Here is a 56,061-nt window from a genome sequence, read left to right on the forward strand (position 1 = left end):
CCGGCACCGTGCACGGACTCGTGGCCGTACGGCCCGTCGTGCCCCGTCCGCCACCACAGCAGACTCCACACCACGCTGATCGCGGCGAGCGCGGCGAAGGCGGAACGCCAGCCGAACGCGGTGATCAGCCAGGTCACACCGGGAGCGGCGATCAGTGTGCCCAGCGCGGCGCCACTGATCTGCAAGGCCGACGGCAGACCCCGCCGGTCCTCCGGGAACCACTTGTAGAGCGCGTGCATGGACATGGGCGCGGCCGGCCCCTCGGCGACACCCAGCAGCACCCTTCCCGCCACGAGCGCGGGCACGGACGCCACGAAGAGCACGGGCAGCTGCGCGACCGCCCATACGGCGGCCAGCACAGTCAGGAGCACGCGGCTCGGAACCCGCGCGGAGACGATCCCGCCCATCAGTCCGGAAACACTGAACAGCAGGGCGAAGGAGCTGGAGATCAGGCCGTACGTGCTGTTGCTGATGTGCAGTTCGTCCATGATCGGCACGGCCGCGAGGCCCAGGACGGACTTGTCCGCGTAGTTGACCAGCATGAACCCCACGATCAGCGCGGTGATCAGCCAGGCGCGGCGTCGGTCGGCCGGCGGGTCGGGCGGCGGCCCGGTGGCCTCCGGGCGGGGGGCGGGGCGGGGCTGCGGCTGGGCCATCGGGCACTCCTGCGGCTCAGGATATTGAAATCGAAGTATGTTCCCGTACAGGCTGTCTGTTATTGATCGCTTGATTTGGCAACCTAAGCGGCTGGACGTCGCGCGGTCAACGCCTCTGGCAGCCGCACCTCGGAAAACCTCGACCGACAGGAGTGACCCGTGACCGAGACAGCCCCGTTGAGTCATCTGCTGTGGAGCCGCGGCTACACGGACCCGGCCTGGATCCGCGGCTTCACCTCTCAGGGCCGTGAACTCTCACCCAGCCGGCGCGTGTGGCGGGGCCGCGCTCCCGCCCGTCCTCTGCCGCACACCGCTACCGACCTCGACGCCCTCGACCTCGGCACCACTGACACGGGCCCACTCAAGCTCGCGGACCTCTTCGCCGCGGCCCGGACGGACGCGTTCCTGGTGCTGCACCGCGGCCAGGTGGTGTACGAGCGCTATCTGCACGACTTCGACGCGTGCGCCCCTCATTTCAACGCCTCGGCGGCCAAGTCCTACCTCGGCCTCGTCGCGGCGACCCTCGCTCATCAGGGGGTGCTGGACCGTACGGCGACGGCTTCCGCCTACGTTCCGGAACTGGCCGGGACGGCCTTCGGCGATGCCCGGGTCCAGGACCTGCTGCACATGGGCACCCGGGTCAGTTACGCGGGGCGGCCCTTCGACAAGGCGACCGAGGCCCAGCGGTACCAGGCGGTGATCGCCTCTCAGCTGCGGCCGTTCGGCTACAGCGGCCCCACGACCATCCGCGAACACCTCATGACGGCCCGCGCCACCGGAGCGCCGGGCGAGGGGTTCCGCTACGAGAACGGCAACGTGGAGGCGCTGGCCGAAGTCCTCCGCCGCGTCACGGGCCTGACCACGTCCGCCCTGCTCAGCGACCTCCTGTGGACCAAGATCGGCGCGGAGGAGGACGCGTACTACATCCTGGACCAGGAGGGGTTGGAAGCCGCCTGCGGAGGCTTCAGCGCGACCGCACGCGATGTGGCCCGGCTCGGTGAGATGCTGCGGTGCGGCGGGGCGGTGGGGGACCGGCAGGTGGTTCCGGAGGAAGTGGCGGGCACGATCACCAGCGGCGTGCCCGACGGCTACCCCCGCCGAGTCCGCTTCCCGGCCGCACCCCCCGACTCACCGGCCACGCTCTCCTACCACGATCTGTGGTGGGTCCTGAACGACCCCTACGGTTCCTACATGGCCAGCGGCATCCACGGCCAGCGGCTCTTCGTGTCGCCGGGCCTGGACCTCGTGGTCGTCCACTTCGGCTCGCAGGTCATGTCGCCCGCGGTACCGCCGGCCCCCCTGGTGGGGGCGTTCGTGCGGATCGGTGTCCATCTCAACTCGTCGGGCGTGCGCTGAGAACAGCGGAGCCGTGACCGCGTGACGGTCACGGACTCCGGTCGGCGCGGTGCCGGCCCTGCTGTCAGCGCGGGTCCTCCCGGAAGGCTCCGGCCGCGGCCGGCAGACCGGGACGGTGCCGGTCCGCGTCGTCCTCCTGCCGGTCCGCGCTCAGCCGTTCGCCCTCGACGTCGAGGTCCGGCAGCAGCCGGTCCAGCCACTTCGGCAGCCACCAGCCCGCCCGGCCGACGAGTGCGAGGACCGTGGGGACGAGGGTCATCCGGACCAGGAAGGCGTCGATGAAGACGCCCACGGCCAGGGCGAAGGCGATCGGCTTGAGCATGGTGCTGCCGCCGGGGACGAAGCTCGAGAACACCGCGAACATGATGAGGGCCGCGGGGCGTGAGCGACGTCCTGGTTCAGCTGTCACGACCCGCCGGGTCCCGGTGCGGGTCCACTGCGCACCCGCGACAAGGATTTCGTTTCTGAACGTCTCCCGGGCAACGAATTTAGGAGATCTGCAGCGGATCGGCAATGGAATCAGTAGCATCCCTCTCTGTCTGCCCCGCCGCCGGACCAGCATCCGGCCCGCACTCAGAGAGGAAGCGCCATGGGCTCCGCCACTCCGCGACGCCGGTTGCCGGTCACCGAGCGCACCCGTCACCGCCGCTTGCGGGAACAGGGCAGCCTGGACCGCGACCAGCTCGACGAGATCCTCGCCGCCGGTTTCGTCTGCCACCTCGGTGTCGTCGTCGAGGGGGCACCGATGGTCATACCGACCGTCTACGGTTGCGACGGGAACACCCTGTACTTCCACGGCTCGGTCGCCAGCCGCAGCCTGCGCGCGTCACCCGACGCCACGGTCTGCGTCACGGTCACCCATGTCGACGGACTCGTCCTCGCCCGCTCGGTGTTCGAGCACGGCGTCAACTACCGCAGCGCCATGGTCCACGGCACCCCCCGCCTGGTCACGGACCCGGACGAGAAGCTCGCGGGCCTGCGCTGCCTGACCGGGCACGCCACGCCCGGCCAGTGGGACTACGCCCGCCGCCCGAGCCGCAAGGAACTCGCCGCGACCGCTCTGCTCGCCCTCTCCCTGGGCGAGGCGTCCGTCAAGATCCGCACCGGCGCCCCGGACGACGGAGGCGGCGAGGACGCCCGACTCGGCTTGTGGGCGGGCGTTCTGCCGCTGCGCGCCACGTGGGGCGCCCTGGAACCGGACCCGGCGCTGTCCGAGGGCATCGAGGCCCCGGCTCATCTGGCGAAGCGGGTCGGTGCCCCGGCGAACTGAACGCGTCCCCGGCCGACTTCCGGCGACCACCGCGACGACAGGTGCGACCACCGCAACGCCAGGTCCTGACCCGGCCGTTGGGTGTGGAGCGCTGCCCGGTCCCGCACGCGGTCACCCGGCCCTAATTACTTGGCTAGCCACACAATCGGTGTTACGTTTACGTGGTCGGCCACATAATGCGGTCGCCGGTCGGGTCCGTCGAAGGGGACAGCAGTCATGAAGATGAAGGCCATTGTTTTCGACACGTTCGGCGGCACCGAGGTCCTGCACGAGGGGGAGGCCGAGATCCCCGAGCCCGGCCCCGGCCAGGTCCGCGTCCGCGTCCGCGCGGTCGGCGTCAACCCGGTGGACGGGAAGATCCGCTCCGGGACCATGGAGGCCGTCTTCCCCACCACGCTGCCCGCCGTCCCCGGCGGGGAGATGGCCGGGATCGTCGACGCTGTCGGTGAAGGCGTCGACCGGCTGAAGGTGGGGGACGAGGTGCTGGGCTGGTCCGACACCGGCGCCTACGCCCAGTACGCACTGGCCGGCGCGGCCGTCCTCGCCCCCAAGCCGGCCGGCCTGGACTGGACGCACGCCGCCGCGCTGCCGGTGGCGAGCGACGGCGCCGACCGGGTCCTGGACCTGCTCGACGTCAAGGCCGGTGAAACCCTGCTGATCCACGGCGCGGCCGGCGCACTCGGCACCGTCGCGGTGCAGCTCGCCGTCGCACGCGGTGCCCGCGTCATCGGCACCGCCGGCCCGGCCAACCAGAGTTACCTGGCCTCGCTCGGTGCCACCGCGCTGGTCTACGGACAGGACCTGGTGGAGCGGGTCCGCGCTGTCGCCCCGGAGGGTGTGGACGCCGTGTTCGACGCTGCGGGCAAGGGCGCGCTGGAGGACTCCATCACCCTGCGCGGCGGCACCGAGCGGATCGTCACCACCGCCGACTTCCGGGCCCGTGAACTGGGCGTCGTCTTCGCCGAGGGCCCGCAGCGGCGCTCGGCCGCCCGGCTGGCCGAACTCGCCCGGCAGGCCGCCGACGGCGAGCTGGTGACCACCGTCGGTGCCACCTACCCGCTCGCGGAGGCGGCCAGGGCGCAGCAGGCCGGCGACGCCGGCCACGGCCGCGGAAAGCGCGTCCTGACCGTCGACTGATCCTCCGGCGGGTCGGCTCCGGCCCTGTGCTGCGGGGCCGGCCCTGTGCTGCGGGGCCGGCCCTGTGCTGCGGTTCCGGCCCACCCGACCGCATCCGCCCGGCCGGCGCCCCTCACCAGCCCAGCCCGCGCCGTCCGGCCGGCCCGTGCCCGTCCGGCCGGCCCGTGCCCGGCGGGTCGGCCCGTGCCCGGCGGGTCGGCCCGTACCCCGTCCCGCCTCCCGCCTCCCGCCTCCCGCCCGTGACCGTCCCGTACCGAAGGAAGCACCCATGCCCACCACCAGCCTGAACGCCCTGTGGCAGCCCACCCGCGCCGGGGACCTCCGGCTGCCGCACCGGCTCGTCATGGCCCCGATGACGCGCAGCCGCAGCACCCCACAGGGCGTGCCGACCGAACTGAACGCCGAGTACTACGCCCAGCGCGCTTCGAACGCGCTCATCATCAGCGAGGGCACCCAGCCGTCCGCCGAGGGGCAGGGCTATCTGCTGACGCCCGGCGTCCACACCGCGGAGCAGGTGGCCGGGTGGCGCAAGGTCACCGACGCCGTGCACGCCGCCGGCGGGCGCATCGTCGTGCAACTGATGCACGCCGGGCGGATCGCACATCCCGACAACACCCCGCACGGACGGCAGCCGGTGGCGCCGTCCCCGGTGCGCCCGGCGGGCACGATGTTCACCGCGTCCGGACCGCAGGAGATGCCCCGGCCCCGGGCGCTGTCCACCCATGAGGTCGGCGCGACGATCGAGGACTACCGCCGCGCCGCCGCGGGCGCCGTCGCGGCCGGCGCGGACGGCGTGGAGATCCACGGCGCCAACGGCTACCTCGTCCACCAGTTCCTGTCCACCCACACCAACGAGCGCACCGACCGCTACGGCGGCCCGGTCGAGGGCCGCATCCGCTTCGCCGTCGAGGTCGCCGCGGCCGTCGCCGACGAGATCGGCGCCGGCCGCACCGCCATCCGCCTGTCACCCGGCAACCCGCACAACGACATCCGCGAGGACGACACGCACGAGCTGTACCCGGCACTGGTGCACGCCCTCGCCCCGCTGGACCTGGCCTACCTGCACCTTCTCCACAACGGCGACGAGCAACTCCTGCACACCCTCCGGTCGCTGTGGCCGGGAGCGCTCGTGCTGAACCGCGCGGGCGCCGACCTCGCCGCGCGCGCCAGGGACATCGCCGACGGCCGTGCCGACATCGTCTCCGTGGGGGCACTGGCGCTGGCGAACCCCGACCTCGTCGAGCGGGTACGCTCCGGAGCGCCCCTGAACACCCCCGACCCGGCCACCTTCTACGGCGGAGGTGAGACCGGATACACGGACTACCCCACCCGCGGCGACGCCTGAGGAGAAACCCGATGACCCACCCCGTTCCCGGGCCCCCCAGCACGGCGCGCGACGGACGCCTCAGCTATGCCGTCTTCCACCTCGCCCGCGCCCACCGCGGCCACGCCGCCGCCATGCTCCGCTCGATGAACCTGCACCCGGGACAGGAGCTGCTTCTGATGCAGCTCTTCGACCGCGACGGCCAGACCCAGTCCGAACTGCTGGACAGCGTCGGACTCGACCACTCCACCGTCTCCAAGTCGCTGCGCCGCATGCAGGACGCCGGACTGCTCACCCGGGAACCGGCCGAACGCGACCGGCGTGTCATGGTGGTCCACCTCACGGACGCCGGCCGCGCCCTGCGCGAGCCCATCGCCGGCATGTGGCGCGCGCTGGAGGAGCTCTCCGTACGTGACCTGACGGCGGATCAGATCGAGTCGTTCACCAGGACCGCGTACGCCATCGAGCAGTCGATCAGGAACTGCGGTCGACAGGCCCCGTCGGACGAGTGACGGCGGCGGGCGGACGGGCGGACCCCACGGGCAGCCCGCTCGTGAGGTGTGCGCAGGCGTGAGGGGCCGGCCGGGAGGGCCGTTCGACCTCCCCAGGTGCCACGGTCCTTCCCCGGCCGGCCAAGGTCACCTACCCGCGCGTCCCGTTCGTATGTACACGGGATCGCCGTGCTGTCGAACCCTCTGGTGGGCGAGTGCTGCCACGACGGGGGCCGGAAGCGGGAGCCCCGGGGGGCGGCACTCCGCCGCTCGACCGGCAGGTGATCGAGCGAGGCGGCGAAGAACGATCGGCAAGCGCCGGACTGTCCGCCACGGCTGCGGGCAGGCGCGTCGTGAGCGACCCGGGGCCCTGGCCCTGACCTGCCTGTAGGCGGTCCGGGCTCGTACTACGCTTCCCGTGTGACGAAACTGACCGAGCCCCACGGCCGCCCGGCCAACCAGGGGCGCCGGGTCGCGGCCCGCAACCGGGCCGCTCTCATCGCGGCCGCTCGCGAGGTCTTCGCGGAGCAGGGCCTGAACGCACCGCTGTCCGCCGTCGCCCGCCGCGCCGGGGTGGGGCAGGGCAGCCTCTACCGGCATTTCGCCGACCGCGTCGCGCTGGCCTCGGCCGTGCTGGACGAGAACGTCCGGCAGATCGAGGCGGCCGCCGCGGCGCCCGGGGCGAGCCTGAAGAGTGTGCTGGGCGTGGTCACCTGGCACCTGACCCGGTCGACGGCGTTCGTCGACCTCCTGCGGGTACGCGGCGACACCGCGGAGGCCCAAGCGCTGTCCGGACGCGTCCGCGGTGTCCTGGGCCAGTGCCTTCCCGACGGCCACCGCCTGTCGGCCGACGAGGTCATGGTGGCCGTCGCGATGGTCTCCGGTGCCGTTGCGGGCCCCACCCTGCCCGATCGGGAGCGGCTGGCCCTGGTGGCCTGGCGGCTGCTCGGCATCGAGGTGGGGCCGTTGCGGTCCTACGAGGTGGACGCCGCCGGCTGAGGGGGTCAGCCGCCGTTGGACTGCCGGATGCCCTTCGCGAGGGCATCGAACCGGTAGACGTAGCCGCCGTCGGGCCCGCTGACCGTCATGTACGCCGTCCTGCCGCCCGGTGTGATCGCGACATTGGTCGCCGACCGCAACCCCGACGCGTCCTTGGCGCGGATCTCGACGGTGGCGAGGCGCTCCCCGTACTTGCTGTAGACCACCATGGCCGGCCGGCCGTGCAGCGCCTGGTAGAGGTTGCCTGCGGCGTCCACGGTGATGGAGTCGCTCTGCGCCAGGCCGCCGTCGACATGAATGGCCTCGTGCCGGGAGGTCACGGCGGTCCTGTCGGCGTCGAGCAGGAGGTACGAGACGGTGTTCCTGGTGAGTTCGCTGATCCACAGGCCGCGCCGCTCGGGGTCGAACATGACCCCGTTGGGGTGGGCGAGGCCGTCGGCCAGGACGGTGGCCTTCGTGCCATCGCGGTCGACGCGCACGATCCGGCCGCCGGTGTCACCGGGTTCGGTGCCGTGGGAGTCGCTCACGTACAGGTTGCCCTCGTCGTCGAAGGCGACGTCGTCCGGAGTCATGCGGGAACCGCTGACCTCGCCGGAGAAGAAGACGCGCGCGTCCGACCCGTCCGGCCTGAGGCTGACGACGGACCCGGTGGCGAAGTCGGTCAGGTACAGGCGCCCGTCGTAAGGGCTGATCTGCGCGGACGTGTAGGCGCCCCGCTCGTCGGTGTAGATGCCGTGGTGCTCGCCGGTGGAGACGTCGAGGGAGATGACCTTGGGCTCGCCGGGAGGCGCGGTGACGTCCACGACGTACAGGTCGCCGTCCCCGACGAGCAGCGGACCCTCCAACAGGGTCGATCCCGTGGCGCGGTGCACGTCGGTGACGTGCGCGACCCGGGTGGCGGGGATGGTGCGGCCCGCTCCGGACGTCGTGGTCTTCGAGGCCGGGGCGGCGCTCTCGGTGCCGCAGCCGGTGAGGGCCACGAGCGCGAGGACTGCCAGGCCTGCCAGGGCGCGTGGCGCGCGGTACGCGGGCATGCGGGAATGTGCTCCTTCCTGTCGTCCGGCACAACCGGACGTCGTGCGTGCGGGAGTCCGGGCGGATGTCAGGCGGCCGACCAGCCGCCGTCGGAGGGCAGGATCGCGCCGTTGATGTTCACCGCGTCCCGGCTGAGCAGGAACGTGATCGAGGCTGCCAGTTCCTCGGCCATGGCCAGACCGGGTATCGCCACGCGCATTTTCGCGGTGCGGACCGATCCGTAGGGCGCCGCGCCGGGCAGCTGGATCCCGGTGGCCACCGCTCCCGGGGCGACGGCGTTGACCTGCACGCCCGTGCCCGCGTACTGGTAGGCCGACGACTTCGTGAGCCCCACCAGCGCATGCTTGGACGCCGTGTACGCGGCGCCGGCCGCGCTGCCGCGCAGAGCGGCCTCGGAGACGACGTTGACGATCCGGCCGTCACCCGCGGCGAGCATCCCGGGAACGACAGCGCGCATCAGACGCATGGGACCCTCGACGTTGACACGCATGACGCGGGCCCACAGCGTGTCGTCGACCTCGTGCACGGCTGCGTCGTCGTCCATCACCCCCGCGACGTTCGCCAGGCCGTCCACGCCACCGCCGGCCGCGGCCAGAACGGCGTGGGCCGACTCAGGCGCCGTGATGTCGGCGGCGACGGGCACGACCCCGTCGCCCAACTCGGCGGCGAGCGTGGCGAGTCCGTCCGCCGAGACGTCGACCGCGACGACGCGGCCGCTCTCGCGCACGATGCGCGAGGCGACGGCCCGGCCGATGCCGGAAGCAGCGCCGGTGACGACGACGGTCTGCTCGGCGAACCGGCCCCGCGTGAGCTGCTCGGACCACGGCTCGGGAGCGCCTGTCCTGATGCCTGGGGCGGCCTCTCGGACGGCCCCGGCCGCCGCCGGGGGAGCGGTGGGCGGGCCCGCGGGAACCCGGCCGGTCTCGGCGGCGGTGACCGGCGTGCCGGGCAGCTCCGGCGGGAACGCGCCACCGGACATCCGCACGAGCTGCTCCGACGGCAGTCCGAGGGCTGGCGCGAGGGCCTCCTCGCTCTGCCCCCGGGAGGCCGGCAGGGCGCGCAGGACCTGCCCGGCGGCGGGATCCGCCGGCCAGTCGCGGAGCGGGGAGGCGGGGGTGGGGTTCGACATGGCGGGCCTTTCGCGTCGTGGGGGAGGGGGCGGAGCGGTGTGGGGCCGGGTCGGGGGCGGTGTGAGGCCGGGTCGGAGCGCCTCAACCGGACAATACTGTCCGGTTCATGGGCTACGCTACCGCTGACCGCGCGGAAGCTCTGCGAGGGCCCCGCCCGCGCCGCGCGGCGAGCAGTGCGCCTCCCCCACCCGCACGAGAGGATCCGCCCCCGATGACCCTTCCGCAGTGCGACAACCCGCCCACCCCGCAGGAGGCCGCCGGCCTGCGCGAGCGCTACCGCGTCGAGCGCGAACGCCGCGTACGCCCCGAAGGCCCGGGCCAATACCGTTCCACCACCGCGGAGTTCGGCTACTTCGCCGCCGATCCCTACGCCCACGGCGGGACGGGACGGGAACCGCTGCACGACGAGGTGGACGTGGCGATCGTCGGCGGCGGGTTCGGTGGGATCCTGGCGGGCGCGCACTTGCGCCGACAGGGCGTCGCCAGGGTCCGCGTCATCGAGAAGGGCGGCGACTTCGGAGGCACTTGGTACTGGAACCGCTACCCCGGCGTCCACTGCGACATCGAGTCGCACGTCTACCTGCCGATGCTCGACGAGACCGGATACGTACCCCGGTGGAAGTACGCGCCGGGCGAGGAGATCCGCCGGCACGCGGTGCGTATCGCCGAGCAGTTCGATCTGTACGAGGACGCTCTGTTCTCCACCTCCGTGACATCCCTGACCTGGGACGAGGACACCGAGAAGTGGCAGGTCACCACTGACCGCGCCGACGCGTTCCACGCCACCCACGTCATCATCGCCACCGGCACGCTCACCGAGCCCAAGCTGCCCGGCATCCCCGGGATCGAGGAGTACCGGGGCCACACCTTCCACACCTCCCGGTGGGACTACGGATACACCGCAGGCGGCCCGGACGGCGGACTCACGGGCCTGGCGGGCAAGCGGGTCGGCGTCGTGGGCACCGGTGCCACCGGCGTCCAGGTCGTCCCGAAGCTGGCCGAGGACGCGGGGCACCTGTACGTCTTCCAGCGCACCCCCTCCTCCGTGGACGTGCGGGGGCAACGGCGCATGACACCGCAGGACGTCGGCGCGGACCGGCCGGGCTGGGCGGCCGAGCGGCGGGAGAACTTCCTGCGGATCGTCTCGGGGGAGGAGGCCGGGCAGGACCTGGTCACCGACCGGTGGACGGCGTCGGCGGCCCTGTTGGAGAAGCTGCTGCCCAGCTTCCGCCGCGCCGGCGAGCCGGACTTCGAGGCCGCCTACGAGGCCGCCGACCACGCCGCGATGAACCGGATCCGCGAGCGAGTGGTCAGGGAGGTCGCGGACCCCGCCACGGCCGCCGCCCTCCAGCCCTGGTACCGGTACGCGTGCAAGCGCCCCACCTTCTCCGACACGTATCTGGCCGCGTTCAACCGGGACAACGTCACCCTCGTGGACACCGCCGACACCCACGGCATCGAGCGGATGACCGAACGCGGCGTCGTCGTGGGCGGCGTGGAGTACGAACTCGACTGCCTGGTCTTCGCCACCGGATTCTCCGTCGGCGTCTCCGGCGTCACCTCGGGGAAGCTGCCCGTGACCGGCCGCCAGGGGGTCCAGCTCCTGCATGCCTGGGCCGAGCGAGGCCCGCGCACCCTTCACGGCTTCACCAGTAACGGGTTCCCCAACCTGGTCCGGATGGGCTCGCTGCAGAACGCCAGCAGCGTGAACTTCACGCACATCCTCGACGAGCAGGCCCTGCACGCCGCCGCCCTCATCGCCGCCGCGCTGGCGAAGGACGCCCTCGTGGAGCCCACCCCGGAGGCCGAGGACGCCTGGATCGACGTCTGCTCACAGGGCGCCCCCGACCATGAGTGGTTCCACGCCGAGTGCACCCCCGGCTACTACAACGGGGAGGGACGCGGACGCCCGAACGGCCCGACCGCGTACTCGCACGGCGCCGTCGCCTTCCACGAACTCCTGCGCCACTGGCGGGAGAACGACCTCGGCGAGATCCTCCGGGAGCGCAGGACCTGCGGGGGGTGACACCCCTGCCCCCTCAGCAGAGCGCGACGGCACATGGGCGGGAAGGCCGCAGGGGCGGGCCCCCTTCGCGGCCGCCACCGGCTTGCCGATCACCAGCGCCGAGACGTCGGCAGCGGGGCGGGCCACCGGACACCGGATGGTGGCCCGCGCCTACGACTGCCTCGCGGCGCTCATCGCGGCAGTCGGCGGCGAGCGGGCCGAAGCCTCCCGCGCTGCGGCGGTCACCGGCCCGCACCCGGCCCGGGAGGCCGTCCGCCGCGGAGCCACCACCGGGCCACGGCCGATCGCGCCCGCGCCGTCCAGCCGCTGGGCGCCCTCGGAACCGGCCGCTCGGTGCACCAGCCCGGGCAGATAGTGTCCCGTGAGGCGGAACAGCCCCGGCAAGCGCAAGGAACCTACCGATCGAGGGGATGAAACCTTCTCCATGCCTCACATCACCGTCGACTGTCCCCGACGACTTGCCGGCCTCTTCGACCTGTCGGCTTTCACCGCGGAACTCCATCCCATGGTGCTCGCCGGAAGCAGTTCCGCGGGTACGTGCAAGACGCTGTTCCGCAAGGCGACAGAGGCCCACGTCGCTCATCGGCACAGCAGCGAGGTGCTCTTCGTACATGTGGAGGTGGGGCTGCTGCCCGGACGTTCCGACGGACTCAAGGCCCGGCTGGCCGAGAACATACTGGGCCTGCTGGAGAACCACGTGCGCAAGGCCACCACGGACGACGTGGTGTGCTCCGTGGAAGTGCGGGACCTGGCCGGCTCGTATCGCCTCCGGACCCTGTGACCCCTCCCCGCCGGCGCTGCTCACGGGACGGGCACACCGGTGTGCGACGGCCGCGGTGAGCCGGAGTGACCGGCGGGCGCGGCCGAGGGATGTGCGAAGGCCCCGGCGGGAGGCCGAAGGCGCGGATGTGGCGCCGACACGTCAAGGAGCCGTTCGCGCTGTGCACCGATGGGGTGGTTTGGGCGGTCGCCGGCCGATCGCGCGTGCGGGGAAGGCGAACACTGGACGGGGGTGGCACGGAGCATCGGGGAAGGGGGCGGCATGGCCGACGGCACGGTTCTGGTGGCGGTGGCGGAGCATCCGGAGGACAGGAGCGCCACCGCCGGGCAGCTGGCGCGCATCGCCGAGGGGATCCGGGCGCGTGGCTTGCATGTCCGGTGGGCGGTGAGCGCCGGCGACGCCGAGGCGGTGCTCAGGACGGAAGCCGGTCTGGCCGCAGCGGTGGTCGCCTGGGACCTTCCGCCCGCGACCGAGGACGGGCCGGGCGGCGCGGCGGTGCTGCGCCGGATCGGGCACCGGTTCCAGAACCTGCCGGTGTACCTGGTCATGGCGGACGAAGGGCTGCGTGAGCTGCCGCTGTGGGTGTCGCAGTCGGTGGTGGGCTATGTGTGGCCGCTGGAGGACACGCCGGCGTTCATCGCGGGGCGGATCACCGCCGCCGCCCGGGCCTACCAGGACGCCCTGCTCCCGCCGTTCTTCAAGGCGCTGCGGCGCTTCGACGACGCGCACGAGTACTCATGGCACACTCCGGCGCACTCCGGCGGGGTCGCCTTCCTCAAGTCGCCCGTGGGCCGGGCGTTCCACGACTACTTCGGGGAGCGGCTGCTGCGCAGCGACCTGTCGATCTCGGTGGAGGAGCTCGGCTCGCTGTTCGAGCACACGGGCCCGATCGGCGAGGCGGAGCGGAACGCCGCGCGCGTCTTCGGCTCCGACCACACGTACTTCGTCCTGCACGGCGACTCCACCTGCAACCGTCTGGTCGGCCACTTCAGCGTGGCCCGCGACGAGATCGCCCTGGTGGACCGCAACTGCCACAAGTCGGTCCTGCACGGCCTGGTCGTCTCCGGCGCCCGGCCGGTGTACCTGGTCCCCACCCGCAACGGCTACGGCCTCGCCGGACCGTTGCCGCCCGCCGAGATCGCCGCGGAATCGGTGGCGGCGCGGATCGCGGAGAACCCCCTCACGCGGGACGCGGTGTCCTCCCGTGCCCAGTACGCGGTGTTCACCAACTCCACCTATGACGGGCTGTGTTACGACGCGGCGACGACGGCCCGGGCCTTCGCGGCCGGGACGCCCCGCCTGCACTTCGACGAGGCGTGGTTCGCGTACGCCCGCTTCCACCCGCTCTACGCGGGGCGCTACGGCATGGCGGTGGACGAGGAGGCCTTCCCCGGCCCCGACCGGCCGACGATCTTCGCGACCCAGTCCACCCACAAGCTACTGGCGGCGCTGTCGCAGGGCGCCATGGTGCACGTCCGGCCCGCGCCCCGGGCGCCGGTGGAGCACGACCGGTTCAACGAGGCGCTGATGATGCACGGCACGACGTCGCCGCTGTATCCGATGATCGCCTCGCTGGACGTGGCCACGGCGATGATGGACGGTCCGCAAGGCCGGTGGCTGGTCGACGAGGCGGTGACGGAGGCGGTCCGGTTCCGTCAGGAGATGGTGCGGATCGGGCGGCGGATCGAGGCCGCCGGGGACCGGCCGCCCTGGTTCTTCGGGGTGTGGCAGCCGGGTGAGGTGACCGACCCGGTGAGCGGGGCACGGCTGCCGTTCGACGAGGCTCCGGCGGACCTGCTGCGGACCGAGCCCTCCTGCTGGCACCTCGCACCCGACGCGGACTGGCACGGCTTCCCCGGTCTGACCGACGGCTACTGCATGCTCGACCCGATCAAGGTCACCCTGACCTGCCCGGGGCTCGGCGCGACCGGTGCCATGTCCGGTCAGGGCATCCCCGCGCGGGTGCTCACCGCCTATCTGACCACGCGCGGCATCGTCGTGGAGAAGACCGACAGCTACACCACGCTGGTGCTGTTCTCCATGGGCATCACCAAGGGCAAATGGGGCACGCTGCTTGACGCGCTGATGGACTTCAAGGATCTCTACGACGGCGACGCCCCGCTGGAGCGTGTACTGCCCGCGTTGATCGCCGAGCACCCCCGACGCTACTCCGGGCGGAGTCTGCGCGACCTGTGCCAGGAGATGCACGACCACCTGCGCGAGGCCCACCTGGTCGAACTGCTCGACACGGTCTTCCAGCAACTCCCGGAGCCGGTCTTCCCGCCCCAGCTGTGCTACCAGCGCCTGATCCGCGGCGGCACGGAACGAATCCGCCTGGCGGACGCCCCGGGCCGGGTCGCCGCGGCGATGGTCACGGTGACGCCACCCGGCATCCCGGTCCTCATGCCGGGTGAGAGCGTCGGGGAGGAGGACGGTCCTCTGCTGCGCTACCTCGGTGCCCTGGAGTCCTTCGACCGACGCTTCCCCGGCTTCGGCAGCGAGACGCACGGCGTGACCCGCGCCCCCGACACCGGCGACTACCTGATCGAGTGCCTGCGTCCGGACGGCGAGGAGGGGACCGCGGGCGCCAGGACGCCGGCGCAGCGGTGGGGGGCGGAGGGCGCCAGGCCGGTGGGTTGAGTCCGGGTAGCGAAGCGCGGCTTGCACACGGGGAGCCGCACCGCTCACCGTACGGGCAACAGCGTCGCCATCCGCGTCGTCGCCCGCTGGGAGAACGCCCTCGGCACCACGCGGGTCAACGAGGGTCTGCGCACCGGCATGCCGCAGCCTGCGCCCACGGAACAGGACGTCGAAGTGGCCGGTGCACCAGCCGACGAAAGCCTGAACCCACGACTGCGTCGCCCTGTGCGCCGGAAGGAGCGGGCTCATGGCCCGGCGGAGGCTGTAGGGGTGCAGGAGGCTACGGAGGACCTGCGCAGGTCGGCCGTCGTGGCACCCACCACGGCCACGGCACCGAGGCAGAGCAGGCCACCGCTGACGAGGGCTGCTGCTCCCGAGGTGACACCTGCCACGAGGCCGCCGCGCATGTTGCCGATGTCGGGCCCGGCCTGCCCGACGATCTGTTCAGCCGCACTGACGCGGCCGAGCAGCTCGCGAGGTGTGTGCGTCTGGACGACGGCGCTCCGGCAGACGACGGAGACGGTGTCGGCGGCGCCGGCTATGACGAGGAAGGCGAAACCGGCCCCTGGGCCGGGTGACGTGCCGAACAGCGCCAACGCCGCGCCCCAGGTGGCGGATCCGCCGAGCATGACCAGGCCGGGGCGGGCGGACCGGGTGAAGCTTCCGGAGAAGAGTGACGCGGCGACGCCGCCGGCGGCGATGGCCGTGAGGAACAGCCCGAGGGTGCGTGGGTCGCCGTCGAACCGTTCGGCGTTGATCAAGGGAAACACACTGATGGGCATCGACAGCACAGTGGTGGCGAGGTCCGTGAGCAGGGCCCCGCGAATGACGGGGGTGCGGCCCAAGAAGGCCAGGCCGTCCAGCACCCCCCGCAGGCCCGGCCGCGCAGGCTCGTCTCCGGGGCTCATGTGCGGCAAGCCGAAGGCACCGTGGACCGCGGCGGCGAACGTCAGGGCGTCGATCACGTAGCAGGTGCCGACTCCCGGCCCGCCCACGATCAGTCCGCCGAGCGCGGGACCGAGCAGCATGGAGCCCTGGAAGGCGATGCGCCTCAACGCCAGTCCCGCGGCCAGTCGGTGCTGGGGAAGGAGGTGGGGGACGAAGGTGCGTGAAGCCGGGCCGCCGCCTGCGCCGAAGCATGACTGGAGCGCGACGAGACCCAGCACGCCGGCGGCAGGAAAGTGCCCGAGGAAGCCCTGGAGCGCGAGGAGGAGCGAACACACGGCCTGCCCGCTGGTCGTGAGCAGGTAGAACTTCCGGCGGTCCACCCGGTCGACGAGCGATCCGGCGAAGAGTCCGAGCACGACGAGCGGGACAGCCTGGGCCAGCCCGACGCCTCCCGTCCACAGGGGACTCTTCGTCATCTGCCAGACCTGGAACATCACCGCGACGAGCGTCATCTGACTGCCGAGACCGGACAGTGCCTGGCCGGCCCACAGCCGCCGGAACGTCGGTGACGACCGTAACGGAGACACGTCGATCAGTGTGCGCTTCAGTCCCACGCCGGGTCCTCCGCCAGCTTCTCGGCGATCCGGTCGTGGAAGCTCTTGCGCTCCAGAGCCCGCTCGATATCGGCGACGGCCCGGGAGAGCGGGTAGGGGGTCTCGGCCTCCAGCTCAGCGACGGCAGCCTCGGTGGCCCGCCATTCCGCCGCCAGACGATCCACGACGCGGCGGGCTTTGTCGGTGAGCGTCACCTTCCTCGTGCGTGCGTCCTCGCCGACGACGGTCTGCACCCAGCCGGCGGTGCGCATCGCGGCGACCTTCTGGCTGAGCGCCGAATGCGTGCGCTGAACCGACTCGGCCAGTTCCGCGATGGTCATGGGTCCGCGGGCGTGCAGCCGGAGCAACTCCATGACGAAGCTGGGCTTGAGACCTTCGATCTGTCGCTCGGAGTAGAGACGGGCGATGTCGGCGTCCATGGACGCCTGGAGCAGGCGCAGGGGTCGCCACAGGCTCTGCTGGGTCGGATCGACCGGGTGGGGGCTGACCATGCGGCTCACCATAACAGCACTTATACAAGTGCTGTTGCTTTTATCGGGCCGTGGCGGCCGCTGCCGTCCGCGACTCCTCCCGGTTCGCCGTGCTTCCCCGCCGACGCCACGATGCTGCCCCCCAACTTGCCCTTCGACAAAGGCGCTTGACCGGACCTCGCACAGGCATGACCCGGCCGGGACGGGCAACCAGAAAGGAACTGAAGGAAGAAACGAAGCCGACCGCGACAGTTTGGGAGATACCGATGTCGTCCTACAGTCGAACGAGCGCCCACAAGACGAGCCGGACGAGCGGACTGGCGATCGCGGGGCTGGTCTGCGGCATAGTCGGCCTGCTCTTCCTGCCGATCATCCTCGGCCCGCTGGCCGTCATCTTCGGCGCCGTCGCGCTGCGCCAGACCGGCTCCGCGATGGCGAAGTGGGGCATCGGCCTCGGAGTGGTCGACATCGTACTCATGATCGTGATGTTCGCCGTCGCGGCCCACAACGGCGGCAGCTTCACCTGGAACATCGGCTGACCCACGCCATTCGGCTGCCGGGGCCTTGGGAGAACTCCCAAAGTTCCCGGACTCGCCCCGCATCAAGCCGTACCGCACCGCGTCGAACGGCAGCGGGACGGTCCCGTCCGGTGAGGCGGCGACGCACTCGCGTAAGACCGCGCCGTACGTCTCCTTTCCGGCGGCCATCGAGACGCCGCGCTCGGGCACGACCGCGTTTCGGTACACGACGCGGCGTACCCGGGCCGCCGGCGCGTGGGCGGCGCCGGTGACGGGGTGACCGCCCCAGCCGTCACCGACCAGGACGGCATCCTCCGGCCGCCGGTCCACCACCTCGCCGACGACATGGCCGACGACATCGCTCAGCCGCAGGCCGGCGGGAGGACCGCCGTGCACCAGGCGCTCGCCGTGCACGTTCCGGGCGCGCACCCGGTACCGGCACGAAGGACGCCGGTCGCTGTGCTCTGAACTCCATGAGCCGACAGGGAAACCGCCGCTGCCTCCTCGCGCCGGTCGTCGAGTCCAGGCGCGCGCCTCGCGCGAGCACGCGCCTTCCGGGACGGGTGCCGGCATGCCGAAAGGACAGAAGCCCGACTCGCCCTCCGTCGCGGCCGGATCGACGTGCGGGTTCCGCCGTGCACGGGCGCGAATCGGGGTGGTGATGCCGTCACCAGCGTAAGCCCCGCCTTCTCGCTCGGCCCTCCGCAGCCGAGTGTTGGTCTCGCAAGTCCGAGACCAGCAGGAAGGCGGCGACAACCGTGGAGTCCAGGCAGGTGGCGATCGACGTCCTGCGGGCGACCGAGCAGCAGGAGTTCTTCCGCCGACTGGGCATCGACGACCTCCTCATCGCCGCGCCCGCCACCACCGAGGAGACGCGATGACGCGCACCATCGAAGACCTGATCGGCACCTTCTACGAGGCGTTCAGGGGCAAGCCCGAACTCCTCGACGACATCGTCGCCGACGACTGGGCCGACATCCCGCTGGGCCCGGACCAGGCGCCCGGCCGGGCCGGTGCCACCCCGCTGATCCAGGGGATCAACGAGGCGTTCGGCGACTTCCGCATCGTGGTCCACCAGATCGTCGACGGCCGCGGCCCCGACGGCAACGGTTTCGTCGGCGTACGCGGCGAGATGCGTGGCGTGCACAGCGGCGAGATGTTCGGCGTCGCGGCGACCGGGCGGGAGATCCGGCTCCGGATCCACGAGTTCCACGAGGTGGTCGACGGACGCATCGTCCGCACCTGGCACATGGAGGACTGGCTCGACTGGTTCCAGCAGGTCGGCGCCCGGCCCACCCACTGAAGCAGCGACACGAGAGAGCACACCCATGAAGGCACTGCGGTACACGGCGTACGGCGACACCCCGGTCGTCCACGATCTCGCCGAGCCGGCCCCAGGGCCAGGAGAGGTCCTGGTCCGGGTCGCGGGGGCGGCACTGAACCCGCTCGACGTCAAGATCGGCGCCGGTCACGTCCAGGACTACTTCCCGATCACCCTTCCCTCGACCGTGGGCACCGACCTCGCCGGCACCGTGGAGCGCCTTGGACCCGGCGTGACCGGCTGGGGCGTCGGCGACGCGGTGATCACCCGCACCGACCCCACCACAGGCGGCGCGGTCGCCGACTACGCCGTGGTGCCGGCGGCGAGCATGGTGCCGGCGCCGACCACGGCCCCGCTGGGGATCGCCGCCGGTCTGGCCACCGCCGCCGCGACCGCCTGGCAAGCAGTGACCGAGGTCGCGAAGCTGCGGCCGGGCCAGAAGATGCTCGTGCACGCAGGCGCCGGCGGGGTCGGCAGCTTCGCCGTCCAGCTGGCCCGCCGCGCCGGTGCGCACGTCGTGACCACCGCCTCCGGCCGCGCCGCCGAGCTCGTCCGCAAGCTCGGGGCCGACGACGTCATCGACTACACCCGCATCGACTTTTGCACGGCGGTCTCCGATGTCGACGTCGTCGTCGACTCGATCGGTGGTGACACCGAGATCCGGTCGCTCGACGTCCTCAGACCAGGCGGCCTGCTGATCAGCCTCCCCGCGCCGCCGGACGCCGAGCGGGCCGCAGCCCGTGGGCTCCGCAGCGCGTTCGTCTTCCACGCATCCGACACCGAGCGTCTGGCCGCAGTCGTCGCGCTGGCGAACGAAGGCCTCGACATCGTCGTGGACCGTACGGTCCCGCTGAGCGAGGCCGCCGAGGCGTACACCCACCTCGCCCAGGGCCACGCCAAGGGCAAGGTCATCGTCCAGCCGTGACGCGCAGCTGCCGCCGACGGTACCTCCATCGCCGCGGACACGCGGGTACGTGAGTACGCCGGTACGTCGGCGGCGGCCTGCTCGACACGTCCGAGCGCGAGTACGGAACCTGCGCCGAGCACGTCAGGGTGGACGAGACGGCGCTCGCGGCAGAGGCGCGCGCCTGATCGAGCTGAGCGTCTCGCCCCCCGGCTGCCCCGGCGCCCGACCCCGGGGTGCCGCGCTCAGGGAGCAGCCGAGCTGTTGCGCGTCGAGGTCTGGACGTCCTGGCTGCCCACGACCGCGAGCAACCGGAGCTTCTCCGCCGAGTCGCCGCCCACGGGGGCGGTGAACCAGAGCAGCCGCTGCGAACCGTCCTCGCTGAGCAGGCTGAGGCAGTCGAGCTCGATCGCGCCGAGCTCCGGGTGCATCAGCCTCTTCCGGTCGGCCCGGCGCACGGCGACCTCCTGGTGCGCCCACAGGTGGGCGAACTCACTGCTCGTCGAGGTCAGTCGCCGGATGAGACCGCGCACCTCGGTGTCGCCGCCGCGGCGGGCCGAGACCGCGCGCAGGTCGGCCACGAAGACCCGGGACTGGTGATCGTGCTCGTCGGGGTGGTACCGCAGCCGGGCCCGCGGGTCGGTGAACCAGCGGTACACGAAGCTCGCTTCGATCCCCTTCCTCTGGGGAATCGGCCCGAGCAGGGCCGTGGCGAGGCGGTTCTGCACCAACGTCGCGTGCAAGTCGGTGATCACCGCCGCCGGCGTGTCCGGCAGGCGTTCGAGCAGGTCGAGCATGCCTGGATGCACGTGGGCCGACGGTCCGTGCCGCGGCGGCAACGGGCGCCCGGCGAGGAAGTACAGATGCGCACGCTCGTCCTCGGTCAGTCGCAGCGCCCGCGCGAGCGCTGCCACCATCTGCTCCGACGGCTGCGACCCACGCCCCTGCTCCAGCTGGTTGTAGTAGTCGACCGAGGCCCCGGCCAGAGCAGCCACCTCGTCGCGGCGCAGCCCGGGCACCCGACGTCGTGCCGACTCGGGAAGCCCCACCTCACCTGGCCGGATGCGATCGCGTCGCGACCTCAGGAACTCGCCGAACTCACCCAGATCCATACCGGCCATCTTGGACCGTCCGGCCGCGTGAAGGCAGGCGGTGCCGCCACCACCCTGAGCGCGTGGTCCCTTGACGATGCCCCTCGGCGTGACAGCGGCGTCCGGTTCACCACTCGCCGCGAGGCCGTCCAGGCCCTCAGTGGTCCTGCCGGACCACTGCCTCGGAGCGGTCGGGTGCGCCCGCGGGCAGCCGTGCCCCGCCCGTGCCCTTCACCCAGAGCGGCTCGAGCCGGTAGGTCAGCAGGTAAAGGACCGCCCCCGCTCCGGCCGCGACGAACATGCTGAGGTCGCCGGCGCCCGGGTGGGCCACCGAGAACGGCCCCGTGTAGAAGTCCGACTGCCAGAACGGCACGGACGCGGCGACGCCTCCCGCCCACGCGACGAGGCCCCAGTCCAGCACGCGGGAGCGGTCGTAGAGTTCGGGGATGCGGCTCGGGTCGGAGCGGCCGCCCAGGTAGTAGTCGAGCAGCAGCACGGTGACGAAGGGGGCGATGAAGTAGGCGGTGAGGTTGAGGAACACCTTGAACTTGGCTTCGGTCCCGGACTCGCCCCACAGGCTGAGGGCGTACGCCAGCACGCAGATGCCGGTGACGGCCTGGGCGCGGGTGACGGGCACCTTCAGCGTCTGGACGGAGATCGCGCCGCCGTAGACGTTGAGGAAGTTCTGCGCCAGTGCGGACAGACCGACCGCGAGCAGGGCCGGAACGGCGAAGGGGCCGGCGAGCTGGTGCAGGGCGGTGATGGAGTCGGAGCTGGTGGCGCCGGCGCCGACGACCACACCCAGGATGCCGAGCCAGCAGATGGTGACGAAGTTGCCGAGGCCCGTGTACCAGGCGGTGCGGGTCACGGCCTCGGGGGTGTCCGGCAGGTAGCGGGAGTAGTCCGAGGCGAAGGGCGCCCAGGCCACCAGGAAGGACAGGAACCAGCCACCGAAGGTGACCAGGCCGCCGGTGGAGCCGATGTAGCCCTGCGCGTGGGGATCGGCGTGGAAGACGCTTCCACCGCGCACGACGGCCACCACGGTGATGAGCGCGAACAGGGGCGTCAGGACGTACGTCAGCGCCTTCTGCAGGAAGTTGATCATGTTGTAGCCGAAGACGGCGACGACCACCTCGACCAGTGTCAGCAGTGCTGCGCACAGCCAGAACGGCAGGTGGGTCAGCCCGGCGAACGCCTTGCCACCGAGGATGACGGTCACGGACGCCCAGCCGATGCCGGCGAAGACGTTGATGTAGGCGACGGGAACGAAGTTGCCGAAGAAGCCGAGCGGGCCGCGGGCCTGGATCTGCTGCGGCACGCCGAGCCGTACGCCCATGCGGGACATCACGGCCATGAGCAGGGAGCCCAGCCCCGCCCCGAGCACGATCGCGGTGACAGCGGCGGGGAAGCCGAGTCCGAACCGGGCCGCGCTGAAGCCGAGCAGGATGACGGGGAAGTTCAAACCTGCGGCGAACCAGATGAAGAACTGCGAACTGGGTTTTCCGTGCCGCTCGTTGTCGGGGATGTGGTCGACTCCGAAAGGTTCGACCTTCGCTATCGCGCTGCCGTACACCGGCGCCGAGGCGTCATGGGTCATGGCGTGCTCCAGGAGACGGAGGAAGGAGGCTGCTTCAGGGGGTGGTGGGTGCCCGCGATCGCGGGGCGGCCGGCACGGCGGGGCCGTCCGTGAGATGCCGGACGGATGCGCGGCTGTGGACCGGCGGGCGAGGTGGCGGGCGCCGGCCGGCTGAGTGAAGGCGGGGCCAGGGGAGAACGGGGCCGCGCCGCCTTCGTGACCGGGGACGGACAGGGAGATCGAGGATGCGGGCGGAGGAAGGCCGATGAGCTGTGGTCCGCCGTCCGCCGTCCGCCGTCCGCCGTCCGCCGTCCGCCGTCCGCCGTCCGCCGTCCGGCGAACCGGGGGCCGGGGGCCGGGAGCCGGAGGCCGGGGGCCGCGGGCCCACCTTGGGACGACCTTCCTCGCCCCGTGCGTGCGTGCGGGCGGGCCCGGCCTACTGGAACGCCGGCATGACTTCCTTGATGAACAGCTCCAGCGACTTGCGCTTCTCCTCGTGGGGCAGGCTGGTGTCGATCCAGAAGCTGTACTCGTCGATGCCGAGCTCCTCGTAGGCGCGCAGCCGTTCGATGACTTCCGCGGGTGTGCCGATGACCGCCGTCCTGTGCAGCGATTCCGGTTCGAACTCGGCGCGGCCCTCGAACTTCGACTCCGGGCTCGGCGCGAGGAACCCGTTGCGCGGGGTGGTCCTGTTGCCGGCCCAGGCGTCGAAGGTCCGGTAGTACCGGCTGATCGCCTCGGCGGCCGGGCGCCATCCGTCGGGTTCGTCGGGGGAGTGCACATGGGTGTGCCGAAGCACCATCAGCTCGGGGCGCGGCACCTCGGGGTGACCGGCCACCGCGGTGTCGAACTTCTCCTTGAGGTCGACGACCTCCTCGTCGCCCTTCATCAGCGGGGTGACCATGACGTTGCAGCCCTGAGCGACGGCGAAGTCGTGGGACTCGGGGCTGCGGGCCGCGATCCACAGGGGCGGGGTGGGCCGCTGCACCGGCTTGGGCACGCTGGTGGACGTCGGGAACTGCCAGACCTCGCCGTCGTGGGCGTAGTCGCCCTGCCAGAGCGCCCGCACGGCGGGCACGAACTCGCGCAGGTGCTTGCCGCCGTCACGGGCCGAAAGCCCGCCCGCCATCCGGTCGAACTCGAACTGGTAGGCGCCGCGGGCGATCCCCACCTCCACGCGTCCGTCGCTGATGACGTCGAGCAGCGCGCATTCACCGGCGGCCCGGATCGGGTGCCAGAACGGCGCGACGATGGTCCCGGCGCCGAGGCGGATGGTCGAGGTCTTCGCGGCCAGGTGGGCGAGCAGCGGCATCGGGCTGGGAGAGATGGTGTATTCCATCGCGTGGTGCTCGCCGATCCACACCGTGCCGAACCCGCCGTCCTCGGCCATCAGGGCCAGCTCTGACAGGTTCTCGAAGAGCCGGCGGTGGCTGACCTCCTCGTCCCAGCGCTCCATGTGTACGAACAACGAAAACCTCATGGCTGCTCCTCGTCTGCTGTGGTGACCGGGTGTCGGGTGTTTCCCGGCTCGCCGTGCGGGCCGGTGATCGCGGCGGGCCGTTCCGCGCGGAGGGTGTCCGTCTCGGCGAGGGTGACGTCGCCGGTGGCCCAGTGCGTCCGGGGTACCTCGTGGACGACGACACGGATGTGTTCGGGCCGGGTGTTCGTGGTGCGCAGGACCGCGGCGTGCACTTCGTGCAGCAGGTCCCGGATCTGCGCGGGGGTGCGGCCCTCGGCGAGGGTGATGGCGACCTGGGGCATGTCAGCTCCGCATGGTGAACGGGTCGGCCACGGGCTCCTCGCTCGTGTTGATCCACACGCTCTTGAGCCGGGTGTACTCCTTGATGGTCTCGGCCCCGTGCTCGACGCCGGTGCCGCTGGCCTTGAAGCCCTGCCGCGGGGACATGGGGGACATGGCCCGGTAGGTGTTGACCCAGACGGTCCCGGCGTCGAGGAGTGCGGCCGTGCGGTGCGCGCGGGCGAGGTCCGTCGTCCACACGCCCGCCGCGAGTCCGTAGTCGGTGTCGTTGGCCAGGCGTACGGCCTCTTCCTCGGTGTCGAACGGCATGATCGCCATGACCGGGCCGAAGATCTCCTCACGCACGACACGCATGCCGTTGTCGACGTCCACGAGGATGGTGGGCTCGTAGAAGTAGCCGCCGAGCCCGGCGTCGGTGGCACGCCCACCGGTCAGCACCCTGGCACCTTCGCGGCGCCCGAGATCGACGTAGCCGGCCACCTTGTCGCGCTGGTCGGCGAAGGCCAGCGGGCCGAGTTCCGTCCGCTCGTCCATCGGGTCGCCGATACGGATGGTCCTGGCCCGTTCGGCGACCCGCTCCAGCAGTTCGTCGTAGACCGACCGGTGGGCGAGGACGCGGCTGCCGGCGATACAGGTCTGCCCGGCGGCGGCGAAGATGCCGGCGACGACTCCCATCGCCGCGTTGGCGATGTTCGCGTCCTGGAAGACGATGTTGGGAGACTTGCCGCCCAGTTCGAGTGTGGATCCGATGAACCGGCTCGCGGCTGCCGCGGCGATGCGGGCGCCGGTGGCGGTGCTGCCGGTGAAGGAGATCTTCGCCAGGTCACCATGGTCGACCAGGGCTTGGCCGGCCTCGGCACCGAACCCGGTGACGACGTTCACCGCGCCCGGCGGGAACCCCGCCTCCAGTGCCAGCTCCGCGAGCCTGAGGACGGTGGCCGAGGTGTGTTCGGAGGGCTTGACCACGACGGTGTTGCCGGCGCAGAGAGCAGGAGCCAGTTTGCTGCTGGTCAGCGTCAAGGGGGAGTTCCAGGGAGTGATCGCTCCGACGACTCCCAGCGGTTCCCGCGCCGTGTAGTTCAGCACCCGGCGGTCGGAGGTGGGGATGACGTCGCCGTGGATCTTGTCGGCGAGTCCCGCGTAGTAGTGGTAGTACTCCGGCAAGGTGGCCAACTGCCCCCGCATCTCGCGCAGCAGCTTGCCGTTGTCCCGCGTCTCCATCCGGGCGAGGTCTTCGGCGTTCTCGGCGATCAGCTCACCGAGGCGGCGCAGCAGGTGGCCCCGCCGCGTCTGGCTGAGGTCACGCCAACGCGGGTCCTCGAAGGCGTTCTTGGCAGCGGCCACGGCTCGCTCGACGTCGGCGGCGCCTCCGCGCGCCGCCCGGTAGAGGACCTCGCGCGTGGCAGGGTCGGTGCTCTCGAAGTACTCACCCGACGCGGGCTCCGCCTCCGTCCCGCCGATGAAGTGCTGAAAGGTGGGGAGGTCAGACATGTGCGCACTCTCCGAGGAAGGTGGTGAGGGAGTCGACGAGAGCCCGGGGACGTTCGACCGGCAGCATGTGACGCGCCCGCGGGACGACCACCGCCCGGCAGTGGGGAAGTGCCGCGGCGAGCCGATGGGTCATCTCGGGTGTGGAGCCGGGATCTTTCTCCCCTGTGATCGCCAGTGAGGGTACGGCGATGGCGTTCAGGTGCGGCGCGAGGTCGGCGTCCGCGGTGGCGAACACGCGGTAGCAGCTGAGGAAGGAGCCGACGTGATTGGCCAGCAGGGTGTCCCTGGTGCGGGCCACCCGGGCGGGGTCGACGTCCGTGCCGGCGTACCACCGCTCCAGGGAGGCGGCCGTGCCGGCCGGGAAGTCGGCCTCGGCGGTGCGCAACCGGGCGAGGACCAGGGCTCGTTCTTCGGGCGTACGCGCGCACACCGAGCTGACCGATGTCAGGGTGGCCACCAGCTCGGGGCGGTGCAGGGCCACATGCTGGGCGACCAGCGCGCCCAGGGAGAATCCGACCAGGTGCGAGCCGGCCGGGATCTCACCGGCCACCTCGTCGGCCAGATCTGCCAGTGTCACTCCGTCCCTGACCGGCGGGCGCGTGCCGTGGCCGGGCAGGTCGGGGGTGATCACGATGAAGTCGTCGGCCAGGAGTGCGGCGGTGGGCTCCCACATGGTGTGGTCGAGTCCGACGCCGTGCAGCAGGACCACGGTCGGCTTGCTCATGACCCACCTACTGTTCGGTCGACAGCGGTGCCAGGCGCTGCTGGGGGCGCCCCTGGGCGGCTGCGGCAAGCGCGATGACGATCTCGCCCGGGTGTGGGGCGTCGGTGATGCGCACTTCGATGCTCTGGTGATGGGAACGGATCGTGGCGTCGGTGATGTGCTTCAGCGGGATGTCGAAGACCACGCCGGCGGGCCCGCGCTTCTCGACCGCCGGGAGCAGGGTGGTCGCACCCGCCGCCTTGCGGAAGTGGTCGCCGAACTTGAGTGTGTGGATCAGCGCGGAGCCGTGCTCGATCTCGCCGTCCAGGCCGACGACGGCGGCTTTGCCGTATGCCTCGGCGGGGGCCTCCAGCGCGTCCAGGACCGCCGGGGCGAGCAGTGCGCCGAGATCGGAGGCGTGCGCGTCGATGCCGGGGCCGAGGTCCTCGACGAAGCCCTGACCGGCCCAGGGGTTCTCGATCACCGCCGCGACGACGGCGACGCGGGCAGGGCGATCGACCCTCCGGCCGCCCTCGGCGCGGATCTCTTCGACGACGGTCACGATCTTGCGGATGCTCATGAGGGAACAGCCTCCAGGGTTTCGGTGGTGACGACGGGGTCGGTCAGGCGGTCCCCGATACGGGGGTGCGGCCGCGGCCCCGTCGACGCGGCCGCGATGACGACGATCTCGTCCGCCCGGGGCGCGTCGGGCACCCGGGCGCTGACGGTCTGGTAGTGGCTGCGCGTCGCGGCCTGTGTCTTGTGCCAGAGGGGGACGATCAGCGTCTCTCCGGCCTCGGCGCGGGTGTCGGCGAAACAGATGATGGACTCGCCCTGGAGGAACTCCCTCACCAGGTTCCCGAAGTACGGGGTGTGGATGAGGGCCCCCGCGTGCTCGATCTCGCCCGCCGTGCCGACGATGGCAGCCTTGCCGAACGATTCGACCTCGTCCGCGCCGCCCAGGGAAGCGATGAGCCGGTCGGTCAGCAGCTTCGCGAGCGTCGGAGCGATGCGAGCCTGCTCCGGGGACAGATCGGTCGAAGGGCCGGAGCCCACCCATGGATTGCGTATGACCGCGGCGACGCTGGCTCGACGCGCGGGCCGCACGGGTGCCACGCCCGCCTCGGTGAAGACGGCATCACGGTAGAGCACGAGCTTGCGGAGACCGATGCTCTCGTCAGTTTGATCCAAGCTCTCTTGCATGGCACAGGACCATAGGCATCGGCTCTCGGGCCGGTCAAGGGTCTCGGTGGGACGGTCTTCCGAATCGCCTTGGATCCGTGGAGCGGCGGCCGTGTCCATGGCTTTGAACTGGCTATTCGCATGTTCTCCGGAGTGGGGGCACGATTCGGTGCCCACTGAGCCTTGACGCTCCATTCGTGGCATGTCTTACTGCTTCTTGCATGCCAGTGCGGGTCGGTATCTCAAGCAGTACGCGGCGCCTCGTCGCTGCCGGCGGACCGGCCGCATGCCAGAAAGCCGTCACTGTGGAAGGAGAAGAGATGGCGCTCACCGACGCCCGGCGAGAACTCATCGAGAAGGCGTGGGCCGAGGCCTGGGGCCAGGGTGACGTCGACGCCCTCGACGCGTTGCTGGGCCCGGCCTACCTACGTCATGGGACAGACCCGCTCCCGCAGGACCTGGCCGCCTTCAAGGAAGCGATCCTCTCCACACGAGCGGCGTTCCCGGACCTGACGACCACCATCGACGACATCGTGGTCGAAGGTGACAGAGCCGCGATCCGCTGGCACAGCAGCGGAACTCATACGAAGTCGTTCCTCGGCGTCCCGCCGACCGAGCGGCGCGTCGAAGTCAGCGGCGCCACGTTCGCCCGCTTCGAGGGCGAGCGGGTCGTGGAGGAGCACGTCACGTGGGACCCGCGAGCGCTGCTCTCGGCGCTGGGCGTCATCAGCGTGGGACAGGACTGAGCATCGAGATGACAAGGAGCACCCTCATGACAGCGCTCGCCGCAAGCCCGGACATCGACGTGATGAAGCAGGTCAACCGGCAGTTCGTCACCGGTGTCACAGTGGTGACCGCGTGGGACGGGGCAACCCCCAGGGGGCTGGCCGTCAACGCGTTCTCGAGCATCTCGCTCGATCCTCCCACCGTCATGGTGTGTGTCCAGCGCACCTCGTCCACCCACGACTGTCTGTACCGCGCGGACCATCTCGCGATCAACATCCTGTCCACCGACCAACTCGACGTCGTCGGCACGTTCGCGAGCAAGGCCGCTGACAAGTTCGCGGACCTCGACTGGGAGAGCGGCCCGTTCGGCAGCCCGCTGATCGCCCGGAGCAGCGCGCAGATGGAAGTGCAGATCCGCGAGCGGCTCCAGGCCAGTACCCACACCGTCTTCATCTGCCGAGTGGTCCACGCCGCCGTGACCGAGCGCGATCCCATGGTCTACAGCGCGGGCAGGTTCTTCGACGGCGGTGCGCTCACGTCTCTGGGATGATCCAGCAGGCGGCAGGGGAGACGGAGGAATACCCGGTGAATCGCGCGAAGAGCGAACCGAAGAGCGAACCGAAGAACGGATCGATGCAGGCGACGGTGATCGCCGAAATGCGCAGGCGCATCATCAAGGGCGACATCGTGCCCGGAGCTCCTCTCTCGGAGCTCGCCCTCGCGGAGGAGTTCGGCGTGAGCCGTACTCCCGTGCGCGAAGCGCTCAAGCAGTTGCAGACCGAAGGGCTGGTCGAGATCCGGCCCCGCGTCGGGACGTTCGTCACCACCCCCTCCCGCCGTGAGATCACGGAACTCTTCGAGATGAAGGAGCTCCTGGAGGGCGCCGCCGCCCGCCTCCTCGCCCAGCGCGGCCGCGTCCCGGAGATCGACTTGCTGGAGCGGAACCTGCACGAGGCCGACGAAGCGGTCGAGCGGGACGACCGGGAGCGGTACGCGGAGTTGGTCCACGAGTTCCACGACCTGCTCGTGGCCGGCGCGGACAACACCAAGCTGCAGGCCCACTACCGGATGTTGATGAACCAGTTGGCGTACGCCCGGCTGGTGAACACCTCGTTGAGCCAGCCGGGCCGCGCGACACAGTCCGACCGCGAGCACCACCTCGTCGTGGAACTGATCCTCGCCAAGGACGGCGACAGTGCCGAGCACGTGATGCGTGAGCATGTCAGGGCAAGCCGGCGGGCCCTGCTGGCGGGTCTGCCCATCGGCGGCCGGGACGAAGGGGCAGGGGCCGCAAGGCCCTGATGTCGCAGGACGGCCGCCGCCCGCGGCGTCAGAGCGCTGAGCACGAGAGGCCGGGCGGCGGCCGCCATCGGCGTTCAGGCTGGTGATCAGCGCGGCGCGGCGGGCCGTCAGTGCCTCGATGCGCCCGGTGAGTTCGTCGATGGCCTGCCGGTAGCCGTTGAGGTCAAGCCCCAGGCCCGGCCGGCATCGCGCGCCGGGAGTCGGTACGGACGTGCCGAGGCCGTGGTGGTCGGGGCCACGCCCGATCGCGATCGCGGTTCGCGTCATGACGCGGGTGTGAGGCGGGTGTTAGGCGGGGCTGGGAGTGTGACGACCGGGAGGGCGGGCCGTAACGGCCGAGCCGAGCCCGACCCTTCCCCCCGATGCCGTGAGAGAAGTGAAAGAGGAGCCGGATGACTGTAGTGACCGGGCCTGCCGGAGCAGACGTGGCCGAGGCCGTGCGGGCCGCGCTCACCTGCGAGCAGACGGTGCGGCGCGCCCTCGTCCATCGGCGTGCGCTGTCGGAGGTGTTCCTCACGGACAGCGCGCGGGTGGGCGAGGAGCATTTCGTCGCGGCCGCCCTGCTGCCGCCCTCCCACGCGTACTACACCGACCACACGACAGGCGGGCTCGTCGACCCGCTGCTGCTGCTCGAATGCTGCCGGCAGGCGGAGACCCATGCTGTACACACGCACTTCGGTGCGCCGGTCGGGACGAAGTTCGTGCTGCGGGACTGGTCGATGACCCTGTCCGACGGCGCCCCGGCCCGTTCGGCGGGCGGCCCCGTGCCGGTGACCATCGACGCCACGACGCAGGACGCGCAGTGGATCGCCGGATCGCTGCGCGCACTCGCGTACCGCATGCGCGTGTCGGTGTCGGGACGTCCGCTGGGCGAGGTGACCATGCGGGTGAAGTACGTGGCCGACACGGTGTACGCGAAGCTGCGCGACCGTCCGGCCGGGACGGCACCGACGTCGGACGCCTACCGCGCCCCGGAGGTCGCGGGGCTGGTGGAGCCGGCCCGCGTGGGGCGGTCGCGCCCGGAGAACGTGGTGCTGCTCGACGCCGTGCGCGGCGAGGACGGAGTCGCGGCCCGGCTGCGCGTGGACGGCGGCCACGCCAGTCTGTTCGACCATCCGCAGGACCACGTGCCGGGCATGGTCCTGATGGAGGCGGGACGGCAGGCGGCGCTGCTGTCGGCCGGGGAGTTCACCGGCGAGGACCCCGCGCGCTGGGCGCTGTCGGGACTGCGCGCGTCCTTCGGTGCCTACGCCGAACTCGACGAGCCGCTGACCGTACGGGCCGGGCGACCGCGGCGGCGGGAGGCGGGCGGGGGCGAGACGGTCCCGGTCGCCTTCGAACAGGGCGGCCGGAACGTGGCGGAGGCCTTTTTCTCGCTGGTGCGGGCCGGGAACGACAGCGGGGCATGACGACGGCGCGCGTCGATGCCGCCGAGGTTCTCGTGCGGTGATCGACGGGGGCGCCTCCCGCACGGTGGTGCGGTGGTGGTCGGGGGACGTCCCGCGCACGGTGGTGCGGTGGTCGTCGTACGGCGGCCACCGCACCACCGCGTGTGCTCCGTGCGGCCACGAGCGACCAGAGCCAGCCCCCTGTGACGTCGTGCAGTACGCCCAGGGACAGCGGGCGGCAGACCGCAGGCCGCCAGGCAGTAACCCACGTTACGGTCAGGGCGCCGCGACGGGCCGGGAAGGCGCCGCGCACCACACCGGGCGGCAGGACGTCCGCCACGGTGATGCAGGAGCCGGCCGGGGCCGTGCTCGCGAAGAGCCGGCCGGTGCCGGACGAGCGGAGCGGAAGGGTCGGATGGTGTTCTGCCGGGCCCACCCGGCCCACCCGGCCCACGGCCGTGGCGTTCGGCAGCCGGTCGGGGCGCCGGCGAGGTGGCGGGGGGGCGTACGCGTGCCTGGCCCCGGGCAGTGGGGGCCAGGCAGAAGCGGCCGGGCGGGAGGCAGCGGGACCGGGGCGGCGGGACCGGGGCGGCGGGGCAGAAGCGCTCGGGCGGCTCGGGTGGCCCCGGGGGCCCGGTGGTCCCGGTGGCCGGGCGGGTGTTCAGTCGTCCTTGCCGGTCGCCGCCGGATCCAGGTCGCGGTCGCGGACCAGGGTGAAGATGGCGACCGCGCCGGCGAGGGCGACGCAGGCGAGGACGACGTACACCACGCTCCAGCCGTGCTCCAGGCCCTGCACGGCCCGGTGCACCAGTTCCTCGCCCCCACCGCGGCGGACCGAGGACAGCCTGCCCTGCACCACGTCGTCCGCCATCGTGCCGCTGTCCGCGCCGGCCGCGGTGGACAGCCGCTGCCGGGTGGAGGTCAGCAGCAGGCCGCCGACGCAGGCCACGCCGATTGTCTCGCCGGCGACGCGCAGCGTGTTGAACATGCCCGAGGCCATGCCCGCGCGTTCCGGGGACACGACGCTGACCGCCGCGTTGTCCATGACACCGAAGGCGAGACCGATGCCGATGCCCGCGAGCAGCAGCGCGGCGTACAGACCGGTGCGCGAGGAGACCGGGTCGGTGAAGGTCATCAGCAGCAGCGCCACGGCGAGCACGGCCGGGCCGAGGGCCAGCAGGGTGCGCACCGAGAGCCGCTTGACGAGCGCCCCGGAGAACAGGGGCAGCACGAACACCGGCAGGGTGAGCGGCAGCAGCATCGCGCCGGACATCGTGGAACCGGCGCCACCCGCGCCCTGGAAGTACGGCGGCAGGTAGACCAGCAGGGCGGCGAAGGCGAAGACGATGCTGACGGGCTGCCAGATGATGGCGACGAAGGTGGGGCGGCGCAGCAGGCTCAGGTCGAACATGGGCTGGTCGCTGCGGAGTTCGACGGCGACGAAGGCGGCGAGGAAGAGTGCGGCGCCCGCGAAGGAGCCGAGGGTCGCGGCGCCCGTCCAGCCGCGTGAGGGCCCCTCGACGAAGGCGAGGGCGAGCAGCAGCAGAGCGAGGGTGAAGGTGACCACCCCCGGCTTGTCGATGCGCCGCGCCTCGGGGTTGCGGGACTCGGGCAGCGGCCGGGCCAGGACGAGGACCACCGCGCCCAGGCCGACGTTGACGAGGAAGACGGCGTGCCAGGATGCCGCGCCGACGAGCACTCCCGACACGAAGGGGCCCATCGCCAGGCCGAATCCGATGGAGGCGCCGAAGATGCCGAACGCCCGGGCCCGCGCGGCTCCCGCGAAGGTGTGCGCGAGCAGCGTCGAACCACTGGTGAGGACCGCCGCCGCGCCCATGCCCTGGACGAACCGGGCGCCGTCCACGAGCACGATGGTGGGCGCGGTGCCGGCCACCAGGGAGGCCAGCGCGAAGACGGTGGTCCCGGTCAGGAACATGCGGCGCCGCCCGTACAGGTCGGCGGCGGAACCGGCGGCCAGCATGAACGCGGTGAAGGCGACGTTGTAGGCGTTGAGGACCCACTGGGTGGAGGCGGCCGAGGCGTGCAGCGCGCCGGACATGTCGGCGAGCGCCACGCCGGGCCCGGTCACCGAGATGGGCAGCATGACGGCCGCCAGCGCGATGGCCACCAGGGTCCGGGTGGGGCCGATCGCGGGCCGGGTGCCGGGGGCGGGGCCGGGGCCCGGCTCGGTCCGGGTGGCGGTCCGGGCGGCTCGTGCGGCGGCCGGCTCTGCTTCGGCAGGTGTGTGGGACATCGGGAGGCTTCCTGTGTCTGGTGCCTGGAGTGGGGGGTGGTGGGGGTGGTGGGGCGGCGTGGTCAGGCCGGCAGCGCCGCCCCGTCGGTCCGCAGTACGTCGCCCAGCTGGGCGAAGGAGGTGGCCCGCGCGTCGATGTAGGAACCGAACGGGGCCACGTCGGCGTCCGTGAAGACCTCTCCGCGCATGAGGACGGTGCGCAGCCCGGCGATCTTGGCGGCGCGCAGCGCCAGCGGGGAGTCGTCGACGAGCAGCCAGCGTTCCGGGTGGCTCTCGCCCTCGGCGGCGAGCAGCCCCGTGTAGGTGGCGGGGTCGGCCTTGGACGCGTGGTCGAGGGGGACGAAGTCCTGGTCGTCGAAGAGACCGTCGAGCAGGGCGCGGCGCGCGGTGGCGCGGTCCATGGTGGAGAAGACCCGCAGCCGCAGGCCGTGGGCGCGCTGTTCGGCGCAGAACTCCCGGACGCCTTCGCCGAGGGCGAGCGCGGTGCCGCCGACGGCGGTGAGCGAGCGCAGCGCGGCGATCTCGGCCGCCAGGTGCCGTTCGATGCCGAGGCCGGTGAACAGCATGTGCAGGCTCTCGCGCTGCGGGAAGGTGCTGATGGCCTTGAACTGGGACGCGGTGGCCTCGTAGGGCAGGTCGGTGTGGCGGTTGATGCCTTCGTGCAGGGCCTTCAGCAGCAGGCTGGAGGCGTTCAGGCTCAGTACTCCGTCGAAGTCCAGCAGCACGGTGTGCGCGCGGGAGTCGCGGTCGCGGTCCACGGCGTGGCTCCTTGTGTGGTGGGGGGTACCGGCCCGACGCGGGGGAGGGCCGGGCCGATACGACGGGGGGCGCGGTGTCAGTCGCGCCAGACGGTGTGCGCGGCGGCCTCGGCGTCGAGGGTGCGCAGCAGGTCCTCGTCGACGGAGTGCAGCGAGTCGACGATGTGGCGGGTGCCGGCCTCGCGCATCAGCTGCGGCTGGAAGCTGTGCTCGAAGGAGCTGGGGTGCCCGATGAAGGGGATGTCGAGTGCCCGGGCCACCTCGGCGACGCGGGCCACGTCGTCGATGAAGAGCACCTGGTCGTACTCCAGGCCGAAGACCTCGGTGGTGATCTCGCGCAGCCCGGGGCGGAAGTCGTTGGTGCAGACGTAGCGGGGCTCGTCGAACAGGTCGGCGTACTCGCCCAGGTAGCGGTCGAAGTGGGAGGCGTCCAGGCCGCCGTAGCTCACCGTCTTCAGGCCCAGCGCGCGCAGCCGGCGCAGCAGGTCGACGGCGCCGTCGAGGAGCTGGACGGGGTGGTCCCGGAGGTATTCCTCGCGCTCCTTGAAGTAGACGTCGATGGCTTCCTGCGCGGTCCACGGCATCCGGGCCGCGTTGGCCATCCCCTGCCCGCCCACCAGCTGCGGCTGGGAGAAGATGCTCCGCTCGACGTCGGCGGTGTACTCGCCGCCGCGGCTGACGATGAAGTTGTGGATGACGGGGCTGAAGGTGTCGTTGAGCAGGACGCCGTCGATGTTGACGGCGGCCAGCTTGAGCTGCTGGAGCTTGTCTGCCACGGGTGTTCCGTTCCTGGGGTGCGGGTGGGGGCGATCTGTCGGCGGGGCGGGCGTGCGGGGGTTCAGTGGCCGACGGTGGCCATGCCCGCGGGGTCGTACCGCTCGCCGGAGACGGCGTCCGCCGGCAGGGCGGCCTCGACGGCGGCCGACTGGGCGGCGGTGAGCTGGATGTCGGCGGCGGCGAGGTTCTCCCGCAGGTATGTCTCCCGGCGGGTGCCGGGGATGGGCACGATGTCCTCGCCGCGGGAGAGCAGCCAGGCCAGCGCGAGCTGGACGGGCGTGCAGCCGGCGTCCTGGGCGATCTCGCGCAGCCGCTCCACCATGCGGACGTTGCGCTCCAGGTGCTCCGGCTGGAAGCGCGGGTGGGAGTGGCGGAAGTCGGAGGGGTCCAGGTCCTGGGGCCGGGTGATGGCACCGGTCAGGAAGCCCCGGCCGATCGGCGAGTAGGCGACGAGGGTGACGCCGAGCTCGCGTGCGGTGGGCAGGATCTCCTGCTCCACTTCGCGGGTCCACAGCGAGTACTCGGTCTGCAGTGCGGCGATCGGGTGCACGGCGTGCGCCCTGCGCAGCGTGCCGGCACCGACCTCGGACAGTCCCAGGTGCCGGACCTTGCCGGCCTCGACCAGCTCCGCCATGGCGCCGACGGTCTCCTCGATCGGGATGTCGGGGCTGCGCCGGTGCAGGTAGTAGAGGTCGATGTGCTCGACGCCGAGCCGCCGCAGGGAGGCGTCGACGGCCGTGCGGCAGTATTCGGGGCTGGAGTCGACCTGGCGGCCCTGCCGAGGATCCCTGTCGTCGCGCCGGATGCCGAACTTGGTGGCGAGGACGACCTGGTCGCGGCGGCCGGTGAGGGCACGGCCGACGAGTCGCTCGTTGTGTCCCTTGCCGTACATGTCGGCGGTGTCGAGGAGCGTGACCCCGAGGTCCAGTGCCGCGTGCAGTGTCCGCAGGCTCTCCTCCTCGTCGGTGGGTCCGTAGAACTCCGACATGCCCATGCAGCCGAGGCCGATGGCCGAGACCGACGGCCCGCCCGTACCGATCCTGCGTTGGCGCACTGGTTTCCTCTCCTCGCACACGTCGTACTCGTCGCACACGTCGTACTCGTCGCACACGTCGTACTGGTTCGTCGTACTCGTTCGTTAAGCGGCCGCCGCACCGGGGCGCGGGCGGCTGGCTCAACGGGCGGCCACGGTCGGCGGGTTGCCGCCGGGCGCCCTCACCATGCTCGCAACGCCTGCTCCCGCACGGCTCACGTGGCGCTCACGGCCGCACGTGAGCGGGACGTGGGTGCGTGGTGAGCGGCAGCGGAGCAGCCGTTGCCACAGTGATCCCGTCGGCCGGTCCCGGGATCACGGGCCGGCCGGCCGTACGGCACGGCAGCGAGAAGGAGTACGCAGTGATGGCAACAGCAGGCGAGGACCCGCGGGCGGCCGGCGGTGCCCGGCTCCGGCCCGGTCGCGGCGGCGGGGGGAAGGGATGAGCGGGACGGGCCGCGCGGCGGTGGTGGCCGGGCTCGGCGCCTGGGTGCCGCCGGCCTCGGTCACCAACGACGACCTGGCCCGGCAGCTGGACACCTCCGACGAGTGGATCCGCAGCCGTACCGGGATCGCGTGCAGGCACGTCGTGGACCCGGGCACGGCCACCGGTGACCTGGCCGTCGAGGCCGGCCGGCGGGCACTGAGGTCCGCCGGGACGGACACCGTCGACGCGGTGGTGCTCGCCACCAGCACACCGGACCGGCCCTGTCCGGCGACCGCCCCCGAGGTGGCGAGCCGGCTGGGACTGAGCGGCGTCTGCGCCTTCGACATCGCCGCGGTGTGCACCGGCTTCGTCTACGCCCTCGGGGTGGCCGCAGGCCTCGTGGAGTCCCGGATCGCCGGGTCCGTGCTGGTCATCGGCGCGGACACGTTCTCCACCATCCTCGACCCGGCCGACCGCACCACCCGGGCGATCTTCGGCGACGGTGCCGGCGCCATGGTGCTGCGTGCCGGGGAGCCGGACGAGCCGGGCGCCCTGCGAGGGCTGCACCTGGGCAGCGACGGCAGCCGCAGCGACCTCATCCAGGTCGCCGCGGGGGGTTCACGGCAGCGGTCCACCGGCCTGCCCGCCGAAGTGGCGGCCACCTACTTCACGATGGAGGGCCGGCCCGTCTTCGCCGAGGCCGTACGGCACATGGCGGCTTCCGTGGAGGCCACGGCCGCCGCGCTCGGCGGGACGCCCGCGGACCTCGACCGGATCGTCCTGCACCAGGCCAACGCCCGGATCCTGGCGGCGGTGGCGGAGCGCGTCGGCGTACCGCTCGCGCGCTTCCCGTCCAACATCGACCGCGTCGGCAACACGGTCGCCGCCTCGGTCCCGCTCGTCCTCGCCGACGCGGTCGCCGACGGCACCGTACGCGGCGGCCAGCGCGTCGTGCTGGGCGGCTTCGGCGGCGGTCTGACCTGGGGGTCGGTGGGCCTGGTGTGGCCGGAGATCACCCCGGCCTGACGCCCTCCGGCACCCGCCTCGTCTCCCCGTTCCCCTTCCCTTCCCTTCCCTTTCCTCCCTTCCCCACCCCCCTTTTCCTTCAACTCGCCCTTTTCCACCCTCACTTGCGCACTTTCCCCTTTCCTACTTTCAGGAGCACACCATGCAGGAAGTCCAGGAGCAGACCACGCAGGCCATCGCACAGCGCGTCACGGCACTCCTCTCGGGCCAGTTCAAGATCAAGTCCGAGACGATCGCACCGGACGTGACCCTCGGCAAGCTGTCCTTCGACTCGCTGGTCCTGATCGAACTCGGACTCGTGCTGGACAAGGAGTTCGGCGTCCGCATCGAGGACGGCGAACTCACCGAGGAACACACCCTCGACGATGTCGTCGACCTGCTCGTCGCCAAGGGGGCGAAGGTCTGATGGCGGGCGGCACCGACGCCATAGCCGTCACCGGGCTCGGGCTGGTCACCCCGGCCGGGATCGGCGTCGAGGAGAACTGGGAGCGGGTCCTGACCGGCCGCTCCTGCGCCACCCGGGACGACGCGCTCGGCGACCTGTCAGCCGACTTCTCCTGCCGGGTGCCCGGCTTCGACGCGCAGGAACTGCTCGGCGGGTTCGCCTCCTGGCAGCTGGAACGGTTCGTGCAGCTCGCGCTGGTCGCCTCCCGCATGGCCGTCCGGGACGCCGGTCTCGACCCCGAGAACTGGGACGGCACCCGCGTCGGCGTGGTGCTCGGCAACTCCCTGGGAGGCGCGGCGACGCTGGAGGAGCAGTACCGCGCGCTGTCCGAGGACGGTCCGGCCCGCGTCTCTCCGCTGCTGGTCACCAAGTACATGCCGAACATGCTGGCCGGGTACGTGGCGATCGACTGCGGGGCGCGCGGCCCCAGCCTGGTCACCGCCACGGCCTGCGCGTCGGGGGCCACCGCCGTCGGCACCGCCCGGGACATGCTGCGCGCCGGTACCTGCGACATCGTGCTGGCCGGTGCCAGTGAGTCGGCGCTCACCGCGACGGTGATGTCCGGCCTGTGCCGCATGGGGGCCCTGTCCAAGTCCCGTGCGGAGCCCGAACGCGCCGGCAAGCCGTTCGACGCGGAGCGGGACGGCTTCGTGGCCGCCGAGGCGGCGGGCGTCCTCGTACTGGAGCGGGCCGCCGACGCGCGGGCCCGCGGGGCCCGGATCCGTTCGCTGGTCGGCGGCTGGGCCACCACCTCCGACGCGCACCACGCGACGGCCCCGCAGCCCGGCGGCGAGGGCATCGAACGGGCACTGCGGGGCGCCCTCGCGGACGCCGGGATCGCCCCGTCCGAGGTACGGCACGTCAACGCGCACGGCACCGCCACGCCGATGAACGACCTCGTCGAGGGCACCATGCTGGGCCGGGTCGTGGGCAGGGGAGCGGCGGTGACCTCCACCAAGGGAGTCACCGGTCACGCCCTGGCCGCGGCCGGAGCGATCGAGGCCGCGTACACGGTGCTGGCCGTGCAGCACGGGGTGGTCCCGCCCACCGCCAACCTGAAGAACCCGGACCCGGCCCTCGACCTGGACCTGGTCAGCGGCGAACCCCGCAGGACACCGGTGGACGTGGCGGTGAGCACGTCGCTCGGCTTCGGCGGGCACAACGCCGCGCTCGTCTTCACCGCGGCCTGAGGCCTGGGCCCCCGGCCGGGCGGCCCCGCCGGGCTGCCTCGTCGGGCAGCCTCCCCGGGCGGCCGTCCCGCCGGCGGGCGGGGCGGCCGCCCGGGTCTCGGACCGACAAAAGACGTAGAAGTCGCGGATGTTGCAGAAGTCGTGGAAGTGCAGAAGTCGTGGAAGTGCAGAAGGAGAACAGGATGAACCGCTCGGTCTTCGTCACCGGTGGCAACCGCGGCATCGGTCACGCCGTCGCCCGGGCCTTCGCCGCCCAGGGCGAGAAGGTCGCCGTCAGCCACCGCACGGGCAGCCCGCCGGACGGTGTGCTCGGCGTGAAGGCCGATGTCACCGAGCCCGGTGCGCTGGAAGAGGCGCTGCGGGAGGCCGAGTCGGCGCACGGTCCCGTGGAGGTCCTGGTGGCCAACGCCGGTATCACCCGGGACCGGCCGATGCTGCGGATGTCGGACGAGGAGTTCGGCGAGGTGCTGAGCACCAACCTGACCGGGGCGTTCGCCGCGGTGCGGGCCGCGGTGCGCAGCATGCTGCCGGCCCGGCGCGGCCGTATCGTGCTGGTCTCCTCGGTGCTGGGTTTCCTCGGCGCGCCCGGGCAGACGAACTACGCGGCCTCCAAGGCGGCCCTGCCGGGCTTGGACCGCTCCCTGGCGTGGGAGCTGGGGGACCGCGGGATCACGGTGAACGTGGTGGCGCCCGGCATCATCGCCACGGACATGACCGCTTCGCTGTCCGACCGGAGGATGAGCCAGGTCATGGGGATGACACCGCTCGGCCGGCCCGGCACGGTGGACGACGTGGTCGCCGCGATCCGGTTCCTGGCCAGTGAGGAGGCCGGCTACATCACCGGCGCGGTCCTTCCCGTCAGCGGTGGCCTGGGCATGGGGCTGTGAGCCGTACGCCGCCAAGCGCCGCCGCCGGACGCGACCGCCCCCGGCCCCTGTGCGCATCGTCCTCCTCCGACGCATCGTCTTCCTCCGGCGCATCGTCTTCCTCCCGGGCATGGTCTTCCTCCCGGGCCTCGTCGTCCTCCGAGGTATCGTCTTCCTCCCGCGCATCGTCCTCCTCCGGCGCGTCGGCCCGCTCCGAGGAAGGGACACGTCCCCGGGCGGATCAGCCACGGCGCTGGACGGAGGTGCTGCGGCCCGCGGCGCGCCCGGGGCCGCGCGTCGTCGTCTTTCCGCACGCGGGAAGCGGTGCGCGTCGCTACCGGGAGGTGCCGGCCGGCCTCCCGCCGTACGTCGAGGTCGTCGGCGTCACCCTGCCCGGGCGTGAGCGGCGGGCGGGTTGCGTGCCGGGCACGACGCTCGCGCGGGCCGTGGCGGGCATCGGGGCGGAACTGCGGGCGCCCGCCGCAGGACGCACCGTCTTCTACGGACACAGTCTGGGCGCGCTGCTGGCTCTGCTCACCGCGCACGCGGGACAGGCGCGGTGCGACGCCCTGGTCGTGTCCTGCGCCCTGCCCGGCCGCCGCGGCTTCCCGCGGCCGGACCTCCTCGGCACCCACGCGGGTCTGACGGCCGTCCTGGCGCTGCACGGGCTGGCCGCCGACGCCCTTGAGGACACCTCCCTGCCCGACGCGCGCCGGACCCTGGCCCACGACCTGGCGCTGGCCCAGGACGCGCTGCTCGCGGTGGACGGGCTGCGCGTCGGCGTACCGCTGACGGCGCTGGCGGGCGCCGACGATCCACTCGTCCCGCTCGCCACGCTGCCGCAGTGGGCCGACCTGACCAGCGGTCCCTTCAGGTCGCGGCAGGTCGAGGGCGGCCACTTCTTCCCCTTCACCGCGGCCGGCGCCGCGGTCGTGACCGAGGAACTGGCCGCCTCCCTGCGGCCGTCCGGTCCGCGCGCGGTCCCGTCCCTCACACCCTGACCGGCTCCGCCACGCGGACGGGCCACCCCCGCAGGGCGCCGGACGGCGCCTCCTCGCTGGCCAGGATCCGCTCCTGGAGGCCGCGCAGCCGGTGCGAGGGCTCCAGGCCCACGCCGTCGGCGAGCGCGCGGCGGGCCTGCCGGTAGGCCGTGAGCGCGTCGTTGCGACGGCCCGAGAGGTACAGCGCGAGCATCAGGTACTCGTGGAGCACCTCGTCGTAGGGGTCCAGGGCGACCAGCGCGTGGAGTTCGCCGACGACCTCGGCGTACCGGCGCAGCCGCAGGTCCAGGGCGAGGCGCTGGGTCAGCACCGCCTTGCGGTCCTCCTCCAACTGCCGCACGTGGGCCCGCAGGACCGGCCCGGCCGGTACGTCGGCGAGCGGGGCGTCGCGCCACAGGTTCAGCGCGGCGTTCAGCAGGGCGGAGGCCTCGGCGAGGTCACCGCCCGCCTCGGCGGTGGCCGCCTCGGCGACGAGCCGCTGGTGGCGGACCACGTCGAACTGGTCTCCCGGTACCTCCAGGCGGTAGCCGGTGGGCTCGGTGACCAGCGTCTGCCGGGCGAGGCGGCCCGCGTCGCCCGGCTGGGCGCATCCGATGCCCTTGCGGATCCACATGACGCAGTTCTGGATCCCGGTGGAGGCGCTTCTGGGCGCGTCGAGGTCCCACAGCTCACGCTCGATGGTGGCGCGCTGCACGACCCGCCCGCGGTTGAGGACGAGCATGGCCATCAGCTTCTTCGCCTTCGCAGCGGACGGGACCACCGAGGTGCCGTTCACCGTCACCCGAAGCGGTCCGAGCACTCTGACGATCATGGTCGTTCCTCCTTCGCCGGCGACCTGACGTCACCACCAACCATGTGTACCAGTGTATTCATGTACTGGAGGTCATCGTTGAGCCAACAGTAGCGCCAACTTCGGTGCAGGGCACATCGATTCTCGGCCAAGGGTGTTGCCATATGACCCGTAGATCCGTTTCGCACACCTGATTCACACGTCCGTAGCCTGCCCGTACCGCCGTCGTCACGTGGTGATCGAGGTCATTGTTAGACTCCGGTTTATCTTTGGATGCGGGCAACACGGCGAGGGGGAGATGCGCGTGAGCGGCACGACAGAGGTGGCGGTCATCGGAATGGGCGGCCGGTTCCCGGGCGCGAACGACGTGGAGGCGTTCTGGCGGCTCCTGGTGGACAACACCGACGCCGTCACACCCGTCCCCGAGGACAGGTTCGACATCCGGCCCTACTACGAGCCCCGGTCCGCCGTACCGGGCCGCACGGTCTCCCGGCACGGCGGCTTCCTCGACGACCTGTACGGCTTCGACGCCGCCTTCTTCGGCATCGCCCCGCGCGAGGCGCTCGCCATGGACCCGCAGCAGCGGCTCCTGCTGCACGTCGTGTGGGAGGCGCTGGAGGATGCGGGTATCCGGCCGTCGTCCCTGGCAGGCAGCGCCACCGGGGTCTTCGTGGGGCAGGCGACCGCCGAGTACGGCGAAGAGGCCGGTGACACCCCCATGGACGTGCACGCCATGGCCGGGGCCCGGCTGCGCGCGGTCACCGCGGGGCGCGTCTCGTTCGCCCTCGATCTGCGCGGGCCCAGTCTGGTCGTGGACACCGCCTGCTCCTCGTCCCTGGTGGCGGTGCACCTGGCCCGGCAGAGCCTGCTCAGCGGCGAGAGCGATCTGGCCGTCGCCGCCGGGGTGAACGCGATACTCTCGCCCGCCGACGCCGTCACCTACTCCCAGGGCGGCATGCTCGCCCCCGACGGCCGCTGCAAGTTCGCGGACGCCTCCGGCGACGGGTTCGTGCGCAGCGAGGGCGTCGCCGCGGTGCTGCTCAAGCGGCTGGACGACGCCCTGCGCGACGGCGACCCGGTACTCGCCGTGCTGCGCGGCAGCGCGGTGACCAACGACGGCGCGGGCAGCGGCCTGCTGCTCCAGCCCGCCGTGACGGGGCAGACCCGGATGCTGCACGCGGCCTGCCGCAGCGCGGGCGTCACCGCGGGCAGGCTCGACTACGTCGAGGCCCACGGCACCGGCACCCGGGTCGGCGACGAGGTGGAACTGCGCGCCCTGGCCGACGCGTTGCGCGAGGACCCGCCGGCCGGCCGGCCGCTGCGCGTCGGCTCGGTCAAGACCAACATCGGCCACGCCGAGGCCGCCGCCGGGATCATCGGCCTGATCAAGACCGTGCTGATCGCCCGCCACGGACTGATCCCCGCCTCCCTGCACCAGCACCACCCGCATCCGGTCCTCACCGAGCCGGACGTGCCCCTGCAGGCCGTCGCGAGCAACACCCCGCTCGACCCGGCCGGCCCGTCCGCCGTCCTCGCCGTGTCCTCCTTCGGCCTGTCGGGCACCAACGCGCAGGTGATCGTCGGCGGCGCCCCGTCCGTGCCCTCCGCTCCGACGCCCGCGGCCAAGCCCCCCACGGACCGCCCCGCGCACGAACCGGAAGCGGCCGAACCGCAGTTGCTGGTCCTCAGCGCCCGCACCCCCGCATCCTTGCGCCGCCTCGCGGAGCGCTACGCCGTCCACCTGGAGGCGGGCGGCCCGGGGCGCGCCCACTCCCTGCGCGCCGTCTGCCGCGCGGCCGCGACCCGTCGTGACTGCCACCCCCACCGCCTGTGGGCCGTCGGCACCACCCACGACGAGATGGCCGACGCGCTGCGCGCCCTCGCGCGGGGCGAGGAGACCGCGGACGGCGGCACCGGTGAGGCACCCTTCGACGGTGACCGCCGGATCGCCTTCGTCTTCCCCGGGCAGGGCGCCCAGTGGCGGGGCATGGGGCGCGCGCTGCTCGCACACGACCCCGACTTCCGCCGGGCGATGACCGAGTGCGACGCGGCCGTGCGTGCGGAGCTGGGCTGGTCGGTGATCGAGACCCTGACGGGCGCCGATGCCGATGCCGACGCCGGCGACAGCCACGGCGACGGCTCGGACGAGGCGGAGCCCTGGGAGGGCGTGGCCGTGGTGCAGCCGCTGGTGTGGGCCGTGCAGGTCGCCCTGGCGGCGGCCCTGCGCGCCAAGGGCGCCGAGCCCGGTCTGTGCATGGGGCACAGCATGGGCGAGGTGGCCGCGGCCCGGACCGCGGGCGCGCTCTCGGTGCGCGACGCGGCGGCGGTCATCTGCCGGCGCAGCGGCCTGATGTCCCGCCTGGCGGGGCGCGGGGCGATGCTCGTCGTGGAACTGGACGCGGAGGAGGCCGCCGCCGCGGCGGCGCCGTACGCCGGCACGGTCTGCGTCGCCGCGCGGAACGCGCCCCGCTCCACCGTCCTCGCCGGTGACGCCGAGGCGCTGCGGAGCATCGCCGCCCGACTGGAGGACGAGGGTGTCTTCTGCCGCCGGGTGAAGGTCGACGTGGCCTCCCACTCGCCGCTCATGGACGGGTTGCGCGAGGACCTGCTCACGGCGCTCGCCGACCTCTCCCCCGCGACCGGCGGGGTGGAGATGCTGTCCACCGTCCGCTGCGAGCCGGTCGACGGGATCGGTCTCGACGCCGCCTACTGGGCCGACAACCTGCGAGAACCGGTGCGGTTCGTCGACGCCGTCCGTGCCGCCGCCGAGGCGGAGGAGACCGTATTCGTCGAGATCAGCCCCCACCCCCTGCTCAGCCAGTCCATCACCGCGGCCCTCCAGGAACGCGGGGCGCGCGGGGAAGACGGGGCACGTGGGGAGGCGCCGGCCGCCGTGGCGACACTGAAGCGACGGCAGCCGGAGGCGGAGAACCTGCTGCGCGCCCTGGGCCGGGTCTTCGCCGCCGGCGGCCGCGTCGACTGGGACCGCTGCTACCGGACGGAGGATCGGGACAGCTGCGACGCTACGGACCACCGGTACAGCTGCGACGCTGCGGACCACCGGGACGTCTGTGACGGTGCGGACCGCCGGGACGTCTGTGACGGTGCGGACCGCCGGGACGGCGGCTGTGACGGGACGGACCGGGGCCGCTGCTGGGGGACCGGCCGCCGGGACCCGGCCGCCCGGGTGCCGCTGCCGACGTATGCGTGGGACCTGGAGCGACTGCGCCGCGAACCGGCCGCTGCCACCGCCACCGCATCGCAGGCCCGCCACAGCAGCGTGTTCACCCTCCGCGACCTGGGGCTGCCGACCCTGGGCAGCGGGGTGCGCGGCGCGGGCACGGCCGCCGCGGTGCCCGTCGTGCTGTACCTCGACGCGGTGCGCACGGCCGCCCGGGACGCCCTCGGTGACCGGGACGGCGCGCTGAGCGACGTGGAGTTGAGCGACGTGGAGTTCGGCCCCCGGCCGCTGGAACTGGAGCGGGCGCAGGACGCCGCCGTACGGGTCGATCTCGCGGCCCTGCCCGGACGGGAGGCGTTCGCCTTTGCCGTCACCACCGAACCCACCGGTGGCGACGGGGAGCAGGGCGACGTCCTGGTGAGCGGACGGTTGCGGACGACGGCAGGGACGGCACCAAAGCGGGCAGCGCAGCGGCCGGGCGGGCAGGAACTCCTCGACGACGCGCTGACCCGGTGCGGGGAGTACGTGCCCGCCGCCGAGTTCTACCGTCGGACCCGGGCGCGTGGACTGCTGGTCGACGACGTGCTGCGCACAGCCGCGCAACTGTGGTCCGGCGCCGGTGAGTGCGTCGCTCGGATGCACGGCACACCCGCCCCCGCTCCCGCCGCCGCGGCCCTGGAGGCGGCCCTGCTGACGATGTCGGCCACCTGGCCCCCTACGGCCTCCGGAGCATCACCAGGCGCCTGGGTACCGGTGTCCTTCGGGCACGTCCGTGTCGACGACCCCGACGCCCTGAGCACGGACCACTGGTCGCTGGCCCGCTGCACCCCGGGTGCCCAGCCCGGAGAGGCCCACTGCGAGGTCCAACTCCTGGCGGCGGACGGGCACCGGATAGCGGAGTTCGCCGGCATACGGCTGCGGCGACTCGCCTCCCACGGCACACCCGCAGAGCCGGCGGTGGTGTCCGCCGGCGCACCTGACGAGGCCCGCCCGACCGGCCACGGCGGCCATGCCTGGCCCACCGACCATGCCTGGCCCACCGACCAGGCCTGGACAACTGCCTCTGCTCCGACCGCGGCCGCCGAGCACGCCCGCATCACGGATCCTGCCGGAGCTGCGGGGCAGGCCCGGACCACCGGGCACACGACGGCGGAGCCGGGACAGCCCGTCGGCCGCTCCCTGGCGGGGCCGCCCGCGCACACTGCCCTCGCCTCCCCGGTCACTGCCCTCACCTCCCCGGGCGCCCCGGTCGCTCAGGACGTCACCGTACGGCGGCACCCGGGCACCCGCCGGCACGAGCCGACGTGGCCGTCCCGTGCCCGCCACGGTCATCCCGGCCACCCGGGCCCCACGGCACCGGCGCCCCGGCGGGCGCAGAACGGGACGGCGGTCGGCGCCGCGGACGTGCTGCGGCACGCGGCGACCGTCCTCGGTGTCTCGGCCTCGCGGCTGGACGCGCGCCGGTCACTGCGCAGCCTGGGACTGGACTCGCTGCTGGCGGCCGAGTTGCGGGTACGGCTGAACTCCCTCGGTCTCGACGTCACCGCCCAGCGTCTGCTGGGACCCGAGCCGATCGGGGAGATCGCCGCCTGCCTGGCCGCGCCCGAGACGACCGCTGACGCGGTCCCGGACACGGCCGCACTCGCCGAGGCCCAGGGCCGGTGAGAGGTGAGAGGTGAGAGGTGAGGGGTTGAGAGGTTGCGAGGTGAGGCATGAGAGCTGAGGTGAACGGCGAGCGGGCGGGACGGCCCGGGGACCGCGGCCCAACCATGTACTGTGGTATAAATTTGGTGGCCGGGGGGTCTCACACAGTCGTGAGAAGCGAGGAACACATGAGCGCTGAGCCCGCCCTCCCCGGGCGCCGTGAGCGCAGCAAGCAGCGGATCAGGGAGCGTATCTACACCTCCGCGCTGACGCTGTTCGCCGAGCAGGGCTACGACGGCACCACGATCGACCAGATCGCCGAACACGCGGACGTCGCACGCGGGACGTTCTTCAACTACTTCCAGCGAAAAGAAGACCTGGTCACTGCCTGGGCGGAAGCACGCAAGCAACGTCTTGAGGCGCGTATGGAGGAGTCCCTGCGCGCCCACGGCGACGGCGTCACCGTGCACCTGGAGCGCTGCATGCTGGCGCTCGCCGAGTTCAACGAGACGGAGCGGGAGGTCACTTCCGCCATGCTCCAGGCATGGGTCAAGGCGGGACGGCCACTGCTGGAGGAGCCTTACGCCGGGCACGTGTTCGCCACCGTCGTGGAGGCGGGCCGCCGACGGGGCGAGGTCGCCGTCGACATCGACCCCATGCGGGTCGGCAACATCCTCCGCGACGCCTACCTGGGCCTGCTCTACCGCTGGTCCCAGAGCGCGGAACCGCAGGTGCCGCTCCACCTCGAACTGCGCGAGATCCTGCGCATCGTACTCTCCGGGATCCTGCCCTACCCCCGGGGCGGACCGGCCGCACCCGCACCACGCGGGCCGGCCGAGGCCACCACCGGAGTATGAGTGCGGTGGTGATCACCGGGGCGCGAGTGCGATGGTGACGTGCGGTGAACCGGACGGGTGTGACTCGGTCGCACCCTCCCACCGCTCCACCGGCGGGCGGCACGTCCGCACAGGCCGCGGCCGGCGACTGCCCGTCGGGCCACTTCTGTGCCTGGAAGACCGAGAACCGCACGGGCACCATGTTCAGGACGAACACCGACAAGGCGACACTCGGCACCTGGAACAACACCTTCCGGTCGGTGGTGAGCCGGATCGTCGCGTCCGGAGACATCTCCGGCGACGGCCGCGCCGAGGTGCTGGCCGTCGACGCGCGGGCCGGGGCGGTCGGAGACACACCGGCGCCGGTCGGGCCGGCGGTGCGTGCGGGCGCGCGCGGACGTGTCAGCAGGGTGCCTGCTCGCTGGGGTCCCGTCCCCCGGTCCGCGCCACTGGTGTCGGCCAGCCGAAGCCGAAGGCGGCCTCCACGAAGCACTGGTGGTAGGCCGCCCGCGCGCCCTGGTGCAGGGCGTGTTCCAGGGCTTCGGGGGTCGGTGCAGCGCGCCGGGACCATCCGTCGCGAAGCAGTGAGACGGCGAACCCGGCGAGGAAGGCGTCTCCGCAGCCCATCGTGTCGGACATGGAGGCGGGGTCCGCGACCCGGGCCGGCGCGGCGGTCGTGGTCCGGCCGTCGTACACGAGCGCCCCGTCCAGGCCACGGGTGGCCAGTGCCATCCCGGCCCCCCGCCGCACCGCCTCGGTGAGCAGCGCACGCGTGGCGGTCTCGTCCAGGTGCGAGCACGACAGCAGGGCCAGGTCGACATGCGGGCAGACACGGTCGAGGTAGGCGGGCGTGCGGTATTCCTCCTCGTCGGAGAAGTCGAAGCTGATCAGGGGGCCGGCCGCGGCTAGCCGGGGGAGCACGGCCTCGGTACGGGAGTAGACGCTGGAGTGCACGAGGGTGAAGGACGCGGCATAGGTGAGCAGGGCGGGGGTGAGGGGGAGGGCTCGGCGGACGGCGTGGCCGCCGGGGTCGTAGCCGAGGAAGACCCGGTCGCCGTCCTGCACGTGCAGGGTCGAGACCGAGGTCGTGCCCTCGCGTACGACGCTGCGGTCCACGGCGACACCCTGCGCCACGAGCGCCGTGCGCAGGGCGGTGCCGAGGTCGTCGTCACCGAACACCCCCAGGTAGGCGGCGTCCAGACCGAGCCGGTGCGTGTAGACGGCGACGTTGACGCAGTTGCCGCCGGGGTAGTCGGTGCCGCGGTCCACGAAGCGGTCGACGGTGTTGTCGCCGAAGCCGAGGACGTTCATGAGTGACTCCCGAGGTGCGGGCACGGTGTGCGCAGGCACGGCGCCCGGCGTGGGCGCGCCGGTGCCGGGGCACCGGCGCGCGGGACGTGAGGGACGAGGGGAACCGGTCAGAGGGCTCAGTAGTCCATGACGCGGTAGTAGCGGCGCAGGTCGAGCGAGTGGTCGCGCACCCGCTCCAGGTGCTTGCTCACGCGGTCCATCACGGTGTCCAGCACCAGCGGGGCGAGCAGTCCGCGGAACTGCGGGCTGATGCCTTCCAGGGGGTAGTCGCGGGTGTCGAAGACGGTGACGTCCTCGGAGACGCGCTTGGCGAAGGCCTCGGCCCGGTCGGTCAGGGCCCGGGTCTCGTCCTCACCCTGGAAGACGACGACGCTGGTGTTCTCCTCCAGAAGTTCCAGCGAGCCGTGGAAGAACTCGGCGCTGTGCACCCGGGTGGTGCGCAGCCACTGCATCTCCTCGAGGATGCACATGGAGTACAGGTAGGTGAATCCCCACAGGTTTCCGCCGCCGATGAGGAAGTGGTAGTCGGTGTCCTTGTGCGCTTCGGCGAAGGCCGCCGCCACCGGCTCGGCCTGCCGGGCGACGTCCACCAGGATGCGGGGCAGCCCCGCGAGTTCGTCGGCGAGGCGCTCGTAGCCTTCGAACTCGCCCCGGCGGGAGAGCAGTCGGCCCATGAACAACAGCAACTGGACGTCGAACGGCCAGGCCTTGGGCTCGGAGATCAGTGCGGTGTCGACGTTCTGGGCGACGGGGGAGTCGGGGTAGCCGGTGAAGCCGATCGTATGAGCGCCCCGGGCCTTGCAGTGTTCGATGGCGCGGAGGCTGTCGTCGGTGGTGCCGGAGACGGAGGTGAAGACGGCGATGGTGCGTTCACCGAGGCGGGCGTCGCCGGAGACGACGAGTTCGGCGGCGACGGCGGCCCGCACCGGCAGCAGCGAGGAACGCCGGGCGAGGTGCTCGTAGGGCCACATCTGCGCGTACGTGCCGCCCGCGCCCACGAGGAGGACGTTGTCGTAGCCCTCGTCGGTCAGACGGTCGACGACCTTCTCGATCTGGGGGCGCAGCGCCAGGAGGCTCTCCGTCTGGGAGACGAACTCGGCTTCGTTAAACTTGAGCACGGTGATGACTTCCTCGAAGGTTGTTCCGTACCGGCCGGCGTGTGCCGGTGAGCCGGTGTGCGAGAGAGCGCGGACCGGACCGGGTCAGGTCGCGCGACGCCGGGAGAACAGCACGTTCGCCCCGGCGATGATCAGGCCGCCGACGAAGATCAGCGTTCCCATGACGTTGACCTGCGGAGGCACGCCGGTACGGCTGGCGCTGTAGACCCACAGCGGGAAGGTGACCGTACGGCCGGCGTTGAAGCTGGTGATGACGTAGTCGTCGACGGACAGGGCGAAGCACAGCAGGGCGCCGGAGGCCACGCCGGGCAGCAGCATCGGCAGGGTGACCAGCCGGAACGCCGTCCACGGCCCGGCCCCCAGGTCACGGGCGGCCTCCTCCAGCGTCGGGTCGTGTCCGGCCATCCGCGCCCGTACGGTGATGGCGACGTAGGGGATGCAGAAGGCCACGTGTGCGATGACGATCGTCCAGTAGCCGCGGGGCACGCCCAGCACGATGAACAGCGACAGCAGTGCGGCGCCGAGGGCGATCTCGGGTGCCGCGATGGCGGCGAACATCAGCAGGTCCACGGAGCCCCGCCCGCGGAAGCGGTGACGGCCGAGCGCCAGCCCGATGGGTGTGCCCAGGAGGGTGGCGACCACGGCGACGACCACGGCGATGGTGAGGCTGTTGACCAGGGCGGAGGTCAGGTTGGGGATGCCGAACAGGTGCCGGTACCAGTGGAGGGTGAAGCCCTGCCAGGTGAAGTTGACCTTGCTGCCGGTGTCGTTGAACCCGAACAGGATCATGACGGCGATCGGCAGCAGCAGCCAGGCCAGCACCAGCACGGTGTACAGAGTCAGGGTGGGGCGGCGGCGCCCGCGCCCGGCGCGGCGTGGTCGCGGCGCGGCGGGTGCGTCGGCCGCGGGTGCGACGGTTGTGGTGGTCATCGCGCGGCCGCCTCCAGGACCTCGTCGGTGCCCAGCGTCCGGGCGTAGGTGAACACGGCCAGCAAGAGTGCGCCCATGAGGACGAAGGACAGGGCGGAGGCGCCGGGGTAGTCGAGGTTGGTGAAGTACTCGGTCTGGATGATGTTGCCGATCATCGTCGTGGAGGGGCCGCCGAGGATGCCGGCGTTGACGTAGTCGGCACAGGCGGGCACGAACGTCAGCAGTACGCCGGCGAAGACACCGGGCAGCGACAGCGGCAGCACCACTCGCAGGAACGTCTGGGTCCGGGAGGCGTACAGGTCGGTGGAGGCCTCGATCACCTTGGGATCGACCCGTTCCAGGGCGACGTACACGGGCAGCACCATGAACGGCAGGAAGTTGTAGGTCAGGCCGCCGATCACCGCGTAGGGCGTGGCCAGCAGGTGGAAGCCGGCGGAGAGCAGTCCTATGTCCTTCAGCGGTCCGAGCAGGACGCCGTGGTCGGCGAGCACCACGTTCCAGGACTGGGTGCGGATGACGAAGGAGACGAAGAAGGGCAGCAGGAGCAGGAAGAGGAACACCGATTTGTGGCGGCCGGCCCGGAAGGCGATCCAATAGGCCACCGGGTAGCCGACCACGGCGCAGGCGACGGTGGCGACGGCGCCGTAGACCAGGGACCGGACCAGCTGCACGTGGTAGGTGCGCACCACGTCGGCGTAGGTGCTGAAGTGGAACGTCTGGCGGAAGCCGTCGATGAAGTTGCCGGTCTGCAGCGACAACGACACCATCACGATCACCGGGGTGACGAAGAACGCGGCCAGCCACAGCCAGCCCGGCAGGATCATCAGGTACGGGGCCAGTGTGCCACCCGGGCGCCGCCGACGGGTCAGGCCTGGTAGATCGGTTCGAACAGTGCGTTCCACTGCTTCTCCTCCTCTTCGTCGAGCACCCGCAGACGGCGCAGCTTGGACTGGTCGGCCTTGGTCGGGAAGACCAGGGGACTGGTGCTCAGGGCGTCGAGGACGGTGCGCCGCTTGCCGGCGGCGGCGGCCGCGTCGCGTGCGACGACCTGCTGCGCGGCGGGAACGGGGCAGACGAACTGCACGGTCTCGCTGATCCTCGCGGCGACCTCGGGCCGGTAGGCGTAGTCCATGTACGCCAGCGCGTCGACGGGATGGGCGGCTGTCGACGGGATGCAGAGGTTGTCGGTCCACAGCAGACCGCCCTCGTCGGGGATGACGAACTCCAGCCGTGAGCCGCTCTGGTTGGCCTGGAAGACGTCGCCCGAGTACACGAGTGAGGCCGCCAGGTCGCCGCGCTGGAGGGAGGACTGGTAGGTCGCCGTGGAGTAGGAGCGGACCATGCCGGCGTCGCGCTGTCTGCGCAGCCAGGCGGCTGCCTTGCGCCAGTCGGCATGGGTGGAGGTCTCCGGGTTCACGCCGACGGCCAGCAGCGCGACGTTGCCCATCTGCACCGCGTCGTTCCACATGCCGACCTTGCCGTGCAGCCTGGGGTCGAGCAGGTCCTGCCAGCTGGTGATCTTCCGGCCGACCTGGGCCGGGTCGTAGCCGATGCCGGTCATGCCGGACTGCCAGGGCACGGTGTAGACGTTGCCGTGGTCGAAGGGGGAGTTCTTGAACGCGGCTCCGCCGTATCTCGCGAAGTTGGGCAGGCGGGTGTGGTCGAGCGGGGCGAGGTAGCCGAGTTCGATGTACTTGGTGAGGTAGCTGTCGCCGCCGACGACCATCAGGTCGTAGCCGATGCCCTGGCCGGAGGCGAACTCGGGCTGGATCTTGCCGAACCAGGAGGCGCTGTCGTCGATCAGCTCGTCGTAGCCGACCTTGATGCCGCTCTCGCGGGTGAAGGCGTCGAGGGTGGGGTGCTTGCCCTGGTCGGCGGGATCGACGTCGATGTACTGGGTGTAGTTGACGAAATCCAGCTTCCCCGACTTCTTCTTCCCGCTCCAGAAGTCGGTGACGGCGGCGGCGATCTCCGCCTTGCCGGTGGGGACGTGCACGCGGGCGCCGGGGACGCTGCACGCGGCGAGCGGGGCCAGCGCGGCGGCGCCGAGGGCGGCACGCAGCAGGCCGCGCCGGGTACAGCCCTGGGGAGCCGGGTCGCGCGGCGGGGGCGCGAAAGGTGTGGAGTGCTCGGGCATGAGGGTCCGCCTGTCGTCAGCGCGAGGTGAGGGAAACCGGGTCCGCGGCGGCCGCCGCGGTCGGGGGGCGGGTGAGCAGGTAGGAGTGGTCGGTGGCCCAGCAGAGCCAGACGGTGTGGCCGCGGTCCGGAGACACGCAGGCGCTGCCGTCGTTGGGCTGGAAGACCGTCATCTCCGCACCCGTGCTGGTGTCCACCGTGTAGCTGGTGGACGTACCGAGGTAGACCACCTCCCGGACGGTGCCGCGGATGCGGCTGGCGCTGTCGGCCGGCTCGGCGGCCAGCGTGATCTTCTCCGGTCGCACCGTGAGTTCGACGGCCTCACCGGCCACGTGGGTGCCGCGCAGCGGGACGGTCACGCGCTGGCCGCCGCCGAGGTCGAGCACCCCGGTCGTCGCTCCCACGGAGGTCAGCCGTCCGCCGATCAGGTTGGACGTGCCGATGAAGCCGGCGACGAACGCGGTGGAGGGCCGCTCGTAGACCTCCTGCGGCGGGCCGACCTGCTCGACCAGGCCGCGGTTCATCACCGCGATCCGGTCGGACATGGTCAGGGCCTCGGCCTGGTCGTGCGTGACGTAGACGAAGGTGATGCCGACCTCGCGCTGGATGCGCTTGAGTTCCAGCTGCATGCTCTGCCGCAGCTTGAGGTCGAGGGCGCCGAGGGGTTCGTCCAGGAGCAGCGCGCGGGGGCGGTTGACCAGGGCACGGGCGAGGGCGACACGTTGCTGCTGGCCGCCGGAGAGCTGGCGGGGGTGCCGGTCGGCCTTGCCGGCGAGTTCGACGGTGCGCAGGATCTTCTCGACCCGGTCGCGGATCTCGTCCTTGGGCACACGTTTGCGGCGCAGGCCGAACGCCACGTTGTCGGCGACGCTCAGGTGCGGGAAGAGGGCGTAGGACTGGAACACCATGTTGATGTCGCGCTTGTTGGCGGGTACGCCGACCATGTCGCGACCGTGCAGGAGGATCTGACCGGAGGTCGGTTCCTCGAAGCCGGCGATCATCCGCAAGGTGGTGGTCTTGCCGCAGCCCGAGGGGCCGAGGAGCGAGAAGAACTCACCCTCGCCGATGACGAGGTCGACGCCGCGGACGACCGCCGCGTCCCGGGCGCCGGCACCGCCGAAGCCCTTGACCACGTCGACGAGCGTGATGGCGGGGCCAGCGGCCGGTGGCGGCGAGAGGGGGTCGGTTGCCATCCGTGATACCTCCGGTGTTCGGGGCGCGGGATCGGGGCGGACACGGGCAGGGGTGCCGTGCCCAGCCTGAGAAAGGCAGAGGGGGTCGGCGCAGGCGAAAATTGATAACGTTACCAACGGGCCAGACCTTACACACGGACAGGCGCCGCCCGTCAATGGTTGAATGGCTCCGAATTTCATCGGCCGGTTCCTCGGCGTCCGCCGACCCGTCACCCACGAAAGATCGCCCATGCCGCAGACCCCACCACCGCCGCGCCGCGTCACCATCCCCGACGTCGCCCGGCACGCCGGCGTGGGCCAGGCCACCGCCGCCCGAGTCCTGGGCGGATACGGCTCGTCCAGCGCGGCCACCCGGGAACGGGTCCTGGCCGCTGCCGCGGAACTGGGCTACAGCACCAACGCGGTGGCCCGGAGCATGATCAGCGGACGCACCCACACCCTGGGCGTCGTCGTCGCCGACGTGGAGAACGCCTACTTCGCCCGCGCCGTGCGGGGCGTCACCGACGTCGCGGCCAAGGCCGGCCTACAGGTCGTTCTCGCCAACAGCGACGAGAAGGGCGAGACGGAGAAGGCCGCGGTGCAGATGTTCATCGAACGGCGTGTGGACGGCCTGGTCGTGGCACCCGCCGCGACCGATCACGGGCACCTCGACAAGGCTGTCGCCGCCGGCATCCCCGTGGTCCTCCTGGACCGTGCGCTGAGCGGCGCCACGCTGGACACGGTCGTCGTCGACAACCGCGGTGCCGCCAAGGCCGCGGTGTCCAGGTTCACCGGCGCAGGGCATACCCGCATCGCGGTGATCACTTCCGCTTCCCCCGACCAGAACGCCACTCAGCTCGCCCCCGGTGCGGACATCTGGACCACGACCGAGCGGCTCACCGGCTACCGGCAGGCCCTGCGAGCCGCCGGCATCCCGCGCGGGGCTGAGCTGATCCGCCACACCGGATACGACCGGACCTGGGCGCGCTCGGCCGTGATGGAGCTGATGAGCGCGCCCGACCGGCCCACCGCACTGTTCACCACCGACAACGTGGCCACGCTCGGGACCCTCGACGCCCTGCTCGACCTCGACGCCCACATCCCCGGCGACGTCTCGGTCATCGGGTTCGACGACGCCGACTGGGCCACACTCGTCCGGCCGAGGCTGAGCGTGGTCAGCCAGCCGGTGCAGGAACTGGGCGGCCTGGCCGCCGACATCCTGGTACGCCGTATCAACGGCTCCACGGCCCGTCCCCGCAGGCACACCCTGCGAGCCACCTACGTCCCCCGCGAGTCCACCGGCCCCGTGCCCGCCCGGGTACGGCGGCTGCATACGCCGGGCGAGTGATGCCCGACTGGTCCGCGGCGAGGCCGGGAACTTCAAGACGGCCTGGTGGACGCCCCCCCTCAGCGGATGGAGACCGAAGCACTTCTTCCACGTCGCGGTGGCGTCCCGCTTCTCGGAATGCGCCACGACGAGGGCGTCGTCCAGGTCGGCGATTACCGGCCCGTCCGCGTCCGGCGCTGCTGCACGGCCGACTGCCGTACGCCTCACCGCACTTCGGGGAGCGCCGCAACCAGCGGGAACTTGCCCGGCTCCCGCACGGCCCGCGGCTTGCGCCACCGCATCAGGGCCGCCGATCTCGCCGCACCGGGCCGGTCCTGCGGACCGTCTGGGCTTCTCACTCGATCACCGGGGCCCACCTGGTGTCCCTGGTCCGCGTCGGCGGACGGTGCGAGAACGGCGTCCTGGCCGAACGCGAGGAGCGAGCCGCATGAACGTCCACGACATCCTGCGGAACCCGGACGAGCACCTCCGCTACGCGGCCTATCTCGACAGGCTGGTGCACGTTGCCGACCCGGACGAGGTCGCTCTGGTCGGCCGCGTGCTCACTGATCCGGACCAGACGATGGCCCGGGCCGCCGTGCTGCGGCACCTGGACCGTCGAGCCGCGGGCCGCTACGCCGGTCCGGCCTACGAGGAGTGGGCGCAGGCGATGACCGAGGCCACGATCGACCACCCGTTCCTGGTTCGGCGCCTGCGGGAGTGGTCACTCTTCCGCGCCGTCACGCTGAAGCCGCCCTGGCAGCCGGACGACCTGCTCGCGTCCTCCAACTGGCTCCAGCTCAAGACCGCCGCCGGGACGAACACCGAGGCCATCGAGGTCCTCGCGGAAGCCGGCCGCACCAAGCGGATCCGCAACGCCGCCAGGACCGCCCTCGACCACCGCAGCGGTACATGACGTGCTACTTCGCCGGAGGGGCCAGCGGCTCAGCCCTGGCCGGCGTGGTCCACGCCCACGCCGGCTGGAACGGGGTGGGCACTCTCGGCGCGGGGCCCTCCCTGCTGCTGTGCCTGGCGGGCGCAGCCGACGCCCCGGGCGTACG

General features: G+C 72.1%; 51 protein-coding genes and 2 pseudogenes. 28 read left to right on the forward strand and 25 right to left on the reverse strand.

Features of this window, described 5'->3' with window-relative positions; all coding sequences use genetic code 11:
• Nucleotides 1-656 (reverse strand): MFS transporter (locus tag AB0G56_RS17410; RefSeq protein ID WP_360969960.1); only part of this gene is annotated, 656 nt, incomplete at its 3' end.
• A 159-nt stretch (nt 657-815) separates the two neighbouring features.
• Between AB0G56_RS17410 and AB0G56_RS17415 the strand changes: the two genes are divergently transcribed.
• The gene (locus tag AB0G56_RS17415; RefSeq protein WP_360969961.1) at nt 816-2,012 is read left to right on the forward strand and encodes a serine hydrolase; all 1,197 of its coding nucleotides are present in this window, start codon (nt 816-818) and stop codon (nt 2,010-2,012) included.
• Between the two features lie 64 nt (nt 2,013-2,076).
• Here the strand turns inward: AB0G56_RS17415 and AB0G56_RS17420 are convergent.
• Nucleotides 2,077-2,388 (reverse strand): annotated as a pseudogene (locus AB0G56_RS17420) (MMPL family transporter); the annotation flags it as partial.
• 213 nt (nt 2,389-2,601) lie between these two features.
• Between AB0G56_RS17420 and AB0G56_RS17425 the strand changes: the two are divergent.
• From AB0G56_RS17425 to AB0G56_RS17445, 5 genes are all read left to right on the forward strand, one after another.
• A complete protein-coding gene (locus AB0G56_RS17425; RefSeq protein ID WP_360969963.1) occupies nt 2,602-3,282 on the forward strand; it encodes a pyridoxamine 5'-phosphate oxidase family protein in 681 nt (226 codons plus the stop codon).
• 222 nt (nt 3,283-3,504) lie between these two features.
• Nucleotides 3,505-4,419: an NADP-dependent oxidoreductase gene (locus AB0G56_RS17430; protein ID WP_360970085.1), complete on the forward strand. Its 915-nt coding sequence runs from the start codon at nt 3,505-3,507 to the stop codon at nt 4,417-4,419.
• Nucleotides 4,420-4,687: 268 nt separating this feature from the next.
• On the forward strand, nt 4,688-5,764 hold the full coding sequence (locus AB0G56_RS17435) for an alkene reductase (RefSeq protein WP_360969965.1): 1,077 nt from the start codon (nt 4,688-4,690) through the stop codon (nt 5,762-5,764).
• Between the two features lie 11 nt (nt 5,765-5,775).
• Nucleotides 5,776-6,255 carry a MarR family transcriptional regulator gene (locus AB0G56_RS17440; RefSeq protein ID WP_360969967.1) on the forward strand — a complete coding sequence of 160 codons (480 nt, stop codon included), beginning with the start codon at nt 5,776-5,778 and terminating at the stop codon, nt 6,253-6,255.
• 399 nt (nt 6,256-6,654) lie between these two features.
• Nucleotides 6,655-7,233: a helix-turn-helix domain-containing protein gene (locus tag AB0G56_RS17445; RefSeq protein WP_360969969.1), complete on the forward strand. Its 579-nt coding sequence runs from the start codon at nt 6,655-6,657 to the stop codon at nt 7,231-7,233.
• 5 nt (nt 7,234-7,238) lie between these two features.
• Here AB0G56_RS17445 and AB0G56_RS17450 read toward each other — a convergent pair whose 3' ends face one another.
• Both AB0G56_RS17450 and AB0G56_RS17455 read right to left on the reverse strand, forming a co-directional pair.
• A complete protein-coding gene (locus AB0G56_RS17450) occupies nt 7,239-8,267 on the reverse strand; it encodes an SMP-30/gluconolactonase/LRE family protein (protein ID WP_360969971.1) in 1,029 nt (342 codons plus the stop codon).
• A 68-nt stretch (nt 8,268-8,335) separates the two neighbouring features.
• A complete protein-coding gene (locus AB0G56_RS17455; protein WP_360969973.1) occupies nt 8,336-9,397 on the reverse strand; it encodes an SDR family oxidoreductase in 1,062 nt (353 codons plus the stop codon).
• Between the two features lie 212 nt (nt 9,398-9,609).
• Between AB0G56_RS17455 and AB0G56_RS17460 the strand changes: the two genes are divergently transcribed.
• From AB0G56_RS17460 to AB0G56_RS17470, 3 genes are all read left to right on the forward strand, one after another.
• On the forward strand, nt 9,610-11,424 hold the full coding sequence (locus AB0G56_RS17460) for an NAD(P)/FAD-dependent oxidoreductase (protein ID WP_360969975.1): 1,815 nt from the start codon (nt 9,610-9,612) through the stop codon (nt 11,422-11,424).
• A gap of 424 nt (nt 11,425-11,848) precedes the next feature.
• Nucleotides 11,849-12,205, forward strand: coding sequence for a 5-carboxymethyl-2-hydroxymuconate delta isomerase (locus AB0G56_RS17465; protein WP_360969977.1), 357 nt, complete (start codon nt 11,849-11,851; stop codon nt 12,203-12,205).
• Nucleotides 12,206-12,466: 261 nt separating this feature from the next.
• Nucleotides 12,467-14,845, forward strand: coding sequence for an Orn/Lys/Arg decarboxylase N-terminal domain-containing protein (locus AB0G56_RS17470; RefSeq protein ID WP_360969979.1), 2,379 nt, complete (start codon nt 12,467-12,469; stop codon nt 14,843-14,845).
• A 245-nt stretch (nt 14,846-15,090) separates the two neighbouring features.
• Here the strand turns inward: AB0G56_RS17470 and AB0G56_RS17475 are convergent, their stop codons facing one another.
• Nucleotides 15,091-16,347 (reverse strand): MFS transporter, encoded by a 1,257-nt coding sequence (locus AB0G56_RS17475; RefSeq protein WP_360969981.1) that lies wholly within the window; start codon nt 16,345-16,347, stop codon nt 15,091-15,093.
• On the reverse strand, nt 16,338-16,838 hold the full coding sequence (locus AB0G56_RS17480; RefSeq protein WP_360969983.1) for a winged helix DNA-binding protein: 501 nt from the start codon (nt 16,836-16,838) through the stop codon (nt 16,338-16,340). The genes AB0G56_RS17475 and AB0G56_RS17480 overlap by 10 nt, the downstream gene beginning before the upstream one ends.
• Nucleotides 16,839-17,083: 245 nt before the next feature.
• Between AB0G56_RS17480 and AB0G56_RS17485 the strand changes: the two genes are divergently transcribed.
• The 5 genes from AB0G56_RS17485 to AB0G56_RS17505 all read left to right on the forward strand — a co-directional run bounded on the left by AB0G56_RS17485 (nt 17,084) and on the right by AB0G56_RS17505 (nt 19,581).
• Complete coding sequence (locus AB0G56_RS17485; protein ID WP_360969985.1) at nt 17,084-17,356, forward strand: DUF4190 domain-containing protein; 273 nt, start codon at nt 17,084-17,086, stop codon at nt 17,354-17,356.
• Between the two features lie 255 nt (nt 17,357-17,611).
• Entirely contained in the window at nt 17,612-17,803 is a 192-nt protein-coding gene (locus tag AB0G56_RS17490) for a hypothetical protein (RefSeq protein WP_360969987.1), read from the forward strand.
• Between the two features lie 290 nt (nt 17,804-18,093).
• Nucleotides 18,094-18,216: a hypothetical protein gene (locus AB0G56_RS17495; protein ID WP_360969989.1), complete on the forward strand. Its 123-nt coding sequence runs from the start codon at nt 18,094-18,096 to the stop codon at nt 18,214-18,216.
• Entirely contained in the window at nt 18,213-18,638 is a 426-nt protein-coding gene (locus AB0G56_RS17500) for an ester cyclase (protein ID WP_360969991.1), read from the forward strand. The genes AB0G56_RS17495 and AB0G56_RS17500 overlap by 4 nt, the downstream gene beginning before the upstream one ends.
• 25 nt (nt 18,639-18,663) lie before the next feature.
• On the forward strand, nt 18,664-19,581 hold the full coding sequence (locus AB0G56_RS17505) for an NADP-dependent oxidoreductase (protein WP_360969993.1): 918 nt from the start codon (nt 18,664-18,666) through the stop codon (nt 19,579-19,581).
• A 224-nt stretch (nt 19,582-19,805) separates the two neighbouring features.
• Here AB0G56_RS17505 and AB0G56_RS17510 read toward each other — a convergent pair whose 3' ends face one another.
• From AB0G56_RS17510 to AB0G56_RS17545, 8 genes are all read right to left on the reverse strand, one after another.
• Nucleotides 19,806-20,672 carry a helix-turn-helix transcriptional regulator gene (locus AB0G56_RS17510; protein ID WP_360969995.1) on the reverse strand — a complete coding sequence of 289 codons (867 nt, stop codon included), beginning with the start codon at nt 20,670-20,672 and terminating at the stop codon, nt 19,806-19,808.
• A 136-nt stretch (nt 20,673-20,808) separates the two neighbouring features.
• Complete coding sequence (locus tag AB0G56_RS17515) at nt 20,809-22,248, reverse strand: cytosine permease (RefSeq protein ID WP_360969997.1); 1,440 nt, start codon at nt 22,246-22,248, stop codon at nt 20,809-20,811.
• 415 nt (nt 22,249-22,663) lie between these two features.
• A complete protein-coding gene (locus AB0G56_RS17520) occupies nt 22,664-23,707 on the reverse strand; it encodes an LLM class flavin-dependent oxidoreductase (RefSeq protein WP_360969999.1) in 1,044 nt (347 codons plus the stop codon).
• Nucleotides 23,704-23,988: a tautomerase family protein gene (locus tag AB0G56_RS17525; RefSeq protein ID WP_360970001.1), complete on the reverse strand. Its 285-nt coding sequence runs from the start codon at nt 23,986-23,988 to the stop codon at nt 23,704-23,706. Before AB0G56_RS17525 ends, AB0G56_RS17520 begins: the two co-directional genes overlap by 4 nt.
• A 1-nt stretch (nt 23,989) precedes the next feature.
• Complete coding sequence (locus AB0G56_RS17530; RefSeq protein ID WP_360970003.1) at nt 23,990-25,477, reverse strand: aldehyde dehydrogenase; 1,488 nt, start codon at nt 25,475-25,477, stop codon at nt 23,990-23,992.
• Complete coding sequence (locus tag AB0G56_RS17535; RefSeq protein WP_360970005.1) at nt 25,470-26,201, reverse strand: alpha/beta fold hydrolase; 732 nt, start codon at nt 26,199-26,201, stop codon at nt 25,470-25,472. Before AB0G56_RS17535 ends, AB0G56_RS17530 begins: the two co-directional genes overlap by 8 nt.
• 7 nt (nt 26,202-26,208) lie before the next feature.
• Nucleotides 26,209-26,760, reverse strand: coding sequence for an amino acid synthesis family protein (locus AB0G56_RS17540; protein ID WP_360970007.1), 552 nt, complete (start codon nt 26,758-26,760; stop codon nt 26,209-26,211).
• Complete coding sequence (locus AB0G56_RS17545; RefSeq protein ID WP_360970009.1) at nt 26,757-27,383, reverse strand: amino acid synthesis family protein; 627 nt, start codon at nt 27,381-27,383, stop codon at nt 26,757-26,759. The genes AB0G56_RS17540 and AB0G56_RS17545 overlap by 4 nt, the downstream gene beginning before the upstream one ends.
• Before the next feature lie 299 nt (nt 27,384-27,682).
• Here AB0G56_RS17545 and AB0G56_RS17550 point away from each other — a divergent pair, with 299 nt between their 5' ends.
• The 4 genes from AB0G56_RS17550 (at nt 27,683) to AB0G56_RS17565 (ending at nt 30,799) form a co-directional block, all read left to right on the forward strand.
• A complete protein-coding gene (locus AB0G56_RS17550; protein WP_360970011.1) occupies nt 27,683-28,108 on the forward strand; it encodes an ester cyclase in 426 nt (141 codons plus the stop codon).
• 26 nt (nt 28,109-28,134) lie between these two features.
• Nucleotides 28,135-28,638, forward strand: a complete 504-nt coding sequence (locus tag AB0G56_RS17555; RefSeq protein WP_360970013.1) for a flavin reductase family protein — start codon at nt 28,135-28,137, stop codon at nt 28,636-28,638.
• 35 nt (nt 28,639-28,673) lie between these two features.
• Entirely contained in the window at nt 28,674-29,390 is a 717-nt protein-coding gene (locus AB0G56_RS17560; protein ID WP_360970015.1) for a GntR family transcriptional regulator, read from the forward strand.
• Nucleotides 29,391-29,782: 392 nt separating this feature from the next.
• Nucleotides 29,783-30,799 carry a ScbA/BarX family gamma-butyrolactone biosynthesis protein gene (locus AB0G56_RS17565; RefSeq protein WP_360970017.1) on the forward strand — a complete coding sequence of 339 codons (1,017 nt, stop codon included), beginning with the start codon at nt 29,783-29,785 and terminating at the stop codon, nt 30,797-30,799.
• Nucleotides 30,800-31,439: 640 nt separating this feature from the next.
• Here AB0G56_RS17565 and AB0G56_RS17570 read toward each other — a convergent pair.
• From AB0G56_RS17570 to AB0G56_RS17585, 4 genes are all read right to left on the reverse strand, one after another.
• Nucleotides 31,440-33,032, reverse strand: a complete 1,593-nt coding sequence (locus AB0G56_RS17570) for an MFS transporter (RefSeq protein WP_360970019.1) — start codon at nt 33,030-33,032, stop codon at nt 31,440-31,442.
• 62 nt (nt 33,033-33,094) lie between these two features.
• Complete coding sequence (locus AB0G56_RS17575) at nt 33,095-33,790, reverse strand: HAD family hydrolase (protein WP_360970021.1); 696 nt, start codon at nt 33,788-33,790, stop codon at nt 33,095-33,097.
• Between the two features lie 77 nt (nt 33,791-33,867).
• On the reverse strand, nt 33,868-34,566 hold the full coding sequence (locus AB0G56_RS17580; RefSeq protein WP_360970023.1) for an HAD family phosphatase: 699 nt from the start codon (nt 34,564-34,566) through the stop codon (nt 33,868-33,870).
• A gap of 62 nt (nt 34,567-34,628) precedes the next feature.
• Entirely contained in the window at nt 34,629-35,621 is a 993-nt protein-coding gene (locus AB0G56_RS17585) for an aldo/keto reductase (protein ID WP_360970087.1), read from the reverse strand.
• Between the two features lie 421 nt (nt 35,622-36,042).
• Here AB0G56_RS17585 and AB0G56_RS17590 point away from each other — a divergent pair, with 421 nt between their 5' ends.
• The 5 genes from AB0G56_RS17590 (at nt 36,043) to AB0G56_RS17610 (ending at nt 40,555) form a co-directional block, all read left to right on the forward strand.
• Nucleotides 36,043-37,053, forward strand: a complete 1,011-nt coding sequence (locus tag AB0G56_RS17590; protein ID WP_360970024.1) for a beta-ketoacyl-ACP synthase III — start codon at nt 36,043-36,045, stop codon at nt 37,051-37,053.
• A gap of 142 nt (nt 37,054-37,195) precedes the next feature.
• The gene (locus AB0G56_RS17595) at nt 37,196-37,459 is read left to right on the forward strand and encodes an acyl carrier protein (RefSeq protein ID WP_360970026.1); all 264 of its coding nucleotides are present in this window, start codon (nt 37,196-37,198) and stop codon (nt 37,457-37,459) included.
• On the forward strand, nt 37,459-38,688 hold the full coding sequence (locus tag AB0G56_RS17600; protein ID WP_360970028.1) for a beta-ketoacyl-[acyl-carrier-protein] synthase family protein: 1,230 nt from the start codon (nt 37,459-37,461) through the stop codon (nt 38,686-38,688). The genes AB0G56_RS17595 and AB0G56_RS17600 overlap by 1 nt, the downstream gene beginning before the upstream one ends.
• A 182-nt stretch (nt 38,689-38,870) precedes the next feature.
• Nucleotides 38,871-39,575, forward strand: a complete 705-nt coding sequence (fabG, locus tag AB0G56_RS17605; RefSeq protein WP_360970030.1) for a 3-oxoacyl-ACP reductase FabG — start codon at nt 38,871-38,873, stop codon at nt 39,573-39,575.
• 242 nt (nt 39,576-39,817) lie between these two features.
• A complete protein-coding gene (locus AB0G56_RS17610; RefSeq protein ID WP_360970031.1) occupies nt 39,818-40,555 on the forward strand; it encodes a thioesterase domain-containing protein in 738 nt (245 codons plus the stop codon).
• Here AB0G56_RS17610 and AB0G56_RS17615 read toward each other — a convergent pair.
• Nucleotides 40,545-41,366 (reverse strand): AfsR/SARP family transcriptional regulator, encoded by an 822-nt coding sequence (locus tag AB0G56_RS17615; RefSeq protein WP_360970033.1) that lies wholly within the window; start codon nt 41,364-41,366, stop codon nt 40,545-40,547. The two genes, AB0G56_RS17610 and AB0G56_RS17615, sit on opposite strands and share 11 nt — an antisense overlap.
• A 283-nt stretch (nt 41,367-41,649) precedes the next feature.
• On the opposite strand from AB0G56_RS17615, the gene AB0G56_RS17620 reads away from it, so the two are divergent.
• The 3 genes and pseudogenes from AB0G56_RS17620 to AB0G56_RS17630 form a co-directional block, all read left to right on the forward strand.
• Nucleotides 41,650-46,191, forward strand: a complete 4,542-nt coding sequence (locus AB0G56_RS17620; protein ID WP_360970034.1) for a beta-ketoacyl synthase N-terminal-like domain-containing protein — start codon at nt 41,650-41,652, stop codon at nt 46,189-46,191.
• A gap of 167 nt (nt 46,192-46,358) precedes the next feature.
• Nucleotides 46,359-47,027 (forward strand): TetR/AcrR family transcriptional regulator, encoded by a 669-nt coding sequence (locus tag AB0G56_RS17625; protein WP_360970036.1) that lies wholly within the window; start codon nt 46,359-46,361, stop codon nt 47,025-47,027.
• 59 nt (nt 47,028-47,086) lie between these two features.
• Nucleotides 47,087-47,266: pseudogene (locus tag AB0G56_RS17630) on the forward strand (peptidase inhibitor family I36 protein); the annotation flags it as partial.
• 142 nt (nt 47,267-47,408) lie between these two features.
• Here the strand turns inward: AB0G56_RS17630 and AB0G56_RS17635 are convergent.
• From AB0G56_RS17635 to AB0G56_RS17660, 6 genes are all read right to left on the reverse strand, one after another.
• A complete protein-coding gene (locus AB0G56_RS17635; RefSeq protein WP_360970038.1) occupies nt 47,409-48,317 on the reverse strand; it encodes a PfkB family carbohydrate kinase in 909 nt (302 codons plus the stop codon).
• Nucleotides 48,318-48,433: 116 nt separating this feature from the next.
• Nucleotides 48,434-49,435 (reverse strand): SIS domain-containing protein, encoded by a 1,002-nt coding sequence (locus AB0G56_RS17640; RefSeq protein WP_360970039.1) that lies wholly within the window; start codon nt 49,433-49,435, stop codon nt 48,434-48,436.
• A gap of 84 nt (nt 49,436-49,519) precedes the next feature.
• Entirely contained in the window at nt 49,520-50,365 is an 846-nt protein-coding gene (locus AB0G56_RS17645; protein WP_360970041.1) for an ABC transporter permease, read from the reverse strand.
• Complete coding sequence (locus AB0G56_RS17650) at nt 50,362-51,189, reverse strand: ABC transporter permease (protein ID WP_360970043.1); 828 nt, start codon at nt 51,187-51,189, stop codon at nt 50,362-50,364. The genes AB0G56_RS17645 and AB0G56_RS17650 overlap by 4 nt, the downstream gene beginning before the upstream one ends.
• Before the next feature lie 41 nt (nt 51,190-51,230).
• Nucleotides 51,231-52,502, reverse strand: a complete 1,272-nt coding sequence (locus tag AB0G56_RS17655) for a spermidine/putrescine ABC transporter substrate-binding protein (RefSeq protein ID WP_360970045.1) — start codon at nt 52,500-52,502, stop codon at nt 51,231-51,233.
• A gap of 16 nt (nt 52,503-52,518) precedes the next feature.
• On the reverse strand, nt 52,519-53,694 hold the full coding sequence (locus AB0G56_RS17660) for an ABC transporter ATP-binding protein (protein ID WP_360970047.1): 1,176 nt from the start codon (nt 53,692-53,694) through the stop codon (nt 52,519-52,521).
• 229 nt (nt 53,695-53,923) lie between these two features.
• Here AB0G56_RS17660 and AB0G56_RS17665 point away from each other — a divergent pair, with 229 nt between their 5' ends.
• Both AB0G56_RS17665 and AB0G56_RS17670 read left to right on the forward strand, forming a co-directional pair.
• A complete protein-coding gene (locus AB0G56_RS17665) occupies nt 53,924-55,021 on the forward strand; it encodes a LacI family DNA-binding transcriptional regulator (RefSeq protein WP_360970049.1) in 1,098 nt (365 codons plus the stop codon).
• Between the two features lie 427 nt (nt 55,022-55,448).
• Nucleotides 55,449-55,916 (forward strand): hypothetical protein, encoded by a 468-nt coding sequence (locus AB0G56_RS17670; RefSeq protein ID WP_360970051.1) that lies wholly within the window; start codon nt 55,449-55,451, stop codon nt 55,914-55,916.
• Nucleotides 55,917-56,061: the final 145 nt, after the last annotated feature.

Source organism: Streptomyces sp. NPDC021356 (genome assembly GCF_040641015.1).
Taxonomy (GTDB): domain Bacteria; phylum Actinomycetota; class Actinomycetes; order Streptomycetales; family Streptomycetaceae; genus Streptomyces.

Excerpts from the sequence above, each read along its gene's own strand:
- AB0G56_RS17425 (WP_360969963.1), top strand. The coding sequence starts at position 2,602 with ATGGGCTCCGCCACTCCGCGACGCCGGTTGCCGGTCACCGAGCGCACC.
- AB0G56_RS17430 (WP_360970085.1), top strand. The coding sequence starts at position 3,505 with ATGAAGGCCATTGTTTTCGACACGTTCGGCGGCACCGAGGTCCTGCAC.
- AB0G56_RS17435 (WP_360969965.1), top strand. The coding sequence starts at position 4,688 with ATGCCCACCACCAGCCTGAACGCCCTGTGGCAGCCCACCCGCGCCGGG.
- AB0G56_RS17440 (WP_360969967.1), top strand. The coding sequence starts at position 5,776 with ATGACCCACCCCGTTCCCGGGCCCCCCAGCACGGCGCGCGACGGACGC.
- AB0G56_RS17450 (WP_360969971.1), bottom strand. The coding sequence starts at position 8,267 with ATGCCCGCGTACCGCGCGCCACGCGCCCTGGCAGGCCTGGCAGTCCTC.
- AB0G56_RS17455 (WP_360969973.1), bottom strand. The coding sequence starts at position 9,397 with ATGTCGAACCCCACCCCCGCCTCCCCGCTCCGCGACTGGCCGGCGGAT.
- AB0G56_RS17460 (WP_360969975.1), top strand. The coding sequence starts at position 9,610 with ATGACCCTTCCGCAGTGCGACAACCCGCCCACCCCGCAGGAGGCCGCC.
- AB0G56_RS17465 (WP_360969977.1), top strand. The coding sequence starts at position 11,849 with ATGCCTCACATCACCGTCGACTGTCCCCGACGACTTGCCGGCCTCTTC.
- AB0G56_RS17470 (WP_360969979.1), top strand. The coding sequence starts at position 12,467 with ATGGCCGACGGCACGGTTCTGGTGGCGGTGGCGGAGCATCCGGAGGAC.
- AB0G56_RS17480 (WP_360969983.1), bottom strand. The coding sequence starts at position 16,838 with ATGGTCAGCCCCCACCCGGTCGATCCGACCCAGCAGAGCCTGTGGCGA.
- AB0G56_RS17485 (WP_360969985.1), top strand. The coding sequence starts at position 17,084 with ATGTCGTCCTACAGTCGAACGAGCGCCCACAAGACGAGCCGGACGAGC.
- AB0G56_RS17500 (WP_360969991.1), top strand. The coding sequence starts at position 18,213 with ATGACGCGCACCATCGAAGACCTGATCGGCACCTTCTACGAGGCGTTC.
- AB0G56_RS17505 (WP_360969993.1), top strand. The coding sequence starts at position 18,664 with ATGAAGGCACTGCGGTACACGGCGTACGGCGACACCCCGGTCGTCCAC.
- AB0G56_RS17510 (WP_360969995.1), bottom strand. The coding sequence starts at position 20,672 with ATGGATCTGGGTGAGTTCGGCGAGTTCCTGAGGTCGCGACGCGATCGC.
- AB0G56_RS17515 (WP_360969997.1), bottom strand. The coding sequence starts at position 22,248 with ATGACCCATGACGCCTCGGCGCCGGTGTACGGCAGCGCGATAGCGAAG.
- AB0G56_RS17520 (WP_360969999.1), bottom strand. The coding sequence starts at position 23,707 with ATGAGGTTTTCGTTGTTCGTACACATGGAGCGCTGGGACGAGGAGGTC.
- AB0G56_RS17525 (WP_360970001.1), bottom strand. The coding sequence starts at position 23,988 with ATGCCCCAGGTCGCCATCACCCTCGCCGAGGGCCGCACCCCCGCGCAG.
- AB0G56_RS17530 (WP_360970003.1), bottom strand. The coding sequence starts at position 25,477 with ATGTCTGACCTCCCCACCTTTCAGCACTTCATCGGCGGGACGGAGGCG.
- AB0G56_RS17535 (WP_360970005.1), bottom strand. The coding sequence starts at position 26,201 with ATGAGCAAGCCGACCGTGGTCCTGCTGCACGGCGTCGGACTCGACCAC.
- AB0G56_RS17540 (WP_360970007.1), bottom strand. The coding sequence starts at position 26,760 with ATGAGCATCCGCAAGATCGTGACCGTCGTCGAAGAGATCCGCGCCGAG.
- AB0G56_RS17545 (WP_360970009.1), bottom strand. The coding sequence starts at position 27,383 with ATGCAAGAGAGCTTGGATCAAACTGACGAGAGCATCGGTCTCCGCAAG.
- AB0G56_RS17550 (WP_360970011.1), top strand. The coding sequence starts at position 27,683 with ATGGCGCTCACCGACGCCCGGCGAGAACTCATCGAGAAGGCGTGGGCC.
- AB0G56_RS17555 (WP_360970013.1), top strand. The coding sequence starts at position 28,135 with ATGACAGCGCTCGCCGCAAGCCCGGACATCGACGTGATGAAGCAGGTC.
- AB0G56_RS17565 (WP_360970017.1), top strand. The coding sequence starts at position 29,783 with ATGACTGTAGTGACCGGGCCTGCCGGAGCAGACGTGGCCGAGGCCGTG.
- AB0G56_RS17570 (WP_360970019.1), bottom strand. The coding sequence starts at position 33,032 with ATGTCCCACACACCTGCCGAAGCAGAGCCGGCCGCCGCACGAGCCGCC.
- AB0G56_RS17590 (WP_360970024.1), top strand. The coding sequence starts at position 36,043 with ATGAGCGGGACGGGCCGCGCGGCGGTGGTGGCCGGGCTCGGCGCCTGG.
- AB0G56_RS17595 (WP_360970026.1), top strand. The coding sequence starts at position 37,196 with ATGCAGGAAGTCCAGGAGCAGACCACGCAGGCCATCGCACAGCGCGTC.
- AB0G56_RS17600 (WP_360970028.1), top strand. The coding sequence starts at position 37,459 with ATGGCGGGCGGCACCGACGCCATAGCCGTCACCGGGCTCGGGCTGGTC.
- fabG (WP_360970030.1), top strand. The coding sequence starts at position 38,871 with ATGAACCGCTCGGTCTTCGTCACCGGTGGCAACCGCGGCATCGGTCAC.
- AB0G56_RS17615 (WP_360970033.1), bottom strand. The coding sequence starts at position 41,366 with ATGATCGTCAGAGTGCTCGGACCGCTTCGGGTGACGGTGAACGGCACC.
- AB0G56_RS17625 (WP_360970036.1), top strand. The coding sequence starts at position 46,359 with ATGAGCGCTGAGCCCGCCCTCCCCGGGCGCCGTGAGCGCAGCAAGCAG.
- AB0G56_RS17635 (WP_360970038.1), bottom strand. The coding sequence starts at position 48,317 with ATGAACGTCCTCGGCTTCGGCGACAACACCGTCGACCGCTTCGTGGAC.
- AB0G56_RS17645 (WP_360970041.1), bottom strand. The coding sequence starts at position 50,365 with ATGACCACCACAACCGTCGCACCCGCGGCCGACGCACCCGCCGCGCCG.
- AB0G56_RS17650 (WP_360970043.1), bottom strand. The coding sequence starts at position 51,189 with ATGATCCTGCCGGGCTGGCTGTGGCTGGCCGCGTTCTTCGTCACCCCG.
- AB0G56_RS17655 (WP_360970045.1), bottom strand. The coding sequence starts at position 52,502 with ATGCCCGAGCACTCCACACCTTTCGCGCCCCCGCCGCGCGACCCGGCT.
- AB0G56_RS17660 (WP_360970047.1), bottom strand. The coding sequence starts at position 53,694 with ATGGCAACCGACCCCCTCTCGCCGCCACCGGCCGCTGGCCCCGCCATC.
- AB0G56_RS17665 (WP_360970049.1), top strand. The coding sequence starts at position 53,924 with ATGCCGCAGACCCCACCACCGCCGCGCCGCGTCACCATCCCCGACGTC.
- AB0G56_RS17670 (WP_360970051.1), top strand. The coding sequence starts at position 55,449 with ATGAACGTCCACGACATCCTGCGGAACCCGGACGAGCACCTCCGCTAC.